Here is a 55,672-nt window from a genome sequence, read left to right as displayed (position 1 = left end):
GGCGAGACCTATGTGAGTTTCGACATCGACATGCTCGATCCCGTCTACGCGCCCGGCACGGGAACGCCGGAGATCGGCGGCTTCACCACGTTCCAGGCCCAGCAAATGCTGCGCGGGCTGAAGGGCGTCAACATCGTGGGTGCGGATGTGGTGGAAGTTTCGCCGCCCTTCGATCCGTCGGGCCTCACGGCCTATGCGGGCACGGTCATGATGTTCGAGATTCTCTGCCACATGGCGGAGTGCGTGGCGGCATCGCGCGTCAGGTGACGTTGGCTGCGGATTTCGCCTGCTGCTCCGCCACCTTCTTGCGCGGCACGCCAGCCTTGTCGGCGATGTCATAGATCAGCTGCTCTTCCTTGGCATGGAGTTCGTAGTCGCACAGCGCCACGTCCCACAGCATGCCGATCAGGGCGCAGCGGTCTTCGATGCCGAGGAGGTCAGCAAGACGCGACGCGGCGAGGCCGATTGCGGCATTCTCACCCAGTCCCGATTGCGCCAGCAGCACCACGCTGTCGAGCGTCTTGCCATGGGTTTGCACGCGAGCCTTGAGCAGCGCTTGCAGCTTTTCCAGTTCGCAGGGCTTGATCTTGCCATCGACGGGCACCACCGAGGCGATGACCACCGCGAGGATGAACTTGCGCTGTTCCGGCACGAGGCGGGAAAAGCCGGACGGTTCCTTGAGGAGCGCGACAATATCTTGCAGACGCGCGGCTGCAGTCGACAGGCCGTCGTGGCCCTCGAGGCGGTCAGTCATGATCGGTTCCAGAATCCCGGTTGAGGCCCGCGCCTACACGAACACGGTGAATTTTCAAGGGCAACTGGCACCATGATTTTCCAAATTTGGTTGGTTTCGCGAGCGGGCTGCACCGAACGGCTTGCGGGCGCGGGCGAAGCGCTTCATGGAGCAGCCCATGAGCAGTGTTTCTCAAAGCCCCGATGCCGGCATGAGCGGAGCGGCCATGTGGCCGCGGCCGGGCCTCATCCTGCTCCTTGTGGCGGGGGCAGCCTCGGGGCTGGCGCTGCCACCCACGGGCTTGTGGTGGCTGCTGTTTGCCACGGTCCCCCTCCTGTTGCTGCGGTTGGAGAGCCTGCCGCACGGCGCACTTCGCTCCGCCTTCATCAGTGGGCTGAGTTTCGGCTTCGGTTACTTCATCGTGGCTTTCCACTGGATCGGCTATGCCTTCTTCGTCAATGCGGCCGACCTCTGGATGATGCCTTTTGCGGTGGGTGGCCTCGCGCTGTTCATGGCGTGTTACTGGGGAATCGCCGCCGCCTGCGCCGCCCTCGTGCCGCAACATCTCGTGCCGCGCTGGCTGTCCGCGATCTTGCTCCTCTCTGTTGCGGAATGGTTGCGTGGACATCTGCTCACGGGATTCCCCTGGTCGGTGCCGGGGCTTGCCTCGGACGGCATGGGTGCTGTCGATCAACTCGCCAGCATCGTTGGCATGAACGGCCTGACGCTGCTGGTGCTCGTGTGGTCCGCCGCGCCCGCACTTCTTTTCGTCACGTGGCAGCGCCACCGCCGCATCGCATGGCCAGCGGTCGCCTTGGTTCTCACGCTGCCGCTGGCGCAAGCGTGGGGGATGTGGAGGCTGGCGGCCCATCCTCCGGCCTTCGAGGGTCAAGCGGTGGTGCGCCTCGTGCAGCCCAACATCGCGCAGGATGACAAATGGCGCAGCGACAACAGCGAGGCCATCTTCTCCACGCTGGTGACACTGTCGCAGGAGGGCGCACAGGCGGCTGGAGTCAGCCACGTGGTCTGGCCGGAGTCGTCGGTTCCGTTCCTGCTGGATGAAGACGAGGAGGCGCTGCACCGGATCGGCGCCATGCTGAAGCCCGGGCGCACGCTGGTGGCCGGTGCCATCCGCCGCGGTCCGGCGGGCGAGGGGGAGCCTCCCTATTTCACCAGCATCCTCGCCATCAACGAGGCAGGCGAGGTGACAGGCACATACGACAAGTGGCGGCTCGTGCCAGGCGGCGAGTTCCTGCCCTTCGAAGGTCTTCTCTCGCGCATCGGCTTTCGCAAGGTGGTGTCGCTGCCAGAGAGTTTCACCGCCGGCAAAGGCCCGTCAAATGTGCAATTGCCCGGGATCGGTCCGGCCGGCGCTCTCATCTGCTACGAAGTGATTTTTCCAGATGCACTTGTTGCACAGGTGCGACCGCGCCTTTTGGTTAACGTCACCAATGATGGCTGGTTTGGATTGTCGACTGGTCCCCATCAGCATCTTGCACAAGCCCGCCTGCGCAGCATCGAGCAGGGGCTGCCGCTGTTTCGTGCGGCAAATACGGGCATTTCCGCCGTCATTGATCCCCTCGGACGAATCCTCGCCCAGACACAACTCAACACGCGCACCACGATTGACAGTCGTGTGCCGCAGTCGCTGGATGCAACCTTTTATGCGCGCAACGGTGGCCTGATGCTTGCTCTGCTCATAGCTGCCGCAGGATTTTTACTCCGTGGTATGATGATCACTCGCGCCGCGTGAAAAATCCGCATCGTTGCGGAACCTCACATGGTGTTATTTCGTTCAGGTTGAACATTTCTGATTGTTCGGGGTTATGAGATGGCTTATGTGAATACCTATAGTTGACCAAATCACTTGCCTTTGCTGGGAATTGCACAGTGCTTGGTTGCAGACGTCATTCAGACTGGGGGCAAGGGTCTGAGAGAAATGGCAAGACGCGATCCAAATTACATTGACGTGCATGTGGGCTCACGAATCCGCATGCGTCGGCAACTGATCAACATGAGCCAGGAACGGCTCGGTGAATTGCTGGGCATCACGTTCCAGCAGATCCAGAAGTATGAGAAGGGGGCTAACCGCATCAGCGCCAGCCGTCTTTTCTATGCCGCCAAGACCCTTGGGGTGCCGATCAACTTCTTCTTTGAAGGACTGCCCGGCCTTGAAGCCGACGGCGGCATGAAGGAAGGCGGTCAGCCGGATGAATTCATGACCTCGCTGATGACCGCCGAAGGCATCCAGCTTGCGAAAGCCTTCCGTGATGCCAACAGCCCGCAGAAGCGCAAGCTGATCGCGGCCCTGGCGCGCCAGGTGGCGGACTCGAAGGAGCCGGCCGTCTAGTCAGGCGGGCGAACACTTCAGCCGATCCATTGACGAGAATATGCGAAAGGCGGCTGTACCCACAGGGTGCGGCCGCCTTCGCACTTGACCCCATCCTGCAGGGCTGTCATTAACGGCGCCGGAACACATAAAGATATCTTTATGTTGCGTTGGGAAGGGGTCTTTGATGGCGCGCAAGAACTTCGTTTTCACCAGTGAGGCAGTCTCGGAAGGTCATCCCGACAAGGTGTGTGACCGCATTTCCGACGAGGTCGTGGATCTTTTTTTCCGCGAGGCGCTGGCACAGGGCATGGATCCGTGGTCGGTACGCGTGGCCTGCGAAACACTTGCCACCACCAACCGCGTGGTGATCGCCGGCGAATACCGCGGGCCCTCGTCAGTGACCAAGGAAAAGATCGCGGAAACGGCGCGGCAGGCGATCAAGGACATCGGCTACGAGCAGGACGGTTTCCACTGGGACACTGCCAAGATTGAAATCCTGCTGCATGGCCAGTCGGCTGACATCGCCGTTGGCGTCGATGCCGCCGCCCACAAGGATGAAGGCGCCGGCGACCAGGGCATCATGTTCGGCTATGCCTGCGATGAAACGCCGGACCTCTTGCCCGCACCCCTTTATTATTCCCAGCGCATCCTTCAGCTTCTGGCGGACGCGCGCCACAAGGGCGAGAAGCGCCTTGGCCCCGACTCCAAGAGCCAGGTTTCCGTCCAGTACAAGAACGGCAAGCCCGTGGCGGCGACACAGATCGTCGTCTCGCACCAGCACCTCGATGAGTCCATGACGTCGAAGGACGTTCTCGCGCTCGTGAAGCCCTATGTGAAGAAGGCGCTTCCCAAGGGCTGGATCACCAAGGACACGGTGTGGCACGTCAATCCCACCGGCAAGTTCTACATCGGCGGACCCGATGGTGACTGCGGTCTCACGGGCCGCAAGATCATCGTTGACACCTATGGCGGTGCCGCTCCCCATGGCGGCGGTGCTTTCTCGGGCAAGGACCCGACGAAGGTGGACCGTTCGGCGGCCTATGCGGCACGCTACCTCGCCAAGAACATCGTGGCGGCCAAGCTCGCCTCGCGCTGCACGATCCAGCTCTCCTATGCGATCGGCGTATCGCAGCCCCTGTCGGTCTATGTGGACACCCACGGCACGGGCAAGGTGAAGGAAGAGAAGCTGGAGAAGGCCATCCGCAAGGTGATGGATCTTTCACCGCGCGGCATCCGCACCCACCTCGATCTCAACCGCCCCATCTACGCGCGCACCTCGGCCTATGGCCACTTCGGACGCAAGCCGGAAAAGGACGGCGGCTTCTCCTGGGAGCGTACCGACCTCGTGAAGGCGCTCAAAGCGGCGGTGAAGTGACGACTGGACTGCCCCGCTTTCAATTCTACGGCCGGCGCAAGGGGAAACCTTTGCGCCGTCGCCATTCCGACCTCATGGAAAGTCTTCTTCCGCAGGTGGCGCTGGACATCGCCGATCCGCTTGCAAATTCGGCCGCGCCGCGCTGGCTGGAGATCGGTTTCGGTGGCGGCGAACATCTGGCGCACCAGGCCCAACTCCATCCCGGCGTGGCGCTGACCGGGGCGGAAGCCTTCCTCAACGGTGTCGCAAAGCTGCTGGCCGAAATCGAGGAGCGCGGACTGCGCAATGTCCGTGTTCACTATGGTGATGCGCGCGCCCTGCTTGAAGCGCTGCCGGACCAATCCATGGAGCGGATCTATCTGCTCTATCCCGATCCATGGCCCAAGGAGCGGCAGAAGAAGCGCCGCTTCGTCTCGCCCGCGGCACTCGGCCATTTCCACCGGGTGCTCACGGATGACGGGCTGTTCCTGTTTGCCAGCGACATTCCCGATTATGTGAACTGGACACGCGACCATGTGGCCGCGCATGGCGGGTTTGCGGAGGAGGGCGATCCGTCGCAGCCCTTCGCGGACTGGACCCGCACCCGCTATGAAACCAAGGCCATCCGGGAGGGGCGAGCGCCCGCCTACCTCACTTTCCGAAAACGGTGAATCGCGGCAAAAACGCACTATCGCAAGCGGGGCCGTGCTGTCATATGGCTGTCATTCAACCGTCACAACAGCGGAGCGCGGCGATGGTTCAATTCATCAAATCCCTGATGCCCAAGGAAGAGAAGTTCTTCGACCTCTTCGAAGCGCAGGCCGCCAAGGCGCAGGAAGCGGCGCAGACGCTGCGGGCCATCCTCGATGGCGGCGCATCGCTTGCGGACAATTGCGCCAAGCTCTCGCGGCAGGAAGAAGAGGCCGACCACATTTCCTACGAGGTGATGCAGGCGATCCGCCGGGCCTTCATCACGCCCTTCGACCGCAGCGACATCAAGGCCCTCTCCTCCACGCTGGACGACGCCATCGACCAGATGAACAAGACCGGCAAGGTTGTGATGCTGTATGATGTCACCACCTTCGAGCCCAACATGCGGGCCATGGCCGACCGGGTGATCATGCTCGCGAAGCTCACGGCCGAAGCGCTGCCGCTGTTGCGCAATGTCGGCAGCAACTCCTCCAAGCTGCACACGCTGACGGGCGAGATCACCAAGATCGAGGAACAGTCCGACCAGCTGAACGACGAAGGTCTCCGCACCCTCTACAAGGGCCGTGCCAAGAAGGATCCGCTGGCTTTCATCATCGGCTCGGAACTCTATGACCACCTCGAGAAGATCTGCGACCGCTTCGAGGATGTGGCTCACGTGGTGAGCGACATCGTCATCGAGCACGCCTGAGGACGGAGGCCGCCATGGACCCCGTCGGCTTCAACGTCACGCTCTTCGCGCTCATTTTCGTGGCGCTGTTCTTCGACTTCATCAACGGCATGCATGACTCCGCCAATGCCATTGCGACAGTCGTGTCGACGCGTGTCCTGAAGCCCTTCCATGCGGTGCTGTGGGCGGGCTTCTTCAACTTCGCTGCCTTCTTCATCTTTGAGGCGCACGTCGCGACCACGGTCGGCAAGGGCATCATCGCGCCCGAGCTGATCGACAATGCCGTTGTCTTCGGGGCACTCGCGGGCGCCATCGCCTGGAACCTCATCACCTGGTGGGGCGGCATTCCCTCGTCCTCGTCGCATGCGCTGGTGGGTGGCATCGTGGGCGCGGGCGTCACCAAGGCAGGCTTCGGTGCCATTGTCTGGGGCGGCTTGTCCAAGACCATCTATGCCATCGTCCTGTCACCGTTCACGGGTTTTGTGCTGGCGATCATCCTGATGATCCTGCTGAGTTGGCTCTTCGTGCGCGCCCATCCGGCTTGGGCGGAAGGGGTGATGCGCAAGCTGCAGCTTGTGGCTTCGGCGCTCTACTCGCTGGGCCATGGCAGCAACGACGCGCAGAAGACGGCCGGCATCATCGCGGTGCTGCTTTATTCCAACGGCGTCTACAAGGAATTCCATGTGCCCGACTGGGCGATCTTTTCCTGCTATGTGGTGATGGGCCTCGGAACCATGCTCGGGGGATGGCGCATCGTGCACACCATGGGATCGAAGATCACCAAGCTGTCGCCGATGCAGGGCGCCTGTGCCAACACGGCGGGCGCACTCACGCTGTTTGCGGCGACCTACCTCGGCATTCCCGTGTCGACCACCCACACCATCACCGGCGCCATCGTGGGTGCGGGCACGGCACGGCGCGCCAACTCGGTGCGCTGGGGCATCGCCTCCAACATCGTCTGGGCCTGGGTGATCACCATTCCTGCCTCCGCCTTCCTTGCGGCGGTGTTCTACTGGCTGGCAACCCACGTGCTGTGAGCGGGCGCGAACCATTGCAGCAGGTGGCGGCCCTGTGCTGGCGCAAGCGCAAGCAGAGCCATGAGGTGCTGCTGGTGACATCGCGCGAGACGCGGCGCTGGGTCATTCCCAAAGGCTGGCCCATGGAGGGCCTCACCGACTACAACGCGGCTCGCCGCGAAGCCTTCGAGGAAGCCGGCGTCGAGGGCCGCATGCGGCGGGAACCGCTCGGCACATTCTTCTATGAAAAGCGCGGCAAGAAAGAGATCCTGCCCATCACGGTCACGGTCTATGCGCTGGAAGTTGAAAAGAAGCGCAAGGCCTGGCCGGAGATGGAGGAACGGGCGCGCAGCTGGTTTTCGACCCATGACGCCGTTCTGCGCGTGGCGGAGCCTGGGCTCAAGACGCTGCTCCGGAACTTCAAGGGCTGAAGCTGCCCTTGACGCTGTGCATTCTCACACTATCAGTCCCACGATGATTTCGGATTTCGCGGGTGTCTCTCTTTCCCTCTTCGCCCTGCTTGCGGTGACGGCATTTATTGCCGGCCTGGCGCGCGGCTTCTCGGGCTTTGGCGCGGCCTTGATCTTTGTGCCGCTGGCGGCGCGATTCCTGGGTCCGCAGGCGGCAGCACCGTTGCTGCTGCTGACCGATGGCATCGTGGCCCTGCCGCTGATGTGGACGTCCTGGGAGAAGGCCCGGAAACCCGAAGTCGCACTGATGGCGGTGGGCGGTTTTGTCGGCGTGCCGCTTGGCACGGTGGCGCTGGCGCTGGGTGATCCCCATCTGCTGCGCTGGTTCATCACGCTCCTGGTAGCCGCCATGCTGGTGCTTCTGGTTTCCGGCTGGCGCTATGGCGGCAAGCCGCATGCGGGCATGACGGTGGCGGTGGGCGTGACCTCCGGCGTGTTCAGTGGGCTGGCGCAACTCGCGGGCCCGCCGGTTGTTGCCTATTGGCTCGGTGGCAACCATGACCATCGCGAGATGCGGGCCTCGACGATCCTGTATTTCGCCTTTTCAACGATGATGGCCTTCGCCAGCTATCTGGTGGGAAAGCTGCTGACCATTGCCATCTTCAAGCTGGCGCTGCTGCTGGTGCCGTTCTTCGCTGCCGGGCTTTATGCGGGCAGCAAGGTGTTCCATCTGGCAAGTGCGGATACATTCCGGCGCATCTGCCTGGCACTGATCGGGCTGTCGCTGGCGATCAGTCTGCCGGTGTGGGGATAGAGAAGCAGAGCAGGGCGACGGGCGCCCCGCCTTTTTTGTTTCAGATCAATGAAGGGCTATTCCAGCCACTGCCAGACCTTGGGATCGTTCAGTTCGATTTCTTCCACCAGATGGCGGTCGAACACGTCACTGTCGCGGCAGAGAAGCCACTGGTGAACCTTCCCGGAATTGCCGTGGGAATGCACGCTGTAGGTGTGGCCTTTGTTCGGTTCGGCCATCTTGCGGTATTTCTTGTAAAGCATCTTCTTTCTCCGTTCGGACTGAGCTCATCCTCAAGCTGCTGTCCTAAAACGAAAGTCTATATATTTCGCATATGCGAGACGATCAATCTCGCAGTTGCGAGATGGCCCACGGCAAAGTGTCGCTGCCCGATGGGGGACCATTTGCGAGCCGTCGGCAGCTCCGTCCCCAGCCTCTTGCCCCGGGGACGGAAAAAGACTATGTGAGCCTCACGAAATTCACTCATCAGAACCGGGAAACCGGAATTGGAGAGTGGGTCCCGCGAGGGGCCCGCTTTTTTTATTGCCTGAAGCCAAGGACAAGATGACCGAGACATTGCCATCCCAGCGACTGGCCCGCGAGACGGGCCCGGCGGCGCGCATCGCGGCGCTGGCGGAGCCTGTGCTTGAAGGCCTGGGTTTCCGGCTGGTGCGTGTGAAGCTGATCGGTGGCACGGTGCAGATCATGGCGGAACGGCCGGACGGCACCTTCACCATCGACGACTGCGAACAGTTCAGCCGCGCCTTCTCGCCAGCGCTCGATGTCGCAGACATCATGAGCGGACGCTACAATCTGGAAATCTCGTCTCCCGGCATCGACCGTCCGCTGGTACGGGCGCAAGACTTCGAGGACTGGGCCGGACATGAGGTGAAGCTGGAAATGGCCGTGCCGCAAGCCGGCCGCAAACGCTTCAAGGGCGAACTGGAAGGCTACCACGATGGCGAGGTCCGCCTCTTCATCGAAAATCCGGAAGGCGGCAACAAGGAGCCGCTGCTGATCGGCGTGCCCTTTGCCGACATCGGCGAGGCCAAGCTGTCACTCACCGACGAGCTGATCGAGGCGGCCAAGGCACGCCTCAAGAACAATCCCAACGCCGTATCGGATGCCTCCGATTTTGACGGCGAGATCAACCCCCCCGAAGATGACGACGGGGCCGAAGTTACCGAAGAAGGAAACGACAATGGCTAACACTGCTGTCAGCGCCAACAGGCTTGAGCTTCTGCAGATCGCGGACGCCGTGGCGCGCGAAAAGTCGATCGACAAGAGCATCGTGCTGGAAGCCATGGAAGACGCCATGACGCGCGCCGCCAAGCAGCGCTACGGGCTGGAGAACGACATTCGCGCCGAGATCGATCCGCGGACCGGCGAGACGCGCCTCAACCGCCTGCTGCAGGTGGCAGAGGTGGTGGACAATGACGCCACGCAGATTTCGCTCGTGGATGCAGCCAAGCGCAATCCGGCCGCACAGGTCGGCGACTTCATCGCCGAAGCCCTTCCGCCCATCGAGTTCGGCCGCATCGCCGCCCAGTCGGCCAAGCAGGTGATCGTGCAGAAGGTGCGCGATGCCGAACGCGACCGCGTCTATGACGAGTTCAAGGACCGCATCGGCGACATCATCAACGGCGTGGTGAAGCGTGCCGAATACGGCAACGTGATCGTGGACCTGGGCCGTGGCGAAGGCATCGTGCGCCGCGATGAAACGCTGCCGCGCGAAACCTTCCGCCCCGGCGACCGCATCCGCGCCTATATCTATGACGTGCGCCGCGAACAGCGCGGTCCGCAGATTTTCCTGTCGCGCACGCACCCGCAGTTCATGGCCAAGCTGTTCGGCCAGGAAGTGCCGGAAATTTATGATGGCGTCGTTGATGTCGTCTCGGTCGCCCGTGATCCGGGCAGCCGCGCCAAGATCGGCGTGCGTTCGAAGGATGGCTCGATCGATCCGGTGGGTGCATGCGTCGGCATGCGCGGCAGCCGCGTGCAGGCTGTCGTCAACGAATTGCAGGGTGAAAAGATCGACATCATCCAGTGGTCGCCGGATGTGGCCACCTTCGTGGTGAATGCGCTGGCGCCTGCGGAAGTCTCCAAGGTGGTGCTCGACGAGGAAGCCGAGCGCATCGAGGTCGTTGTGCCGGACGAGCAATTGTCGCTCGCCATCGGCCGCCGCGGCCAGAACGTGCGTCTGGCGTCGCAGCTCACGGGCTGGGACATCGACATCATGACGGAAGCCGAGGAATCGGAGCGCCGCCAGAAGGAATTCGCCGCCCGCACCAAGCTCTTCGTGGATGCCCTCGACGTGGATGAAATGCTGGCCCAGCTGCTCGCCTCCGAAGGCTTTGCCGAGGTCGAGGAACTGGCGCTGGTGGAACCGCGCGAAATCGCCTCCATCGAAGGCCTCGATGAATCGACGGCAGAAGAGTTGCAGAACCGCGCCAAGGTGTTCCTGGAGCGGGAAGCCACTGAAATGGAAGAAAAGCGCAAGGAACTCGGTGTCGCCGACGATCTCGCCGGCTTCGAAGGCCTGAGCCCCCGCATGGTGGTATCGCTGGGCGAGGCGGGCGTGAAGTCCCTCGAGGACTTCGCCGATCTCGCCACGGACGAACTCACCGGCTGGAACGAGCGCAAGAACGGCGAGACCGTCAAGCACAAGGGCTATCTCACGGATCATGGTGTTTCGGCGGCGGAAGCCGAAGCCCTCATCCTGCAGGCACGCGTGGCGCTGGGCTGGATCGAAGCCCCGGCCGTGGAAGCCGACGCTGAAGCCGAAGGGGAGGCCGACGCCTGAGCGCAGACCCCCTGCCAGCCGAGGACGACATGCCCGAGCGCATGTGCATCGTGACCCGAGCGGTCAGGGATGAGGCGGAGCTCGTGCGTTTCGTGCGGTCGCCCGACGGCGATGTCGTGCCCGACCTCGCCCGCAAGCTGCCGGGACGGGGCGTGTGGGTGACGCTGGCACGGGATACCGTGATGGAGGCAATCGCCAAGGGGCTGTTTTCCCGTGGTTTCAAGGCCCAGAGCAAGGCGGCGCCCGACCTTGCCGACCGCCTTGGCGTCTTGCTCCGGGGGCAGGTCGTCTCCCATCTGTCGCTGGCGCGGAAGGCAGGCGCTGCCCTTGCGGGAACCTTCAAGGTCGATGAAGCCATGCGCCGGGGACCGGTACGTCTTCTGCTTCACGCCAAGGGCGCAGGCAGCGACGGCATTGCCAAACTGGACAGGCTTGCGGGGCCGCGAACGGCAATCTGCGGTTTCGTGACGCCCGATGATTTGGATTTGGCTTTTGGCCGCACAAATGTGGTACACGCTGCCGTGGCAGATGGCGGGTTGGCCGAGCGGCTCTTATATCATGTGACGCGATTGGCGCGTTACGAGAATTACGAATTCAAGGCGATTGGGTCAGAAGACGAGAGATGAACGATACAACGGATAACAAGGACAAGACGGGTGGGTCCAAGCCCGGTGGCACGCTGACGCTCAAGCGCCCGGCGGTGGAACAGTCGCGCGTCAAGCAGAGCTTCTCTCATGGCCGCACCAAGACTGTTGTCGTCGAGACCAAGCGCAAGCGCTTCGGCGATGACAAGCCGGCGGCAACGGCACCGGCCGATGCCAAGCCCGCCTTCCAGCAGCAGCCGCGCGTGGTGCAGACGCAACAGACGACACAGCGCCCTGCGGCGCCGCAGCCGTCGCGTCCCGGCGTGGTTCTGCGCACCCTCACCAGCGACGAACGTGAAGCCCGCGAGCGCGCCCTTGTCGATGCCCGCGTACGCGAGGCCGACGAGCGCAAGCGCCAGGAAGAAGAACTCGTCCGCCGCAAGGACCAGGACGAGCGCGACCGCGTGGAGCGCGAGGCTGCCGCCAAGCGCAAGGCCGAAGACGACGCCCGCCACCAGGTGGAAGAGCAGGGCCGCCGCAAGGCCGAGGAAGCCGCCAAGAAGCTGTCGCCCAAGGCGCCCGCCGCCCGTGACGAGGAAGAAGACAGCAGCGCCCGCCGCCGCCCCATTTCCGGCGGTCCGCGTCCCTCATCCATGCGCCCCATCAGTGCCGCCGCCAAGGTGGTGAAGCCGGCCGCCGTGCCGACGCGCACCAAGGCCGACATTGCCAAGAAGGAAATGCGCGGACGCCTGACGGTGTCCAACGCGATGGACGAGGACGAGACGAGCCGCGGCCGTTCCGTCGCCGCCTTCCGCCGCCGCACCGAGCGCCTGAAGAACAAGTCGCACGGCTTCCAGATGCCGACGGAAAAGATGACGCGCGAAATCATCATTCCGGAAGCGATCACCATCCAGGAATTGTCGAACCGCATGGCCGAACGGGCCGTGGACATCATCAAGCTGCTGATGAAGCAGGGCCAGATGCACACCATCAACGACGTGATCGATGCCGACACGGCCCAGATCATCGCTGAAGAAATGGGGCACAAGGTAAAGCGTGTGTCCGCTTCCGACGTGGTGGAAGGCCTCGACGCCGAGAACGATGCACCGGAATCGCTGCAGCCGCGTCCGCCGGTCGTCACCATCATGGGTCACGTCGACCACGGCAAGACCTCGCTGCTCGACGCGATCCGCAAGACCAACGTGGTCTCGGGCGAAGCCGGTGGCATCACCCAGCACATCGGTGCCTATCAGGTGAACACGCCGCGGGGCGTCATCACCTTCATCGACACGCCCGGCCACGAAGCCTTCACCTCCATGCGTGCGCGTGGCGCCAAGGCCACCGACATCGCCATCCTGGTGGTTGCCGCCGATGACGGCGTGATGCCGCAGACGGTGGAATCGATCAACCACGCCAAGGCGGCGGGTGTTCCGATCATTGTCGCCATCAACAAGATCGACAAGCCGAACGTCAACCCGACGCGGGTGCGCACCGACCTCCTCCAGCACGATCTCGTGGTGGAAAGCATGGGCGGCGACATCCTCGACGTGGAAGTTTCGGCGCTGAAGGGCACCAACCTCGACAAGCTGCTGGAAACGATCCTGCTGCAGGCCGAAGTGCTCGACCTCAAGGCCAATCCGGACCGCGAGGCCTCGGGTCTGGTCATCGAAGCCCAGCTCGACAAGGGCCGTGGGCCGGTGGCGACGGTTCTGGTGCAGCGTGGCACGCTCAAGCATGGCGACATCTTCGTCGCCGGTGCGGCGTGGGGCCGTGTGCGCGCCCTCGTCAACGAAAAGGGCGACCAGTTGAAGTCGGCGGGGCCGTCCGTGCCTGTGGAAGTGCTGGGTCTCAACTCCGCGCCGGAAGCGGGCGACCGCTTCGACGTGGTGCCCAATGAGGCGCGCGCCCGCGAGATCACGGATTACCGTGAGCGCGAACGCCGCGACAAGCGTGGTGCCGGTGCGGCACGTGCCTCGCTCGAAACCATGATGAGCCAGATCAACCAGTCGGGCCGCAAGGAATTCCCGATCCTGGTGAAGGCGGACGTGCAGGGTTCGGCGGAAGCGATCGTGCAGGCACTGGAAAAGATCGGCAACGAGGAAATCCGCAGCCGTGTGGTGCACTACGCGGTGGGCGGCATTTCCGAGAGCGACATCTCGCTCGCTGCCGCATCGGGTGCGGTGGTGCTGGGCTTCAACGTGCGTGCCAACGGGCAGGCGCGTGATGCCGCCCAGCAGCAGGGCATCGAAATCCGCTACTACAACATCATCTATGACCTGGTGGACGACATCAAGGCGGCGATGAGCGGCAAGCTGGCGCCGGAACTGCGCGAAACCTTCATTGGCAACGCGCGCATCCTCGAGGTGTTCAACATCACCAAGGTGGGCAAGGTGGCTGGCTGCCTCGTCACCGAAGGCAAGGTGGAACGCGGCGCCAAGGTGCGCCTGATCCGCGACAACGTCGTGATCCACGAAGGCACCCTCTCCACGCTCAAGCGCTTCAAGGACGAAGTGAGGGAAGTGGTGGGCGGCCAGGAATGTGGCATGGCCTTCGAGAACTACCAGGACATGCGCAAGGACGACGTCATCGAATGCTTCCGCGTGGAGAAGGTGGCGCGGACGCTGTCGTAACCGTTGCCAATCCCATTCATTGCAAGGGGATGGCCCATGGGCCGTCCCCTTTTCTTTGAGGGAGGGGTGGCCGGTTGGCGGTGGATCAGGATGAACGGGGGAAATGGATGATGACTGACCTGGAACGCGCGAAACTCCCGCCCGATGGCCGTGTCGTGGCGCGGTTTCACACGGTACCGGACGAGGTGCGGCGGGCGCCGAATGCGTTTACGCCACCGGCCATTTCCATCGGCACGGCCTGGGGCAAGCGCGGCCTGCTGGCACTCGGTCTGGCAATCGGAGCGCTGTGGGCGCTTGGTGCGCCCTACTGGCCTGCGGAATGGACACGGCCGGTGACCACAGGGGCGTTCGCCTTTGCCGCCGGGATCGTGGCGGCGCTGTGGATCAATTTCCGGCTCTGGAAACGGCAACAGCGCTATCTGGAAGTCCGGGCGCGTGAGGCTGACACGGAAGATGTGACCGTAACCTGCCTTGCCCACGGCATCGCCTGGGCCACGCCGGCCATCAGCCACACCGTCCAGTATGACGCCATCGACGAAGTGATGGAGCATGACGGCCTGGTGCTGATCCGCTACAGGCTGTTTGTCCTGCACATTCCGGAGCGGGGATTTGCCGTGGCGGCGGACAAGGCCTTTCTCATGGACACGCTGTTCCGGCGGGTGGCGGCAGACAAGCTCATCGGGCTTGCTGCCGTACAGGGTTGAAGCCGCGCCGCAATGGTCCTAAGTGCTCCCCACACCTGAAAGCGAACGTTCCATGAGCCATTCCTCTGCCCCCTCGCAACGCATGCTCCGCGCCGGAGAACTGATCCGCCATGGCCTCGCTGACATTTTCATGCGCGGCGAGACGGGCGATCCCGAACTGGAGCGGCTGAAGTTCAGCGTCGTCGAGGTGCAGATGTCGCCCGACCTCAAGATTGCCACCGCCTTTGTGCGGCCGCTGGTGGCAGGGCAGGAGAAGAAGGTTCTCCACGCCTGCACACGGAACCAGAACTACATGCGCGGCCTCCTGGCGCCGAAGCTGGACATGAAGTTTATGCCTCAACTCCGGTTTCGGATCGATACTGCCTTGGATTATGCCAGCAAGATCGATGACATCCTGCATTCGGCCCATGTGGCGCAGGACCTGAAGAAAGACGATTGAGTGGCGAAACGCCAACGAAATCAAATCAATGGCTGGATCGTGCTGGACAAGCCCCTGGGGCTTTCGTCGACGCAAGCACTCGGCAAGGTGCGCTGGCTGCTGAATGCGGACAAGGCCGGGCACGGCGGCACCCTCGACCCTCTGGCCTCCGGATTGCTTCCGCTGGCGTTCGGGGAAGCCACCAAAACGATCCAGTGGGCCATGGATGGCGTCAAGACCTATCGTTTTTCCGTGCAGTGGGGCGCCGAAACCAGCACGGACGATCTGGAAGGTCAGGTCGTTTCGACTTCAAACTATTTTATAAAACAAAGTGAAAACAGCGTCTTACCGCGCAATATGGATTATGCTGCAATGCAGCATGACTTGGCGGCCATTCTTCCTGGGTTTCTTGGTGCAGTGCAGCAAACGCCTCCCGCCTATTCCGCCATCAAGGTGGACGGGGAGCGCGCCTACGATCTGGCACGGGCAGGCGAGACGGTCACACTTGCAGCCCGGACGGTGCGGATCGACAGCCTCACGGTCATCGACTGGCCCTCGCCCTCCCAGACCACATTCGAGGTCATCTGCGGCAAGGGCACCTATGTGCGTTCGCTGGCCCGCGACATGGGGCGGGCGCTGGGCTGGCTCGGCCACGTGGTGATGCTGCGCCGGCTGGCGGTGGGGCCATTCCGCGAGCAGGACATGATTTCGCTGGAAAAGCTGGACGAAATGGTCCATAGGCCCGCCAGCGAAAACAGCCTTGCGCCCTTCCTTCGCCCCATCGAGACCGTGCTGGACGGCATCCCGGCACTGGCCGTGATGGATCCGGATGCGCAACGCCTCAGACAAGGCCAGCAGGTTTTGTTGCGCGGAACCGAAGGTTCCGCGGCGGCGGAGGTGGTTCTGGTGACCCATGATGGCAAGCCCCTCGGGCTGTGTTCCATCGCCAATGGGGCGCTGAAGCCCAAACGTTTGTTCAACCTCTAGCCTCCATTGGAGATGCACGATGACGATGACTGCCGAGCAGAAGACTGCTCTGATCAAGAACAATGCCACCACGGCCAACGACACGGGTTCGCCCGAGGTGCAGGTCGCGATCCTGACGGAACGCATCAACTACCTCACCGACCACTTCAAGACCCACAAGAAGGACAACCACTCGCGCCGCGGCCTCCTCCGGATGGTCAGCAACCGCCGCAGCCTTCTTGACTACCTCAAGCGCAAGGATGAGGCCCGCTATCAGGCCCTCATCAAGAAGCTCGAAATCCGCAGGTAAGTACTGCGCCTCCGATACTCTCCATCGGCGGGCTCGTCCCGCCGGACCAGAGTGGAGGCGAGGCTGGATGGCCGGGTCAAGCCCGGCCATGGAGCTTCAAATGTTTTGATGAGTGGGCGGACACCGAACAGCCGCCCATGTCCCCGACAGGTGAACCGGCAATAGGGCCGGCTGCCAATGTCCAAAGGGGATGCCGTCCAGATGATCGGTGCGATAGTGGCGGCGAAGGACACATGAAAAGGACTGACGATGTTCAACATCGACGTTGAAGAATTGGAATGGGGCGGCAAATCGCTCCGCATGGAAACGGGCCGCGTTGCCCGCCAGGCCGACGGGGCCGTACTCGTCACCATCGGTGAAACCACCGTGCTTGCCACCGCTGTTGCGGCGCGCAACGAAAAGCCGGGAATCGATTTTTTCCCGCTCACTGTCAACTATCAGGAAAAGACCTACGCCGCGGGCAAGATCCCCGGCGGCTACTTCAAGCGCGAAGGTCGCCCGACCGAGCGCGAAACGCTGATCTCCCGTCTCATCGACCGTCCGATCCGCCCGCTGTTCCCCGACGGTTTCCGCCTGGAGACCCAGGTGATCGCCACGGTGCTCTCCTATGACCTCGAGAACGACACCGACATCGCGGCACTCGTTGCCACGTCGGCGGCTCTCACCCTCTCCGGCATTCCCTTCATGGGTCCGGTCGGTGCGGCGCGCGTCGGCTACATCGACGGCGCGTTCGTCCTCAATCCCACCATCGAACAGCAGAAGCTCTCGTCGCTCGACCTCGTGGTCGCCGGCACGCAGGATGCCGTGCTGATGGTTGAATCGGAAGCCAAGGAGCTTTCCGAGGACATCATGCTCGACGCCGTCATGTTCGGCCACCGTGGCTTCCAGCCGATCATCGAGGCGATCATCCGCCTCGCCGAGCGCTCGTCGCGCGAACCGCGCAACTTCCAGCCGAAGGATCACGCCGCCGTCTACGCGGCCGTGAAGGCCCAGGCGGAAGCCGACCTGCGCAAGGCCTATGCCATCGCCAAGAAGGAAGAGCGCCAGGACGCCGTCGCCGCCGCCAAGGACAAGGTGAAGGCCGCGCTCGTCAAGAAGGACGATCCCTCTGCTCCGAGCGAGCAGGCGATCGGCGAGAACTTCAAGCAGCTCGAAGCCGACATCGTGCGCAACAACATCCTCGACACGGGCAAGCGCATCGATGGCCGCGACACCAAGACGGTGCGCAACATCGTTGCCGAGACCTCTGTCCTGCCGCGCACTCACGGCTCCGCCCTGTTCACCCGCGGTGAAACGCAGGCGCTGGTGGTGACCACGCTCGGCACCGGTGAGGACGAACAGTACATCGACACGCTGGACGGCCTCACCAAGGGCAAGTTCATGCTGCACTACAACTTTCCTCCCTTCTCGGTGGGTGAAGTGGGCCGCATGGGTGCCACGGGCCGCCGCGAAATCGGCCACGGCAAGCTCGCCTGGCGCGCCATCAACCCGCTGCTGCCGAAGCCGGAAGACTTCCCCTACACGATCCGCGTGGTCTCCGAGATCACCGAGTCGAACGGTTCGTCTTCCATGGCCACGGTGTGCGGCTCCTCGCTTGCCCTCATGGACGCGGGCGTGCCGATGAAGGCACCCTGCGCCGGCATCGCCATGGGCCTGATCAAGGAAGGCGACCGCTTCGCCGTCCTCTCGGACATCCTGGGTGACGAAGACCACCTCGGTGACATGGACTTCAAGGTGGCAGGCACATCGGAAGGCGTGACCTCGCTGCAGATGGACATCAAGATCACCGGCATCACCGAAGAGATCATGAAGGTGGCGCTGTTCCAGGCCAAGGAAGGCCGCATGCACATCCTCGGCAAGATGTCGGAAGCACTGGCCTCGGCCCGCGCCGGCCTTGGCGAACATGCGCCGCGCATCGAGCAGATCAAGATCCCCACCGACAAGATCCGCGAAGTGATCGGCACCGGCGGCAAGGTCATCCGCGAGATCGTGGAGAAGACCGGCGCCAAGATCGACATCCAGGACGATGGCACGGTGAAGGTGGCATCCTCTTCGGGTGCGGCCATCACGGCTGCCCTCAAGTGGATCAAGTCCATCGTCTCCGAACCGGAGGTGGGCGAGATCTACGAAGGCAAGGTCGTGAAGATCATGGAATTCGGTGCCTTCGTGAATTTCTTCGGCGCCCGTGACGGCCTTGTGCACGTCTCGGAACTCGCTTCGCAGCGCGTCAACAAGGTTGGCGACGTGGTGAGCGAAGGTCAGCTGGTGAAGGTCAAGTTCCTCGGCATGGACAACCGCGGCAAGATCCGCCTGTCCATGAAGGTTGTCGATCAGGCCACGGGTGAAGACCTGTCCAAGAAGCAGGGCGACGCTGAAGGCGGCGACGAGAAGACCGGCGACTGATCCGGCGTCACTCACCTTTCAAAATCAAAGGCGCGGAGCCAAGCTCCGCGCCTTCTTCATTTTGGTGCAGTCAAATCAGTTCACGAGGTAGGTGCGCTTGGTGCGGTCGAAGCCCGGCGCCGAGGTGAGGGTGTCCTTCGTGGCGTCGACCACGAGCTTGGTGTTGTCGCCGTCCTTCACGAACTGGATCGCGTTCATGGAGACGAGGACGTCCTTCTCACCGAGGCCGAGGAAGCCACCGACGCCGAGCACGGCGGCAATCACCTTGCCGTCAGCCGAGAAGATGACGTCGTTCACTTCTCCGATGTCATCGCCGGCCTTGGAATAGATGCGCTTGCCGGTGAAATCGCTGCCGGTGATGAGCGTGGCGTTGTTCAGGCTCTCCTGCGGCACGAACAGGCCGCCCGCTGCCATGGAATTGTTCGTCGTGGCGTTTGCGTCAGGCTGTGCCGTGGTGGCGGTGCCGGATGCGTTCGGATCAGTGCCTGTGGTGTTCTGACCCGTGGTGTTCTGTCCGGCGGTGCCCATGGTCTTGCCGTCGGGGCACTTCGTCTTGTCAACCGCATCGACGCCGTTGGCGTCCTTCATGATACAGGCGGGATCGACACCTTCCATGCTCTGCTGAGCGCCGACGGGTGCGATGGCATAAACGCTGCCGAGGGCAGCAAGTGCAACGAGTGATGTGAGCTTCATGGGTATGGTCCTTTCGAGATTGCAAGATTGCAGGGCTGGCCATTCGCCCGGCCACATGCATGTCCATCAAATGCTCAGTGGGCGGAATGGTTCACGGAAGTTCAAATATTCCCGGGTCACGGAACCACCTGCTCCGCAAGACGTTGTGTGGCGAAACTTCACAGGGGCAGAGAGTCATGCAATGGTTGCGGCATGACGCGCGCTCTCGCCATCCTCACTTGTCTCATTCTCGCCACATCACCCCTTCGCGCGCTCGCGCAGGATGCGGAGCCGGATTGTTCCGACCAGAAGGACCAATCCACGATGACGCGTTGTGCGGGCATGGACTACGAGAAGGCCGACGCGGAGCTGAACCGCATCTGGCCCGGTATCAAGGCACAAGCGGTTGAAAGCGATACCGCCGAGGGCAACGGTAAAACCGACTATCTTGACGCCCTCATGACCTCACAGCGAGCATGGATCGCCTACCGGGATGCAGAATGCACGCGACAAGGATTCGAGGCGCACAATGGTTCCATGGAACCCATGCTGGTCAACGCCTGCCTCGCGGAGATGACGGCGAAGCGGATCAAGGATCTGCAGGGTGAAGGCCTGTTGCAGTAATCCAGGTGAGCAATGGACGGGACCAGGTCTAAGGTGCCCGCAATCCCTTTTCCGCCGCGTACGCCAAACAGTCTCTCCACGGCCTGATTGAGGCGGAGGTGGTGGCGGAGTGGAGGGATGTTGCGGCGCTGGCGTTGGCGAGTGCGAGGCATTGCGAGAGCGGCCACTCCTCGTGCAGGCCGAACAGCATGCCGGCGTAGAAGGCATCTCCTGCGCCGACCGTTCCGACAATGTCGGATTTCGGCACATTGACGGCGGCGGCAAAGAGCGTTTCGCCTCCATGCCGCATGGCCACCGCGCCATGGGGGTGATGGATGCAGGCGAGATCATTGACGCCCAGGCTCAGAAGCATTGCGCAGGCGCGTTCCGCCGAGGATCTGTCGAAGCGCCCGTCCACGGTGACAGGTATCCCGGATACGGCTTCAGCCTCGCTGTCATTCACGATGAAATAGTCGAGCAACGGCAGGCAGGGGCGCACCTGTTCGCGCTGCAGGTCCGGCGGTACGGGACAGAGTTCCATGGCGGTCTTGTATCGGCGCGCGCGTGCCGCCCGCAGAGCTTGCCGCCAGCCGTCGCTCGCATCCATGGACGAGGAGAGCCCCGGCGAGCCGAGATAGTAGATCTTTCCGCTGCCGTCTGGGGGCAGAAGCTGTTCCGCCGTCATGGTGGCGTTTGCACCGGGACGGAAAAAGAAAGTGCGCTTGCCCGTGGCGCGCGAGGTCATCACATGGGTGGCGTCGGTCGTCTGGTCCGGCACGCGGATGATGTGCGCGGTGTCGAGGCCATAGCTGCCGGCAATGCGGGTGAAGGTTTCGCCGGCGGCGTCATCTCCCAGCAGACATTGCAGCGTGACGGGAAAGGGCGCGCCCAGCTTCACCAGACCGGCGGCCGCATTGTGCGGCGGGCCGCCGGGCGCTTCGATGGTCTCGCGGATGAAGGCGATCTGCTCTTCGTCCGGCCAATGCTCGATCATGTGGACGATGTCGAGGACGACCGTACCCGCAAGGACAATTCCGGAGCGCGGGGGCCCGCGTTCGGGTGTGGGACCGGTCGCCATTGCAGGCGACTACTTCCTGTATCCGTCCAGGGCACTCTCCGTGATCTTCTGGTCATCTTCCAGTGAGCGCACGGGGGTGAGGCCCTTCTTGCGCAGGATGGCGTGGTATTCCTTGACGCCCTGTTCCGGGGTGAGGTCGCGCTCGACGACGCGGCGGAAGAGATGGACGAGATCGATGGGGCTTTCGGACAGCTTGATCTTGCGGCCAAAGAGAGCGACGCGCGCGCCCGACTTTTCACCCTGATGAAGCAGCTCGAAGGTGTCACGGGTGGTGCCGCCCGAGCCGCCGAGAATGCCAACGACGAGGTTGCGGTCATAGCCTGCAAGCTCCTCCATCGCCTTGCGGCCATTGAAGGGCATCTTGAGGAAGAGGGGCGCATCCGCCGACGTCATGCCGGCGACGCAGCGCAGGATGTTGTCGTTGACGAAGGCCGGCACCTGCTCGGGCGAGAGGTTCTTCGGCGCGTTGGGATTGAAGACTTCGAGGAAGTGGCGGAACTTCAGTTTCGAGGCTTCGGCGCGGAAGGCGTTGTAGGCTTCGAGATGGGCGTAGTCGGCCGACAGGTCGTTGTTGAAGGTGATGGAGTAGAGGCCGAGGTCGGCAAACTTCTTGCAGTGGGCGAGGTTCGCGGTGCGGAAGGGCCGCGCCATTTCCCTGGCATAGGACGAGTGCCGGGCACGCCAGATGTCGGTTGCGTCATTGGCGCGGATGGCCGGGGTGACGTTCGACTTCTTGAAGATGCCGGTCCTGGCGATCATTTCCAGGGACGATGCGGCCACCAGCATGATGTCGATGTTGCCCTTCTTCACCATGTCCACCACGGTCTGGCGGAAGTGCTCGACGGAATGGAAGCCCTTGCTTTCGTCGGCGAGGTCCCTGGGGCCGGTGGACGAGGCACCGCCGGACATTTCCGGATCCTTGGCATCCGCCACGATGAAATCCTTCGGCGTATACTTTCCGGATGTGATCTTCTTCAGCTTGATGTCGAGGGATTTCGCCATGGATGGGGCCTTCGCCTGAATGGGGTTGCGTCGCTTCCGCTTATGGCGGCACAGTTGCAGCGAGACAAGTCTTTGAGGGGGAACCTTCCATGCGCAAAACACTGGTGATGATCCCCGCATTCGGCTGCGGACGGGAGATGTATGATGACGTCGCGGCAGCACTCGGCACCGGCGTGAAGTCCGTCATCCACGTGGCCGAACAGGACCGCTTCGAAACCATGGCGGAGGGCCTGCTGCATGCGGTGCCCGGTCATTTCACCGTCCTCGGCACGTCCATGGGCGGGCGGCTGGCGCTGGAGGCGGCGTTGGCGGCGCCGGAACGTGTGGAGAGCCTCGTGGTCATCGGGGCGAGTGCGGGTGGCGTGGCTGATCCGGCTGCCGGACTGCGACGCTCGGCGCGGCTGCGGGGCGGCGAGTTGGAGGGCGTTCTTTCCGAGATGGGAGACATGGTCTCGCATCTTCCGGGGCCACGGGGGAAGGCGACACGGGATGCCTTCATCACCATGGGCGGAAGATGGGGGCGGAGGCGATGGCGCGACAATCCGATGCGCTGGCGCACCGCGCGGACCGCTGGTCACGGGTGGCCGGAATCGCCTGCCCGACGCTTTGCCTGTGGGGCGCGCATGACAAGTTCACGCCCACGGCGGAGGGACAGCGACTTGCCGCGGAGGTGCAGCATGGACGCTATGTTGAGCTTCCCGATTGCGGGCACTTCCCGACGCTGGAATATCCCGCCGAGACGGCGGTGATCCTCAAGGACTGGATTCACGCCGCGCTGGCGTAGGCAATCGTCCCCATCATGCCGGAATTCATGTGATACATGTGGTGGCAGTGCAGCGGCCATGTGCCGGGATTGTCGGCGTCAAACTGGATCGTCACCATGCCGCCGACCGGGACCAGGATCGTGTCGCGGAGCGCACCATCGATGCGGTCCATCCCCACGCCAACGACCTTGAAGTAGTGGCCGTGGAGATGCATCGGGTGGGCCATGCCGGTCATGTTGTGGAACATGACCTCGTGGCGTTCGCCCTCGCGCACCTGGAAGAGCGTATCGTGCATGGATGACTTGCCGTTGAGGCCCCAGACATAGTCGGCGCCACCGCCCGTCAGCATCACCATGTGGGTTTTCGAGACGGCGGTCTCCGGCACCTTGCCCAGAGGCTTCAAGAGATATTCCATCTTCAGGTCGAGGGCCGGCTGAATTTCGCCCTGGTCGCTGGTCTTGCTGATGGTGCCCTCGCCAGAGACAAGGACGATGCCCGACTGCCCGGCCGTTCCTTCCGCCTTGAACAGCACCGGCCAGGCACCCGAACCTTGCGGCAGGGCAAGGCGGATGTCGGCACGCTGGGCGATGGCAAGAGGGAAGCGCTGGCCCTTCACGGGCTGGATGGAATGACCATCGACGGCGATGAGTTCGCCCGTCAGGTTGCCGAGGTCGATCCACATGTTGCTGGCGGCGCAGCCGTTGATGATGCGGAGCCGCATGCGGCCCGCCTTCTCGGCGCGGACGACTTCGGGGTCATCAAGTGTGCGGTCGTTAGCGAGGAAGGCATCAAAGGTGATGTCGTTCACCATGGCCATGCCAGCCATGCCCGGCATCGTCATGGCGCTGTGGTCCATTTGCGCCATGGTGTCCTGGCCGTCTTCCATGCCCGGCATGGCATGGCCACCGTGAGCAGCATGGCCGCCACCCCCCGCCTTCAGTTCGGCAAGGATCTCCTGCGGATTGCGGAAAGTGAAGTCATGCAGCATGACAACATGTTCCTGCTCGTCCACCAGCGGTGCATTGCTTTCGCGGATGATCAGCGGTGCGGCCAGCATCAGTTGTTCCTGCAGGCCGACGTGGGAGTGCATCCAGTGCGTTCCCGCGATACGGGCCGCGAAATCGTAGTCGCGGGATTCGCCCGGCTTGAGGGCGGGGCCGGAGAGCATGGGAACGCCGTCCTGGTTCAGGGGTGGCGTGAGGCCGTGCCAGTGCACCATGGTGTCCTCGGCCAGGGCATTGGTGAGGCGGGCGCGGAATTGCCCGTCAAAGAGCTTGTTCACGCCAGGGCGGCCATCGGCATCACGGATGCCCATCACCGTCGCGGCCTTGCCCTTCACCTCGAGCACGCGGGTCTCGATCCGCAATTGGGAAGGGGGTGCGCTTTCGGCCCGTGCAGGGGGGAGCAGGGCGAAGGCTGCCGCCGAAGCGGTGCCGCCCAGAAGCGTGCGGCGGGAGAGCGGGGGCATTTTGAGATTCATTCTTTGGCAACCCTGAATTTCATTTATCGATTTCACTCCCGCGCGTTAACTCCCGCTGAAGCATGGCGGGCTAATTTGAGGGCGTGGGAAGACAATAACATCTGGGGAAGAAACGTGATTCACAGCCATCTTAAGCGTTTGAAGTGCTGGCTCCAAGACTCGAGCGGTGCCGCAGCCGTTGAATATGTTGTTGTTGCGGCTGCGCTGACAACCGCACTGATCCCGGGTTTTTACTACGTTTCTTCAGCCGTGGCCAACAAGATGGTCTTCATCACGAGCTTCGTCCTGGGGTCGTGAGGCTCTATTAAATTTTATCCATCCCGTTAAGAAAGCCGAAGCGGCTCATGGAATAATTGCTTTTCCGTAATGAAGCGGGATCAACCGCCGGGAGAGCAGGGAAATGGCGTCGCTGACACGTGCATGGGTATCATTCATCAGCAATGAATGCGGTGCGACGGCGATTGAATATGTCGTCATCGCCGGGGCCCTGACGCTGGCGATGGTGCCCGGCTTCTATTACGTGTCGTCGGCGATCACGGGGCAGATGCAGAACCTGATCAGCGCGGTGAACGCTGGCTCATAGTCCGCGGCCGATTCCCAGGAACTTTTCGCGGCGCTGGGTGCGCAGCACATCCGCCGAAACACCTTCCAGAGACTGCAATGCGCGGGCAATGGCATCGCTGCCCGCGGCAATCGCCACGTCGGGCTGGCGGTGGGCGCCGCCCAGCGGCTCGCCCACGATCTCATCTATTACGCCGAGTTTCTTCAGATCCTGGGCCGTGATCTTGAGCGCTGCTGCGGCATCTTTCGCGCGCGCGGCATCCCGCCACAGGATGGAGGCAGCGCCTTCCGGCGAGATCACGCTGTAAATGGCGTGTTCCAACATCAGCACGGCATTGCCCGTGGCGATGGCGATGGCACCGCCCGAGCCGCCTTCGCCGATCACCAGCGAGACCAGCGGCACGCCCAGCGACAGGCAGCAATCGGTGGAGCGCGCAATCGCCTCTGCCTGGCCGCGTTCCTCGGCATCGACACCCGGATAGGCGCCCGAGGTATCCACGAGCGTGATCACCGGCAGGCCGAACTTGTCGGCTGTTTCCATGAGGCGGACGGCCTTGCGGTAGCCTTCCGGCTTGGCCATGCCCCAGTTGTGCTTGAGGCGGCTCTGGGTGTCGCTGCCCTTTTCCTGGCCGATCACCACGACGCCACGGCCGCGGAAGCGCCCGAGGCCGCCCACGATGGCTTCGTCTTCGGCAAACTTGCGGTCGCCGGCCAGGGGCACGAAATCGGTGATCAGCGACTTGATGTAATCGAGCGCATGAGGCCGGTCGGGATGGCGCGCCACCTGCGATTTCTGCCAAGGTTCGAGGTTGGCGTAGAGGTCGGCCAGGATTTTCGAAGCCTTCTTCTCCAGCGATTTCACTTCGTCGGAAATCGAAACGGATGCATCGCCCTGCGCGAGGGCACGCAGCTCGGCGATCTTTCCTTCCAGTTCGGCGACGGGTGCCTCGAAATCGAGAAATGCCTGCAATTGAACCTCTGGTCTTTGGCTTCGGCGATGTTACTGGCGGGGGAGCCCCGGATTGTCAACGTGTCTTGGCTGCGGCCTTCTTGCGGGACAAGGGGTGGAAATCCTCGACCGCCGCGACAAGGCGCGATGCCTGGACGTGGGTATAGACCTGTGTTGTCGAAATGTCGGCATGGCCCAGCATCTGCTGCACGGCGCGAAGATCGGCACCATGGTCGAGGAGTTGCGTGGCAAAGCCGTGGCGCAGCACATGCGGCGAGATGCGCGCGGGGGCTATGCCGGCGCGAGCGGCGAGCGCCTTCAATTCAAGCGCGAAATGCTGCCGCGTGAGGGCCCCCGACTTGCCGTGGGACGGAAAGGCCCAGGATGAGGGCTGGTCCTGACTTGCGAGCAGGGCGAGATAATCACCCACCACCCGTCGCGCACCGGAGGACAACGGAACAATCCGTTCGCGTCCGCCCTTGCCCTTGATGGTGAGGATATCCGTGTCTGCCGCAAGCTGGCGGCGGGTGAGGCCCACCAGTTCCGAGACGCGAAGGCCCGTTGCCGCCAGCAGCGACACAAGCGCATGGAGCCGCCAGGCCTTGAGGGCGGGCTTTCCCGTTGCCGCTGCCGCTTCCGCCGCCGCGGTGACGAGGAGCGATTTTATTTCTTCGGGAGCGAGTATGCCGGGCAGCGTCCGCGCCTGCCGGGGACTTTCGATGATCTGGGCGGGATTGCCGCCGGCAAAGCCTTCGCTGTGCAGGAAGGCATGGAACTGGCGGATGGCAGACAGACGCCGCGCCGCCGTGCGGGGGGCGAGGCCCTGTGCTTCGAGTGTCGCCAGATAATCACGGATCTGCTGGGTGGTGGCGATTGCGGGAGTGGCTCCATCCTTGGCCAACGCCTGCACATAGTCCTCCAGATCCCGGCCGTAGGCGAGGAGCGAGTTTCGTGCGGCACCGCGCTCCGCCGCCATCATTTCCAGGAAGCGGCCGACCTGGGGCAGGCGCGCGGGCGGACTAGTCCTGCCTGAGCTTTTCATGGGGCAACGAATGGATCACGTCGGATTGTTCCGGCGGAAACGTCGCCAGGGCAAGCGCGCCGCCATACACCGCACCCACGAGGGCGGCGACCACCAGAATGAATTTGAGAAAATCGGGAATCACTTGATGCGCAATGAAATCTGACACGAAACAACCCCCGGACCGGGATTGTGCCAGAAACCTCCCGCCCCCGCACCAGAAAAAGAGCCCGACGCAAAAGTCATGCAATCATGAGTATGATGCGCTAAGAGCCGGGCCAGAATGGCAAAACGTTCCACCAGCAAGGACCTTGAATCCGCGAAGACACTTCTGCGCGGACGGCCGATCGTGCTCGTGGGTCTGATGGGGGCCGGGAAAACCAGCATCGGGCGGCGGCTCGCCGACAAGATGGGGCTTCCCTTCGTCGATGCCGATCATGAAATCGAAGCGGCGGCTGGCAAGTCCATCGCCGACATCTTCGCCGAGCATGGCGAGGCCTATTTCCGCGACGGTGAACGCAAGGTGATCGCCCGCCTGATCGAGAATGGCGAACAGATTCTTGCCACCGGCGGTGGCGCCTACATGAACCCGGAAACGCGGGCGCGCATCCAGGACGGCGCCGTGTGCGTGTGGCTCAAGGCCGATCTTGACCTGCTGATGAAGCGGGTGATGAAGCGCAACGACCGGCCCCTGTTGCGCACTGCCGACCCTGAAGCCGTGATGCGCCGCCTCATCGAGGAACGCTATCCCGTCTATGCCCAATCCGACATTACGGTGGAGTGCCGCGATGTGCAGCATGCCCAGATGGTGAATGACGTGCTGCGCGCTCTGGCCCGCAGGGCAGAGGCGGAGCGCAGTTCGCCGCAACCTGAAGTCCAATCATGACCGATCCTGTCCAGACCGTCGCGGTGGCGCTTGGCGACCGTTCCTACAACATCCTCATCGGCGAGGGCCTGCTGGCGCGCGCGGGCGAGCTGGTGAAACCGCACCTCAAGCGCCCACACAGTGTCATCGTGACGGACGAAAATGTGGCGCGCCATCATCTGGCAAGCCTGCAACAGGCGCTATCTTCAGCGGGCATCGCCAGTGATGCCATCGTTCTGCCGGCGGGTGAAAAGAGCAAGAGCTATGCGACACTCGCCGAACTCTGCGACAAGCTGCTGGCGGCCGGCGTGGAGCGGCGCGATTGCATCATCGCCTTCGGCGGCGGCGTGATCGGCGACCTCGCCGGATTTGCGGCGTCGATCCTGCGGCGCGGCGTCAACTTCATCCAGATTCCGACGACGCTTCTCTCCCAGGTTGATTCGTCCGTGGGCGGCAAGACGGGCATCAATTCGCCCCATGGCAAAAATCTGATCGGGGCCTTCCACCAGCCGCAACTGGTGATCGCCGACCTTGGCTTGCTGAAAACGCTGCCGCGGCGCGAACTGGCGGCGGGTTATGCTGAAGTGGTGAAGTATGGCCTCCTCGGCGACCGCGCCTTCTTCGACTGGCTGGACGGCAATGTGCAAGGTCTCCTGGCTGGCGACATGACTGCCATACGGCAGGCGGTGGCGGTGAGTTGCATCGCCAAGGCGAAGATCGTCGCCGAAGATGAAACCGAAACCGGCGTGCGGGCGCTCCTCAACCTCGGTCACACCTTTGGTCATGCTCTTGAGTCCGCCACAGGCTATTCGCAGCGCCTGCTGCATGGCGAGTCCGTTGCCATCGGAATGGTGCAGGCCTTCCGCTTCTCCGAACGGCTGGGTCTCTGTGCCCCACAAACGGCGGGGCGCGTGGCGGCGCATCTCAAGGCGGCAGGACTTCCTATCCATACCAGCGCCATTTCCGGCGAACTTCCCGGTCCGCAGGGCCTTCTCGAACTCATGCGCCAGGACAAGAAGGCGGTGGCTGGCAAACTGACGTTCATCCTGGTGCGCGCCATCGGCGAAGCCTTCATCGCGCGTGATGTTCCCGATGGCGACGTGCTTGCCTTTCTAGAAGAGGATCGAAACAATCCATGAGTGGTGAAATAGGCTACGCCGTTCTCTCCATTTTCCTTCTCATCATCGTTGCCGCCTTCTTTTCGGCCGCAGAAACGGGCCTGACGGCCGCCTCGCGGGCGCGGCTCAACGAAATCGAAAAGCGTGGCAGCACGCGGGCGCGCACGGCGCTGCGCCTGCTGGAAGCACCGGAACGGCTGATCGGCGCGTTGCTGCTTGGCAACAATCTCGCCAACATCACGTCATCGGCGGTGGCGACGGCGGCCCTCATCAAGATGTTCGGCGACAGTGGCGCGGTGATTGCCTCCGCCGTGATGACGGTCGTCATCCTCATTTTCGCGGAGGTGATGCCCAAGACCTATGCCATCACCTATCCGGAGCGGACCTCGATCTTCGTGGCGCCGCTGATGCGGGTGATCTCGGCGGTGCTCGGGCCCATCGTGCTCACGGTCGAGGTGATCGTGAAGTTCACGCTGAAAATCATGGGCGCCAATGTCGATGACAGCAAGAACGTGCTCTCGGCCCACGAGGAATTGCGCGGCGCCATCGACCTTCATCACAAGGAAGAGACCCTGGTGAAGACCGACAAGGACATGCTGGGCGGCATCCTCGACCTCAAGGATCTGGAGGTGATGGACGTCATGGTCCACCGCACCAAGATGGTGACGCTCGATATTGCCGATCCGGTGAAGGACGTGGTGACGCAGGTGCTCAAATCCGGTCACACCCGCATTCCGTTCTGGAAGGACAATCCCGACAACATCATCGGCGTTCTCCACGCCAAGACGCTGTTCGCCGCGATCCAGAAGGTGGAAGGCGATGTGGCCAAGGTGAAGCTGGAGGACATTCTCTCCGACCCGTGGTTCGTGCCCGACACGCGGCCGCTGGAAGATCAGCTCAACGCCTTCCTGCGCCGCAAGTCGCACTTCGCCATTGTCGTCGATGAATATGGCGAGGTGCAGGGCCTCGTCACGCTGGAAGACATCATCGAAGAGATCGTCGGCGACATCAAGGACGAGTTCGATGCGGTGGCGACGAGCGTGCGCAAGTCCAAGGACGGCTCCATCATCGTCGATGGGGCGCTGCCGCTCCGTGATCTCAACCGGGCCTTCGAATGGGAACTGCCCGATGATGAGGCGACGACGCTGGCAGGTCTCGTCATTCACGAGGCGCGGATGATTCCCGCCGTGGGCCAGACCTTCACCTTCCACGGCTTCCGCTTCGAGATCCTGAAGAAGAAGCGCCAGCAGCTCACCTCGATCCGGGTCAGCAAGATCGAAGGGCGGGGCGGTGACGGCGAGGATGCGGGCGGCTGAGGCCGGGCCTCATCCGGTCGGAGCGACGACTTCAATCGCCAGGGCGTGGACGCGCTCCTTGAGTTCGTCCGCCAGCACCTCATTCACCTTGCGGTGCTGGTTGACGCGGCTGAGCCCCGCCAATGCCGCGCTGGTGATGCGGATGCGGAAATGGCTTTCGCCATCGGGCCTGCTGCCGGAATGACCTTCATGGTGATGGCTTTCGTCGATCACCTGCAACAGACTGGGCGCGAGGGCCTGTTCAAGTTTTTCCGCCATGCGTTTTCCAACGGGCCCCAATGCGTTTTGCAATTCTCTTGTTCCTTTTTTAACGGCCATGCACGAACCATCTCTGCGCTGGAAAGGCTTCGCCTTTTTCCTGCCGATGGGCTAGAAGATTGCCCTTCCGACCATCCCATTTCTGGTGTCCATAGTTCACGCATGAAACTCGATTCAAAGTATTTCGACAAGATCAGGATCACGCCGCGCGGTTCCAAGCCCGAGCCCAAGGCGGAGGCCAAGTGCGAGTGGCCGGGGTGCGAGAAGCCCGCGCGCCACAAGGCTCCGAAAGGACGCGGCCAGGAGGGGCAGTTCCACAACTACTGCACGGCCCACGTGCAGGAGTATAACAAGACGTACAATTATTTTGCCGGCATGACGGACGGCTCCATTTCCGATTACCAGAAGGCGTCGCAACTGGGCGAGCGGCCTACCTGGAAGCTGGGGGAAAATGCCCATGCCCGCGCCGGTTCCACCCGGGGCACGGCGCGGCGCTTTGATGATCCGATGGAAATCCTCGGCCGCGCGCGGCGCAAGCCCGCCGAGCAGAAGCTGGGCCGCGGCCTGAAGCGCAACGAGATGCAGGCCCTGCAGACCCTGGGCCTCGACGAGAATGCGACGCCCGACGACGCCAAGGCGAAATACAAGCTGCTGGTGAAGCGGCTGCATCCCGATGCCAATGGCGGCAGCCGTGCCAACGAGGACACCCTGAAGGCCGTGATCCACGCTTACGACACGCTTAGGGCCAGCGGCTTCTGCTGACTTGCCGTGAATGGCTTCTGCCTCTACAAGGCGGTGCATTCCCCCAATGAGCGACGGATCAATGAGGGCCTATCGCCCCTGTGACTGAGTGAGCTGACATGACTTCCACTTCGAATGGCGCCAACGGCGCCGCGCCCGGCAACCCGGACAAGATGGTTTCCGTCTCGCAACTGTTCGGCTTTGAATCGAACATGATGGTGCCGGCCTATTCCGCCACCAGCGAGCACGTTCCGGACCTTGACCAGGACTACCTGTTCAACAAGGAAACGACGCTGGCGATCCTCGCGGGCTTTGCGCACAACCGCCGCGTGATGGTGACGGGCTATCACGGCACCGGCAAGTCCACCCACATCGAGCAGGTGGCGGCGCGGCTGAACTGGCCCTGCATCCGCATCAACCTCGACAGCCACATCAGCCGCATCGATCTCATCGGCAAGGATGCGATCGTGCTGAAGGAAGGCAAGCAGGTCACGGAATTCCGCGAGGGCATCCTGCCCTGGGCCTACCAGCACAACGTGGCGCTGGTGTTCGACGAATATGACGCAGGCCGCCCGGACGTGATGTTCGTGATCCAGCGCATTCTCGAATCCTCGGGCAAGCTGACGCTGCTCGACCAGAGCCGCGTCATCCGCCCCCATCCGGCGTTCCGTCTCTTCGCCACCGCCAACACCGTGGGCCTCGGCGACACCACGGGCCTCTATCATGGCACGCAGCAGATCAACCAGGCGCAGATGGACCGCTGGTCCGTCGTCACCGTGCTCAACTACCTGCCGCATGTGCAGGAAGTCGGCATCGTGCTGGCGAAGTGCAAGGGATATGACACCGAGAAAGGCCGCAAGACGCTGGCCAACATGGTGCGCGTCGCTGATCTCACCCGCAACGCCTTCATGCAGGGCGATGTCTCGACGGTGATGAGCCCGCGCACGGTGATCACCTGGGCGCAGAACGCCGACATCTTCGGTGGTGACATCGGCTTGTCCTTCCGTCTCACCTTCCTCAACAAGTGCGACGAACTGGAACGCCCGATCATCGCCGAGTTCTACCAGCGCTGCTTCGGCGAAGAGCTGCCGGAATCGGCGGCGCGCCTCGCCATCGCCTGAGGCTGAACGACCATGGCGCAGGGCAAGGATGATCGCGCCGAACGCTTCAAGGGCGTGCTCGGCGCCGCCATGAAGACCATGGCGCTTGATCCGGAACTCAATGTGAGTTTCGGCAACGACCAGCCTTCCCTCACCGGTCACAAGGCGCGCCTGCCGCAGGTGCACCAGAATGCATCGTCGCGCGACATCTCCATCACGCGCGGACTCGCCGACAGCTTTGCGCTCCGCCTTTCGCATCACGCAGACAATTTGCATTCGCGCTACAGCCCGGTGGGCAAGAACGCGCGCGCGGTGTTCGATGCGGTGGAACAGGCGCGGGTCGAGGCGATCGGCGCCAATGCCATGCCGGGGGTGAAGCAGAATCTCGGGGTGATGCTGGACGACCGCTATGGCCGCACCGTCGTCAACCGTTCCTCGAACCGCCGCGACACGCCGCTTGAGGAAGCTGTGGGTCTCATCCTGCGTGAACGCCTCACGGGCGAAGCGCCGCCGCCGTCAGTCAGGTCCTATGTCGACCTGTGGCGTCCGTGGGTGGAAGAAAAGGCCCATGACCAGCTCGATCATCTCAAGGATGCCCTGAACGACCAGCAGGCCTTTGCGCGCCTGTCGCGCGAGCTGATTTCGGCGCTCGACATGGCGGACGAGCTGGGCGAGGACCCGGACAAGGGCGATGAGAACGAGGAGCAGGAAGCCGAGGAAGACGCAGGCGAGCGCAACGAATCTCCCGAAGGCCAGGAGCAGGAGAGCGAGTCGCAATCCGAAAAGATGGAGCAGGCGGAAGGTGAAACCGAATCCGCCGAGATGGAAGCTCAGTCGGTCGAGACGGACGAACAGCCTGACGATGACGCGACGGAAGAAAGCGCCGACGGCGAAGAGCCGTTCCGGCCGCAGCTTCCCTTCTCGTCCAACACCAACGAGGATTTCTACAAGGTCTACAGCAACAGCTTCGATGAAGTGGTCGAGGCCGATGACCTGTGCGATGCGGAGGAGTTGACGCGGCTGCGTGCCTATCTCGACAAGCAGCTGGCCAATCTGCAGGGTGTTGTGGCGCGCCTCGCCAACCGCCTGCAACGCCGCCTCATGGCGCAGCAGAACCGCTCCTGGGACTTCGACCTTGAAGAAGGCATTCTCGACTCGGCGAAACTGATGCGCGTGGTGATCGATCCCATGCATCCCCTCTCCTTCAAGATGGAGAAGGACATGCAGTTCCGCGACACGGTGGTGACGCTGCTGCTCGACAATTCCGGCTCGATGCGCGGACGGCCGATCACGGTTGCCGCGACCTGCGCCGACATTCTCGCCCGCACGCTGGAACGCTGCGGCGTGAAAACGGAAATCCTCGGCTTCACCACGCGCGCCTGGAAGGGCGGGCAGTCACGCGAGAAGTGGCTGGCGGGCGGAAAGCCTGCCAACCCGGGACGTCTCAATGATCTCCGCCACATCGTCTACAAGGCGGCGGACGAGCCGTGGCGGCGGGCGCGGCGCAATCTCGGCCTGATGATGCGCGAGGGGCTGCTGAAAGAGAACATCGATGGCGAGGCGCTGATCTGGGCGCACAACCGCCTGCTGGGCCGCCCCGAGCAACGCCGCATCCTGATGGTGATCTCGGATGGTGCGCCGGTTGATGACTCCACGCTCTCGGTCAATTCCGGCAATTATCTGGAGCGCCACCTGCGCCAGGTCATCAACGACATCGAGGGCCGCTCCCCGGTCGAACTCATCGCCATCGGCATCGGCCATGACGTGACGCGCTACTACAAGCGCGCCGTCACCATCGTGGATGCCGAGGAACTGGGCGGGGCCATGACGGAAAAGCTGGCGGAACTGTTCGACGAAAAGTCCGGCCCGCAGCCAGGGGCGCGGCGTGCGCCGGCGCGTGGCCGCAAGGCAGCCTGAACTTCACCTGGACTTCACCTGGACGGCGTTACTCGCCCTCTTTCACCCGCAAGGCATCGGCGAGGCGCATTTTGGCGGAACCCGGCTTCAGCGGCTGCTGTTGCGACGGATGCGGCTTCCACGCCATGGCCCACGCCACCTCCAGCGTAACGCGAATGCGGCCATCGGGATCGGCAAATCGCTCCTGGTAGATCTCGGCCACGCGCTGCACGAGACGGCGCGGGGTTATGCGGGGGTTGCGGCCGATGAGGGGGTTGGAGAACCCTGCGGCCTTGATCTCGGCCATCACGGCCAGCGCATTGTCATAACGGAGGGTCACGCGGTCCATGTCGGCCACGGGCAGGGCGAGGCCCGCGCGCTGCAGCAGGGCACCGGATTCGCGGAGGTCGATCATGGGAGCAACGCGGGGCGTGGCGCCTCCTGTCAATTCTGCCTCCGCCGCGAGCCAGGCCTCGCGCAACTCACGCAAGGTCTCTCCGGCAAAGAATGCGAAGAGGGCAAGGCCGTCCGGCCGCAAGGCCCGCGCGGCCTGTGCGAGATGGCCCGGCACGTCGTTGATGGTTTGCAGGTCGAGGAGGCTCACCAGGCAGTCCAGGCTCTCGTCGGCGCAGTTCAGAACGTCGTCGGGAGTTGGAGACAACACGCTGATATTGAAACATTTTCCCGATTGAACCAAGATTTCACGAGAAGTGGCCGGATGGGCTGCGATGAGGGCCGTGTCGGCGAAGCTGCGGTTGATGACGGCAAGACGCTCCGCCAGTTCATCGGCGATGCGCTGGTCGAGCAATGCCGCGGCCTCACCCGTTGCCGCAGCCCGTCGGGCAACGTGGACAGCGCGATCAAAGATGTGGTGAGCTTCACTCATGACGGATGAGCCGATAGCGGAAATTCCATCGCCGGGCCAGCGCGGGCGGCAACTTGCGCTTCACCTGTGGCATGGCTTCGTCGACTGGATCACGCCGCCCAAGTGCGTGGCATGCCGGGCGGATGTGACGGCGGGTGCAACGCTCTGCCTTTCCTGTTGGCAGACGCTCTCGTTCATCGATGATCCGGTCTGCGATGCCCTGGGCATTCCGTTCGAATATGACCAAGGCGAAGGCGCACTCTCGCCCGCTGCCATTGCCGATCCTCCCGCCTGGGACAGGGCGCGGGCGGCGGTGGCCTTCACGGAGACGGCCAAGACGCTGGTGCATCTTCTCAAGTACAACGACATGCACGAAGCGGGCTTGGCCATGGGGCGCATGATGTTGGGGCCCGGGCGCAGGCTGATTGCCGATTGCGACGTGCTGATCCCCGTGCCGTTGCACCGGCGGCGGCTGTGGAAGCGGCGCTTCAACCAGGCCGCCGTGCTGGCGCAGGAGATCGGGCGGCTCTCGGGCAAGCCAGTGGGGGCGCAGGTGCTGTTGCGCACGCTCTCCACCCATTCGCAGGTGGGGCTGACGGCGGAGGAACGGCGCAAGAATGTGCGCCGCGCCTTTGTGGTGCCACCCGAACAGAAGGCAGCCGTGGAGGGCAAGCGCGTTCTGGTCATTGACGATGTCCGCACCACCGGGGCCACGGCGGAGGCCTGTGCCGCCACGCTGAAGGCGGCAGGGGCCGCACACGTCGATGTGTTGAGCTTCGCCCTTGTGCTGACGCCAGCGCAGTTACATATTGATGCGTGACGGACCATTGAGATCATGCCTGAGATTACAATCTACACGACGCCGTTCTGCGGCTACTGCCACCGGGCGAAGTCCCTGCTGAAGCGCAAGAACGTTCCCTTTACCGAAATCGACGTGAGTGGCGACCCTGCGCTGCGCCAGCAAATGATGGAACGCGCCCATGGCCGCCGCACCGTTCCGCAAGTCTTCATCGGCGACACCCACGTAGGCGGCTCGGACGACCTGCTTGCGCTTGATGCGGCTGGCAAGCTCGATTCACTGCTGGTGGCCTGAGCCATGAAGATCGCCCTTGTACAGATGCGCTCGTCCGTTGATCCCGCCCGCAACGTGAAGGAGGCGGAAGCCCTGGTGCGTGAGGCCGCCGCCACGGGCGCCACCTATGTGCAGACGCCGGAAGTCTCCAACATCTTCGATCCGGACAAGGACCGCCTGCGCGCCCAGGTGCGGAGCGAAGGCGATGATCCGCTGGTGCAGCGGTTTTCTGCGCTGGCGCGGGAGCTTTCCATCCACCTCCATGCGGGGTCGGTGGCCGTGAAGGCCGATGACGGGCGGATCGCCAACCGCAGTCTGGTGTTTGCGCCCGATGGCCGCATCATCGCCCGCTACGACAAGATACATCTCTTCGACATCGACCTGCCCAACGGCGAGAGCTACCGCGAATCTGCCACCTACGCGCCGGGCAGGGAAGCGGTGGCGGCGGATGTTGCCGCCACCCGGGTGGGATTGTGCATCTGTTACGATATGCGCTTTCCACGCCTCGCCAACGCGCTCGCCAATGCGGGTGCGCAGGTGCTCGCCTATCCGGCGGCCTTCACGGTGCCCACGGGGCAGGCGCATTGGCATGTGCTGCTGCGGGCGCGGGCGATCGAGACGGGAAGTTTCGTGCTGGCCGCGGCGCAGGGCGGAGACCACGATGGCGGCAAGGCGACCTACGGACATTCAATCGTGATTTCGCCGTGGGGAGAGGTCCTCGCCGAAGCCGGAACGGAGCCTTGCGTCATTGCGGCCGAGATTGATCCCACCCAGTCCCCGCTGGTGCGGCAACGCATTCCCGCGCTCCGGAACGCGCGGGACTTCGTCTTGAAAACACCATGAGCCATTGCTAGGCCGACACCATGATCCGCTACGATCTCATCTGTGACAAAGGCCATGAATTCGATGGCTGGTTCTCGAACTCCGAGGCGTTCGAGACGCAGGCGAAGCGTGGCTTCGTGGAATGCACGCACTGCGGCTCGAACCGGGTTGAAAAGCAGCTGATGGCGCCGGGGTTGGGCGCGCGGTCCACCAAGAAAAGCGCGGGCGATGGTGGCGGCGCGCGCAAGGTGGCGGGCGGCACAGACCCCCGCATGCAGCAGATGATGGCGATGATGCGCGACATCCGCCGCCACGTGACGGAGAACGCCGAGAACGTGGGCGACAAGTTCGCCGACGAGGCGCGCAAGATCCATTATGGCGAGACGGAAGAGCGGGGCATCTACGGCAATGCCAGCCACGACGAGGCGAAATCCCTGATCGAAGAGGGGATCGCCGTCCACCCGCTGCCGCGCCTGCCCGAAGACGGGAATTGATCCCGCGCCTATTGCGGCGTTGCGAGCAGCTGCCTCATCTGATCGATTTCACGCTGCTGGCCTGCGATGATCTGCTGGCACAGGGCCTGGATGCGTTCGTCCGTTACCGGCGCTTTTTCGCACATCAACAGCGCGCCCGCATGATGGGGGATCATCGAGCGCAGGAACTGCTCGTTGCCGATCGCCGTCTGCGTGCGAATGCCAAGCCAGAAGAAGATGCCCGCCAGCAAGGCCAGCACCGCCCACAGCACGTTGAGGCGGGCGTTGCCATACATGCGATGCATCAGGGCGAGTTCGATCAGCACCATGGGGGCCGTCATCAGGCCTGCCATGTAGACCTGGTTGAGGCTGTTGAAGACATTCGCGGTCACATCCACCATGGCGTACATCAGGAAATACATGACGATGAAAGAGAGGAGCGCCATCAGCGCCAGACGCATGTAGGGATGGTGGGAACGGGCGCGGGGCTGCTCGCCCGCAGGGAATGCCTCTTTGCCAATAGGCGGTGCGTGATGCTCCGACATGATGCTGGGCCGGGTGCCGCGGGTCACGGAGACGCCCGGGCGTTCCTCCACGGGCTCTACAGGTTGCGGGGGTGCGGGACTTTGTCCGGGGACTTGCGATCTTGGCATGGGTTCGCTCCGCTGACCCCCCGGTCTGCTTAAACGCCCCGGCGCGTCAAAACGTTCCCCCGGCGGCGATTGATCGCTACCGGCAGTTCCGTCACAATGGGGCATGACCGATCAACGCCCCCTCGTGTTTTCCATCCCCGAACCGCGTTCGCTGGACCTCATCTTCACACCGGAGAAACTTGCGCTGTTGCGCCGCCATTTCCGTATCGTGGAGGGCGAGGGGACTGCGGGGCTTGCACTGCTCGAAAACACGATCGGCGAGATTGACTACATCATCGGCCAGCCACCACTGCCGCCGGAGCTCCTGGCCAAGGCGAAACGGCTCAAGGCGGTGCTCAACGTTGAATCCAATTTCCTCGACAACATGGATTATGACCAGTGCTTCATGCGCGGCATCCACGTCCTGTCGACGGGCAAGGTCTTTGCCCAGGCGGTTGCTGAAATCGGCCTGGGCTTTGCACTCTCGCTCGAACGCAACATTGCAGGCGCAGACCGGGCGTTTCGCCGCGGCGAGGAATTGTGGGGTGGGGACGGCAATGGCGAAGCGCGCCTCCTGTCGGGGAGTGAGATCGGACTGATCGGCTTCGGCGACCTCGGGCGGGCGCTCAACCGCCTGCTGCAGCCCTTCCGCGCGCAGGTGCGGGCCCACGACCCGTGGCTGCCCGACAGCGTGTTGCGCGAGGCCGGGATGGAACCTGCGTCCCTCGACGAGGTGCTGACGCAGAGCGATGTCATCTTTGTCCTTGCCGCCGTCACCACGGAAAACGGCGGCTTCCTCGGCGCGGACTCCTTTGCCCGCATGCGCAAGGGAGCAAGTTTCATCTTGCTCAGCCGGGCTGGGGTTGTCGATTTTGACGCGCTCATGGACGCGGTGGCGCGGGGGCACATCAAGGCCGCGAGTGATGTCTTCCCGGAAGAGCCGCTGCCGCGCGATCACCGCGTCCGCAAGCTGGAGAATTTCCTGCTCTCGGCCCATCGGGCGGGGGCGCTTGATTCCGCCTTCAAGGACATGGGGCGGATGGTGCTGGAAGACCTGCAGTTGATGGCGAAGGGCCTGCCGCCGCTCGCCATGCGCCGCGCCGAGCGCGAGACGGTGGCGCGCTTCCGCTCCAAGCCCGTGACGCGCAACTGATTCAGACGGCCTTCTGCGCCACCATCATGTAGTTGACGCCCATGTCGCGCGAGCGCCGCCAGTCTCCTGCGAGGGGATGATAGGTGACTCCGCTCTCGTCCTTCACGTCGCCGCCGTTGCCGGTGAGCCAGCCCTTCAGTTCAGCGGGCGTAATGAACTTCTCCCACTGGTGAGTGCCCTTGGGCAGCCAGCCCAATACATATTCGGCCCCCACGATCGCCAGCGCGAAGGACTTGCCCGTGCGGTTGATGGTCGCGACGAACATGAGACCGCCCGGCTTCAGCATGGAGAGGCAGGCCTGGGTATAGGCGGCGGGATCGGCCACGTGCTCGATCACTTCCATGTTGAGGATCACGTCGAAGCGTTCGTCCGCCGCGGCAAGATCCTCGGCAAGACCCACGCGGTAGTCGATGGAGAGGCCCATTTCCTGGGCGTGGACGGAGGCCGTCTTGATGTTCTTCTCGGAGGGATCCACCCCCACGACGGTGGCGCCGAGACGGGCCATGGGCTCGCAAAGCAATCCGCCGCCGCAGCCGATGTCGAGGATGCGGAGGCCCTCGAAGGGGCGGCGCTGCAGCGGGTCACGGCCAAGGCGGGCCGTCACCTGTTCGCGGATGTAGTCAAGGCGGACGGGATTGAAGACGTGGAGCACGCCGAACTTGCCCTTGGGATTCCACCATTCGGCGGCCATGCGGGAAAATTTCTCCACCTCGGCGGGATCGAGGCTGGGGGCGTGGGGGGCGGCGGCACCCGGCGCTGCTCCCGATGCGTCTGTATCGATGGTCATGGCGCGACTCTCCAAACTTTTCGGGCCCAATTTCCGGCCCTTATATTGCATCGCGGTGCCGCGTCCACTATGAGACGGCCCGACGCGTCTGGGAATTCCCTGATTGGTGCCTGCAAAGGGCCGAAATCGTTCTGATTTCCGGCGGCGTCCTGATTTGAGGGAATTTGGCCCATGGGCCGTTTGGTCATGAAGTTCGGCGGAACGTCGGTTGCGGATATCGAGCGCATCCGCAATGTCGCCCGCCACGTGGAACGGGAAGTCAAGGCCGGCAATCATGTCGCGGTGGTCGTCTCCGCAATGGCCGGCACGACCAACCAGCTTGTGGAGTGGTGCCGCCAGGCCGCCGCCGTCCACGATGCCCGCGAATATGATGCGATCGTCTCCACCGGTGAACAGATCACGGCGGGTCTTCTCGCCATCGTCCTGCAGGACATGGGCATCCCGGCGCGCTCGTGGTCCGGCTGGCAGATCCCGATCGAGACCGATGGTGTCCACGGCGCTGCCCGCATGACGGCCATCAACGGCGCAGAAATCCTGAAGCGCATGGAGCAGGGGCAGGTCGCGGTGATCACCGGCTTCCAGGGCATCGGCCCGGACAAGCGCGTCTCGACCCTTGGCCGCGGGGGCTCGGACACCTCTGCCGTTGCAGTGGCGGCGGCGCTGGAAGCGGCCTGTGACATCTACACCGACGTCGACGGCGTCTATACAGCCGACCCCCGCATCGTGACGGGGGCGCAGAAGCTCAACCGCATCTCCTACGAAGAAATGCTGGAGCAGGCCTCGCTCGGTGCCAAGGTCCTGCAAACGCGCTCGGTGGAGCTTGCCATGGTATACAAGGTTCCGCTGCAGGTGCGTTCGTCCTTCGAACCGCCGGACTCGCCGAACCAGAACAAGCCCGACGGCACGGGCCCCGGAACAATCGTTTGCGATGAGGACAAGATCGTGGAACAGCATGTTGTGAGCGGAATCGCCTATTCGCGCGACGAGGCCAAGGTCTCGATCCGCCGTGTCAAGGACCAGCCGGGCGTCTCGGCAGGCATCTTCGGACCGCTGGCGGAAGCCGACATCAGCGTGGACATGATCGTCCAGAACCTGTCGCCGGATGGCGCCTACACCGACATCACCTTCACGCTGGCGCGCAAGGATCTGCGCAAGGCCATCGAAGTGATCAACAGCATGAAGTCCAAGGTCGGCTTCGAGGACGTGGTGCATTCCGCCGACGTCGCCAAGATTTCGGTCGTGGGCATCGGCATGCGCAGTCATGCGGGCGTCGCAGCGCGCATGTTCAAGTCGCTGGCTGACAAGGGCATCAACATCCAGGCCATCACCACCTCGGAAATCAAGGTCTCGGTGCTGATCGACGAAGCCTACACGGAACTCGCCGTGCGGGCCTTGCATCAGGCCTATGGATTGGACAAGAAGTAAGGCATGAATCACGTCCGCCCCCGCATTGCTCCTGTCTGCCCGGTCTTCAAAGCCGCGGCATGGCGCAGCATCGGGCACAGGGCCGGCGTCATGCATTACCGTTACAAGCGCCCCTAAGGACACGTCTCATGGTCAGTGCCACACTCGGCCCGCGTGTCCTCCTCAGACGGCTCCGGGAAGTGATGGCGGAGCCGGAGACAGCGCAGGCCAAACTCGACAAGATCGTCATGATCATCGCCGCCAACATGGTGGCGGAGGTGTGCTCGATCTATGTGATGCGCCCCGGCAACGTGCTGGAACTCTACGCGTCTGAGGGCCTGAAGGCGGAGGCCGTCCACAAGTCGAAGCTGAAGACCGGTGAAGGCCTCGTCGGCCTCATCGGCGAACAGGCCATTGGCCTGAATCTTTCCGACGCCCAGACCCACCCGGCCTTCAAATACCTTCCCGAAACGGGCGAAGAAATCTACCAGTCCTTCCTCGGCGTGCCGGTGATGCGGGGCGGCGCCGTCATCGGCGTGCTGGTGGTGCAGAACCGCACCAAGCGCAATTATTCCGAGGAGGAAGAAGAGGCGCTGCAGACCACGGCCATGGTGCTGGCCGAGGTCATCGCATCCGGCGACCTGCAGGAAGTGGCGCGCGAGACGGCGATCGACGTCGCTCACATGCGCAGTCACAACCTGCGCTTCGACACGCTGGCTGAAGGCATTGCGCTGGGCCAGGTGGTGCTGCACGAGCCCCGCGTCGAAATCGAGAACCTGATCGCGGAAAGCATCCCCAAGGAGTTGAAGCGGCTGGAAGGCGCCATCGAGCAGTTGCGGGCACAGGTCGATGAACTTCTCGATGGTTCGGATGCCATGCGGGCCACGGATTATTCCGACGTGCTGGAGACGATCCGCATGTTCGCCCACGACAAGGGCTGGGTGAACCGTTTGCGCGATGCGGTGCAGACCGGCCTCACGGCGGAAGCAGCGGTGGAGCGGGTGCAGAACGACAACCGCGCCCGCATGATGCGCATGCAGGACCAGTATCTGCGCGAGCGCATGCACGATCTCGACGACCTGTCGAACCGTCTCTTGCGCATTCTCACGGGAGCGGTCGCCACGGCCTCGCGCACCGACCTGCCGGCCAACGCCATCGTGGTGGCGCGCAACATGGGTCCGGCGGAATTGCTCGACTATGACCGGGGCAAGATCCGCGGCGTCATCCTGGAGGAAGGCGGCAAGACCAGCCACGTCGCCATCGTGGCGCGGGCACTCGGCATCCCCGGCATCGGGCTGGCGGAAGGGCTGATCGACCTCATTGATCCCGGCGACGACATCATCGTCGATGGCGGCACGGGTGAAGTCTTCGTGCGACCGAGCCAGGAGCTGCAACGGGCCTACAGCGAGAAGGTGCGCTTCTATGCGCGCAAGCAGGCGCAGTTCGCGGCGCTGCGTGATCTTCCCGCCGTGACCAAGGACGGTTTCGAGGTTGAACTGAACATCAATGCCGGGCTCATCGTGGACCTGCCGCACCTGCACGATTCGGGTGCGGTGGGCGTTGGCCTCTACCGGACCGAATTGCAGTTCATGATGGCGCAGCGCTTCCCGCGCCTGTCGTCACAGATGCGCCACTACGCGCAGATCCTCGATCACGCCAAGGGCAAGCCGGTGGTCTTCCGCACGCTCGACATCGGTGCCGACAAGACGCTGCCGTATCTGCGCCAGCCGCGCGAGGAAAACCCGGCGCTGGGATGGCGCTCGATCCGCATGGCGCTCGACCGTCCGGCGCTGTTGCGGCTGCAACTCCGCGCCATGCTGATGGCAGGCGTCGGCCAGGATCTGCGCATCATGTTCCCGATGATCGCCGACGTGGATGAATTCCGCCAGGCAAAGGCGGCAGTGGACAAGGAAGTGGCTTACCTCACGGGGCGCAAGCATGCGCTGCCCAAAAGCATCAAGATCGGCGTGATGATCGAAATTCCGTCGCTCATCTGGCAGCTCGATCATCTCCTGCCGCTGGTGGACTTCGCCTCCATCGGCTCCAATGACCTGGTGCAGTTCCTCTTTGCCTCGGACCGCGGCAACCCGCGTCTGGCAGGCCGCTATGATCCGCTCTCGCCCGCAGCACTTTCAGCCATGCGCATGATCGTGGAGAAGGGGCGCCAGCACGGCAAGAAGGTGACGCTGTGCGGTGAACTGGGCGGGCGTCCGCTCGAGGCCATGGGCCTTGTCGGCATCGGCATGGCGTCCATGAGCATGGTGCCGTCTGGCGTCGGCCCGGTGAAGGCCATGATCCGCTCGCTGGATCAGCAGAAATTGTGGACGTTCATGGAGCCGCTGCTGCGCTCGCCGCTTCATTCGCTACGCGCCGACCTGATGGAATTCGCCAACCGCAACGCGGTGAGCATCTAAAAAAGAAAACCCCCCGCAGCCCCCTGCGGGAGGTTCAAAGTACCTTCCTTTTCACCCCGGTCCGGGAAGGTACGCCCCCAAGTTGCTTCAGAGCGGCAACTTGTCTTTCACGTGTTTCCAGATGGTCGCGTTGTCCTGGTGCGTATAGTCGTGGATGATCTCGGCGATGATGTGCTTGTGGGTGTCCTTGCTCAGGGCCTTGCGCAACACACCCATGGCGACGGCGGGCGCCACCAGCATGACCTGGTCGCATTCCTTCTTCGCCACACCGGTCTGCACCGTGTCGGCAAGGGTAGAGAGGAACTTGTCCTCTCCCCGCTTCTCGGGCGATGGCTTGTGGGCGACGGCGTGGTGCACGCCAGCGGCCAGTTCGGCGTGATGGTGGGCAAGGCGGGGGTCGTGCTTGTTCACCAGCGGCAATTCGCTCACGCCTTCATCCCGGTGCTTGTTGAGCAGGATGCGGGCATGGCCACCGTCGGCGATCACGATCCAAGTCTTGCGGGTTTCGTCCTTCATTCAGGAAATCTCCATTGGCTTCCCGCGGACTGTGGCCGCCGGGGAAAGTTCCCGCATTGATCGATATCAAACGCAAAATCTCACTGAATGGCCCGTGCGTTAGGGCATCATTCACCATTCTTGGCCATTCTCCGAACTGGTTATTCAGAGATTAACGCGGCAACTCAAATTGCCGGGGGTGACAAGGCCATGGACCATACTTCTTCCGACACGCATCACACACACGCATCTGGCGAAGCTGCCGAGGCCCACATGGCATTGCGCGACAAGCCCGATGGCCTGATGGACCCTGCGGGCGAGGCCGGTTGGTATCTGGAACGCGAACGCATGGCGCGCGGCCTGTCGCTCGATGATGTCGCCGCCTGCACGGGCATTCACCCCTATCACGTGGAAGCAATCGAATACGGCGACATGACCCACATGCCGCCCCGACTTGAGGCGCTGGAAATGATCGCGGCCTATGCGGATTTCCTCGGCTTTGATCCTGATCCCCTGCTGCACCACTACGCCTCGTTCCTGCCCATGCCGGAAGTGGCGCCACGCCGGCACCCGGCCAATCCCGGGCCGATGATGAGTGCCAAGATCCTGCCCTTCGGCAAGTTCCCGAAAATCCCTTCGCTCGATTTCAAGTCGATCAAGCTGCCGCCGATGCCCAAGGTGCCGGGCGGGCGGAACGGCCTCATCGCCTCGGCGGTGCTGGCGGTGTTGCTGGTTTCGGGCAGCGCCTACATGTTCACCGGTTCTTCCGATGCCCCTGCCCTGCAGGAGATGGCATCGGCGAGCGACCCCATGCCTACCGCCACGACCGGTCCCGATGCGGCCGATGTGAAGGTTTCGGAAACGGCGATCCCCACCGATGCGACAGCGGATGCGGCGCCCGCCGTTGACACCCCCATGCCGGGCCAGGGTGAAACCGAAGCCGACCAGGCTGCACTGCCCGATGGCGAAGGCACGGGCGATCTTGGTGCCTTCATTGCCGAACAGGTCGGCGATGCAGACCCGGCCACGGTCGCCACAACCAGCAAGCCCGCTGACATCGCCCCTGTGACAACGGGGCAGGGCAAGGTCTTCGGCAGCCAGGATGCAGACGTCCATGTGGTGCTGACGGCGACCAAGGCAATCTGGCTCCTCATCGAGGATGGCCAGGGCAATCGCGTCGCCACGCAGATGCTTAATCCCGGTGACACCTACCGCGTGCCCAACCGCGATGGCCTCGTTGCCATTGCACAGGACGGCGGTGCTCTCGTGTTTGCCATTGATGGCGTGGAAAAGGGCGTGCTGGGCCAGCCCGGTTCGCTGCTCGCGGCCGAACCGCTTGACCCCAAGGCACTCGCCGCCAAGGGCTGAGGCTCTTTTCGTGCGGGCGCTGGTGCAGCGTGTCTCGGAGGCGCGCGTCACCGTTGATGGCCGGATCACGGGTGAGATCGGGCGCGGCTTTCTCGTGCTCGTGTGTGCCATGCAAGGTGATCGCGCCGATGATGCCCGGTGGCTGGCGCGGAAGATCTCGGCCTGCCGCATTTTTCGTGATGACGCCGGAAAGATGAACCTTGCGCTGCCGGCCGTCGGCGGCGCTGTGCTCGCGGTCAGCCAGTTCACCCTTGCCGCCAACGGCTGTGAAAGCGGCAACCGCCCCGGCTTTTCCGCCGCGGCTCCCGCCGCAGAGGGCGAGCAGCTCTACGATATCTTCTGCCAGGACCTCGCTGCCACGGGGCTTGCGGTGGCGCGGGGTGTCTTCGGAGCCGACATGAAGGTCCAACTGGTCAACGACGGGCCGGTGACGATCTGGTTTGATACCGCCCACAGATGATTGTAGAGAGCGGCCCATATGGCTGCCCTCCCTCCCGAAAAACTTGACCGCATCATTGAACGCTTCGCGGCCGTTGAACACGGCCTGTCGAGCGGAGCCACGGGCGAAGCCTTCGTCAAGCTCTCCAAGGACTATGCCGAACTGGAGCCCGCCGCCAAGGCCGCGCAGGAATTGCGCGACGCCTATGGCGAGATGAAGGGTCTCGATGAAATGATCGCCGCCGGTGGCGAACTTGCGGCCATGGCCGGCGACGAACGTCCCGTCCTGGCGGAGAAGATTTCCGCACTCGAACACCACATGCGGCTGCTGCTGTTGCCCAAGGACGCGGCCGACGAGCGCAACGTCATTCTTGAGGTGAGGGCGGGAACGGGCGGCGATGAAGCGGCGATCTTTGCCGGTGACCTGTTCCGCATGTACCAGCGCTATGCCGCCGCGCAGAACTGGCGCGTCGAAGTGATCTCCGCCAGTGATGGCGAGCACGGTGGCTACAAGGAAGTGATCGCCAACATCTATGGCGCGGGCGCCTATGCCAAGCTGAAGTTCGAATCGGGCGTGCACCGGGTGCAGCGCGTGCCGAACACCGAGACGCAGGGGCGCATCCACACCTCCGCCGCGACAGTGGCGGTGCTTCCGGAAGCGGAAGAGGTGGACATCAAGATCGAGGACAAGGATTTGCGGATCGACGTGTACCGGTCCTCAGGTCCGGGCGGACAATCCGTCAACACCACCGACAGCGCGGTGCGCGTCACCCATATCCCGACGGGCCTTGCGGTGGCCCAGCAGACCGAGAAGTCGCAGCTCAAGAACAAGAACATGGCGATGAAGCTGTTGCGGGCGCGCCTCTATGAAATCGAGCGGGAGCGCATCGATTCCGAGCGCAGCGCCACGCGCAAGGGGCAGGTGGGTTCGGGCGACCGGTCGGAGCGCATCCGCACCTATAATTTTCCGCAAGGGCGGCTGACCGATCATCGCATCAACCTCACGCTCTACAAATTGCCGGAGATCATGGAAGGGCCGGCGCTGGAGGATGTGATCTCGGCGCTCATCTCGCATCATCAGGCAGAACTGCTGGCGGCCGAGGATGCCCGGGGCTGAAACCGTGGCCATGGCGCTGGCGCGGGGCCGGGCGCTGCTCGTTGCCGCCGACAGTCCCGATGCTGCGCTCGATGTGCGGCTCCTGCTGCAGGCTGTCATGGACCTCGACCATGCGGGCGTGATCAGCGCAGACCGTCAGGTGTTGACGCCGGAGCAGGCGCGGCGATTCGATCAGTTTCTGGCGAGGCGCCTGGCCCGTGAACCCGTTTCGAAAATCCTCGGGCAGCGCGATTTCTACGGCCGCCTGTTCAAGGTGACGGCGGACGTTCTCGACCCGCGGGCCGATACGGAGACGCTGATTGATCTCGCTTTGGAGCTACGAGCCGGACCCGGTGGCCGGGTGCTTGATCTGGGCAGCGGGAGCGGCGCCATCATCTGCACGCTGCTGGCGGAATGGCCTGATGTGACCGGCGTCGCAGTTGACCTCTCTGCGGCGGCGCTGGCCGTGACTGCGGAGAATGCGGAACGCCTTGGTGTGAATACGCGGATCACCCTGGTGCAAGGCGACTGGTTTTCCGGCGTGGCGGGCCGCTTTGACCTCATCGTGTCCAATCCGCCTTACATTCCTGCGGGCGAGATCGCCGCACTGGAACCGGATGTGCGCGCGCATGACCCGCACCTCGCCCTGGCGGGCGGTCCGGATGGTTTGTCCTGCTACCGGGCGATTGCCTCCGGGGCTGCTGCGCACCTCGCTGCCGGGGGCCGGATCATCGTCGAAATCGGCGCGGGCCAACGGGCCGATGTCGCTGCCCTCTTCTCCGCGGCAGGCCTTGTCCTGACGGCGGAGCGGCTGGACCTGGGCGGGCATGTGCGGGCGCTGCAATTCGCTGCTCTCTCTTGACGCAGCCGAGACTGGGCGGCCAGTCTTCAAAATCCCTTGGAATCGGAGAAGGTTTCCGCTATCTAAGCCTTGTATCCCCTGCCTTTTGAGACTGTTCAGCCGAAAGAGCCGGGTTTTGCTTCCGAAAACCAGCGAAATCCGTATCCCAGCGTACAGACCAGGCGATGAATGTGCCCGATAAGGTCACGTACGGCGGCGGCGGGGGTCTGCAAGCAGGACAACATGATTGCCCAGTCATTGTGACCACTGACTCGCATCCAGCCAAACCGGACGTTGCACGCGTGCGCGCCGGCTGAGGATTGCGTGTGGCATTAGGAACCCCCGATGAGACCCGGACAGAACAATTTCAAGAATCGTAACCGCAACCGCAATCGCAACCGTCACAGTGGCGGTGGTGGCGGCAGCGGTGGTGGCAATCCGGGCAACAGGGTGCTCGATTCCAACGGACCCGACGTGAAGCTGCGGGGCACTCCCCAGACAATTGCGGAAAAGTACATGCAGTTGGCACGTGATGCGGCGTCATCTGGCGACCGCGTGATGGCCGAGAGCTATTACCAGCACGCCGACCACTATTATCGCCTCTGGCTTGCCGCACAGCCTGCGGGCCAGCCCATCCAGTTTCCGCGCCGCCTCGACGAGGACGTGGAAGACCTGGAACCGGCGGAGGCCGACGACGATGCGGCCGAGACCGTGGCTGAAGGCGCAGAAGGCGGCGAGACTGCCCCTGCCGAAGGTGCCGCCGCCGAAGGCGAAGCTGCACCGGGCGAAGACTCCGGCCAAGGCCAGGCCCGTCCCTTCCGCAGCCGCGACAACCGCGAAGGCGGACGCGACCAGGGGAACCGTGACCAGCAGGGCGGGCGCTTCCGCAATCGCTGGCCGCGCCGTGGCGACCGTAATGCCGAACCGCGTGAAGGCGCCGCTCCGGCGGAAGCCGTTGGCGATGAGGGTGACCGCGCCGAGCGTCCGGAACGTCCTGAACGCCCCGAGCGGAATGAACGGCCCGAACGCGCCGAGCGCGCGCCGCGCCGTGACCGCAATGCCGATGCCGCTCCCGCAGCCGAGAGCGGCGGTGACTGGGAGGCTCCGTCCTTCCTCAAGCGGCCCGTGCCGGCGGTCAGCAGTGGCAGCGATGCCGAAACCCCTGAAGCCAGCCCGCCCGAGCGCCGCCCGCGGGCGCGCCGTCCCCGCTACGGGGAAGAGGGCGTGACACCCAACGAGCCCGTGACCGGCGACGAGTGAGATCAGCTTGTACCGCCATTCATGCGGTACAGGCGCTTGATCACTTCATCGGTCCATAGGCTAGCCGGTAGGTGAGGGCCACTCCGCCCGCACCGCCGATGATGTTTCCTATGGTGACGGGCACGAGATTGCCGAGATAGCCGGACAGCGACACATCCGCGCCCGCAGCCCAGCCTGCGGCGATCAGATACATGTTGGCGATGGAATGCTCGTAGCCGAGCAGTACGAAGCCCGCGATCGGCAGGAGGATGGCCAGGATCTTGTCGGCGGCACTGCGCGCGGCCACGGTCAGCCATACGGCGAGGCAGACCATCATGTTGCAGAGAATGCCGCGCACGAGAGCTTCGGGGAAGCTGATCGAGATTTTTGCCAGTGCAATCTTGCGCGCGGTTTCACCTGGCGGGCCGCCGAACAATCCCGACGCCTTCATCAGTGCGACGATAATGAGCGCGCCCACGAGATTTCCGGCAAAGGCGAAGGCCCAGTTGCGCAGGAGGGCCGAGGTGCTCACCTTGCGATCAACCCAGGCCATGACGATGAGGGCGTTGCCGGTGAACAGCTCCGCACCAGCCACCACGACCAGCACGAGGCCGAGCGAGAACACCAGCCCGCCGAGGAAGCGCGTGGGGCCGTAGGCGAGGTCCGTGCCGGTCACGACCGCCGTGAAGGCGGCGGCGCCGAGGGCAATGAAGATCCCCGCCATGACCGAGAGAACCGCAAGCGGCAGGGCATGGAGGGCGGCCTTGGTGGCACCAGCGTCCTCAATCCGCTTGGCCACCTCTGCCGGCTTGAAGGCATCGATGCCGGTGGGATCGCGGCGCGGGTCCGGCTGCTGCAGGTCGAGGGGCATGGCATCTCCAGGGAATGGGCCTCTCCATCCTAGCGCAATCCGGCGCCATGCCCACATGACCGGGATCAAACTGCGCCCCGCCGCCGCAGGGGGAGTTGTGCCCGCAAAACGCCTCCCCATATGAACGTGAAGTTCAGCCGTTGACGGCGTTCCTGGGGGTGCTTTCGAGGCTCCGGGGGAACGTGCCGAGGAGGAGAGTACATATGGATTTTTCGAAATACACCGAGCGGTCGCAGGGTTTCATCCAGTCCGCACAGGCGCTCGCCCTGCGCGAAGGCCACCAGCGGTTCACCCCGGAACACCTTCTGAAGGTGCTGCTGGATGACGAAGAATGCCTGGCCGCCGGATTGATCCGCGCGGCGGGTGGCGATCCGCGCCTGGCGCTCCGTGAAACGGAAGCGGCCATCGCCCGCCAGCCCAAGGTCTCGGGCGGAGGTGCGGGGCAAGTCTATCTCGCCCCTGAAATGGCGCGCGTCTTTGATGCCGCGCAGAAGCTTGCCACGAAGGCGAGTGATTCCTTTGTGACGGCGGAGCGCCTGTTGCAGGCGCTGGCGCTGGAGCAGAGCGAGGCCGCAAAGGCGCTGAAGGCCGCCAATGTGACGGCGCAGGGTCTCAACACCGCCATCAACGATATTCGCAAGGGCCGGACCGCCGACACGGCGTCGGCCGAGCAGGGCTATGACGCGCTGAAGAAATACGCGCGCGACCTCACCGAAGCGGCGCAATCGGGCAAGCTCGATCCGGTGATCGGGCGCGACGAGGAAATCCGCCGCACCATCCAGGTACTGTCGCGGCGCACCAAGAACAATCCCGTGCTGATCGGTGAACCCGGCGTCGGCAAGACGGCGATTGCCGAAGGGCTGGCACTGCGCATCATCAAGGGTGACGTGCCGGAGAGCCTGAAAGAGAAGAAGCTCATGGCGCTCGACATGGGCGCACTCATTGCAGGTGCCAAGTATCGCGGTGAATTCGAGGAGCGGCTGAAGGCGGTTCTGTCAGAGGTCACGTCCTCCAACGGCGGCATCATCCTGTTCATCGATGAAATGCACACGCTTGTGGGCGCTGGCAAGTCGGAAGGGGCGATGGATGCCTCCAACCTCCTGAAGCCGGCATTGGCACGGGGCGAATTGCATTGCGTGGGCGCCACCACGCTCGATGAATACCGCAAGCACGTGGAGAAGGATGCCGCCCTGGCGCGGCGTTTCCAACCGGTCTTCGTGAGCGAGCCCACGGTTGAGGATACGATCTCCATCCTGCGCGGCATCAAGGAGAAGTATGAACTGCATCATGGCGTGCGCATCACCGATGCGGCGATCGTGGCGTCGGCGACACTCTCCAACCGCTACATCACCGACCGCTTCCTGCCGGACAAGGCCATCGACCTGATGGACGAGGCGGCCTCGCGGCTGCGCATGCAGGTTGATTCGAAGCCGGAGGAGCTGGACGAATACGACCGCCGCATCATGCAGCTGCAGATCGAGCGCGAGGCATTGAAGAAGGAAGACGACGCCGCCTCGAAGGACCGTCTCGGCAAGCTCGAGAAGGAACTTGCCGGGCTTGAAGAAAAGTCCGCCGCCCTGACGCGCAAGTGGCAGGAGGAGAAGGACCGCCTTGCCGCGTCGTCAAAGCTGAAGGACGAACTTGACCAGGCCCGCACGCAGTTGGAGCAGGCACAGCGCAAGGGTGATTTCGCCCGCGCGGGTGAGCTTGCCTATTCGCGCATCCCCGAACTGGAAAAGAAGCTGAAGGCTTCCGAGGAGGGGTCCGGCCACAAGCTGGTGGAAGAGGCTGTCACGGACACGCATATCGCCCAGGTGATTTCGCGCTGGACCGGCATTCCCGTGGACAAGATGCTGGAAGGCGAACGCGAGAAGCTGCTCCAGATGGAGCAGGCGCTGGCGAAGCGCGTGGTCGGGCAATCCGATGCGGTGGCCGCGGTTGCAACGGCAGTGCGGCGCGCGCGGGCGGGATTGCAGGATCCCAACCGGCCCATCGGCTCCTTCATGTTCCTTGGCCCAACGGGCGTGGGCAAGACGGAGCTGACCAAGGCGCTGGCATCGTTCCTGTTCGATGATGAACACGCCATGGTGCGGATCGACATGTCGGAATACATGGAGAAACATGCGGTTTCGCGGCTGATTGGCGCGCCTCCGGGCTATGTCGGCTACGACGAGGGTGGTGCCCTCACCGAAGCGGTGCGGCGGCGGCCTTATCAGGTCGTGCTGTTCGACGAGATCGAGAAGGCGCATCCGGACGTGTTCAACGTGCTTCTGCAGGTGCTCGATGACGGCCGCCTGACCGATGGCCAGGGCCGCACGGTGGACTTCAAGAATACGTTGATCATCATGACGTCGAACCTCGGCTCTGAACACCTTGTCCGGCTCGGCGAGGAACAGGACGTGGATGACGTGCGCGATGACGTGATGGAGGTCGTGAAGCGGGCCTTCCGTCCGGAATTCCTCAACCGCGTGGACGAGATCATCCTGTTCCACCGGCTGAAGCGGCAGCACATGGGTGCGATCGTCGACATCCAGATGGTGCGGCTGCAGAAGCTGCTGAGCGACCGGAAGATCGATCTCAAGCTCTCCGACGAGGCGCGGACGTGGCTCTCCGACAAGGGTTATGATCCGGCCTATGGCGCGCGCCCGCTGAAGCGCGTGATCCAGAAGGCGGTGCAGGATCCGCTGGCGGAGGCCATTCTTGCCGGCCGCGTGAAGGACGGGGCAGCGGTTGATGTGACGGTCGTCAACGGCAAGATCGCCATCAACGGCATGGTGGATGGCGAAACGCCCGCCCCCAGCAACGTGGTGACGCTGCACTGAGCTTCGCCTAACCTGGCGGCATGACGCCAGCTCGCTACAATGCTTTTTGCGCCGCCCTGCCGCACACGTTTCACGTGGTGCAGTGGGGCGGCGCTCTTGTCTGGAAGGTGGGTGGCGCGAAGGGCAAGGTCTTTGCCATTGCGTGGGATGAAGGCGCCAAGGGCCTGCACGTTACCTTCAAATGTTCACAGATGAGCTTTGACCTTCTGAAGGAACAGCCAGGCCTGCGGCCTGCGCCCTATCTCGCGTCAAGGGGCATGCTGTGGCTGCAGCGCACTGATTCCCGCAGCATGGACGACGCCGCTCTGTGTGATTACATCCGGGAAAGCCACAGACTGGCGGCGCAAAACCTGACGAAAACGATTCGCACGCGATTGGCGCTCTAGCACCGAGACTCTGCTTGCGCCTTCGGTTGTGGGCGCGGAGCGTTACTGGCCTGCCTGGGCGACCTGCGAGGACGACGGGGCGGACTGCATCATGGCGAGCACGCGTTGCTTCGTCGAACGGAAGCTCTGCAAATCCTTGCCGGCCAGCTGACGGCCACCGGTGGCCTTGATCGCGGTCGGGTTCACCGGACGGTCATTGACGCGGACTTCGTAGTGCAGATGCGGGCCGGTGGAGCGGCCGGTGGTGCCGACATAGCCGATCACCTGGCCCTGGTTCACGCGGGCGCCCGAACGGACGCCGGCGGCGAGGCGGGACATGTGGGCGTAGAGGGTCTTGTACTTGGCTCCGTGCTTGAGAACGACGGCGATCCCATAGGTGCCATGGCGGCCCGCGAGATCGACAACACCAGAGCCTGCAGCACGGATCGGCGTTCCCGTGGGCGCACCGAAATCGACGCCGGTGTGCATCTTCGAATAGCGCAGCAGCGGATGGCGGCGCATGCCAAAGCCCGAGGTCAGGCGCGCGCCAGATACCGGCGTCTTCAACAGGGCACGTGATGCGCTGCGGCCGTTCTCGTCGAAGTAATCGGTGTGACCGTCGGAGGTGGTGAACCGGAAATACGTCTGCGTCTTGCCGTCGAAATTCAGCTTGGCGTAGTGCAGCACCTTGCGCTTGCTGGAAGAGCCGGTGAGTGGCTTGCCGAACAGCATTTCATAGGAATCAGACGGTTCCAACTGGTGCTGGAAATCGACATCGTAGGAGAAGATGCGGGTGAATTCCGAGACGATATAGTCGGGGACCGCATTGTCCTTGGCGGTCGCATAGAGGCTCGCACCGATGCGGTTACGCGCCACGAAATTGGGAATCTCGGCGTATTGCGAGGTGCTGCCGTCGCCCTTGCCGTCGATACGGGCATCGAAGCGGCCATCTTCGTCGGCTTCAACGACAATCGTTTCCTTCGGACCCGGCTTGAAGGAAAGTTCCACGGGGAAGATCACTTCGCGGCCGTAGAAGTCATACTGGCGGTCGAGCGTGACTTCGAATTCGGTGCCGGCCTTGATCATGCCGAGGGGCAGGATCGGTTCGATCGACTTCACCAGCGCCTGGGCGGCGGCCTTGGAGACACCGCGCTCGGTCAGCTCTTCCATGATCTGACGGCCCTTGGCGAGGACGAATTTTTCGTCGACCGGTTCGGGCGGTGGTGACTTGGTGATGGTTGTGATGTTTTCGTTTTCGCTTTCGACGGCCTCGATTTCAGCGTCGAGAACGGCCGTTTCCTGCTCGCCATAGGGCAGTTCGGCCTCGGAAATCTCGGGATAAGACCAGTTTCCCTGCAGTTCACGCTCGGGCAGCACTTCCGTTGCAGGGCCTGTCGAGGCAGTCTGGAGATTGGTGTTGCGGAGCGCCTTGGCCGATTGTCCGTCCACGGATGAAATCGCCGCGTTGGCGCCCATGGGAACGGCGTTCTGCCCGAAAATGCCAAGGGTCACGCCGCCAATCAGCAGGGTGGCCGCGATACCGGCGATGCAGGTAGTGAGAAGCCAGCGATGGTGATGGGAGTCTTCAAGGAACGATGTTTCGAGATCAATGGCCTCGAAATCCTGATCAATCGGGACAAGGCTGGCGCGGGGAGCCCTGGGGCGCGGTCTGCGGACGTCCTTATCGCCTTGCTCTCTCAACTCAACTCGCTCCCGCCTTGAGAACCCGGTGCCGCGACCGGGCGAAATTCCTGTATTCAAGCAAAAGGCCGACAGACCCCACCAACCGCAGTATGGTTGTGGTTGATGGTCGATCGCCCCGTTGCGGTGCAGAATGCCCGCGGGGGGGTTAGCCTGTCAACCGTTTCGGCCAACCCCCCTTTTCAGCAGCTGGCCGCTGGAGCGGAAGGTTGCCCCCTCCCAGTCCAAACACCAGTGTGGAGCCTCGCGGTTGCTATTCCGTTAACCATAACAGGACGATTCCAGGATGCCTTTCGGCGGCACAGGGAAATGCTGCCCCTTAAACTGTGCATGTGCAGCATGGATTTTTGACCAACCAGCCAGAAAATTGCCCGCAACCGCTCCCGGCCGGCCCGGAGTTCCCTCTGCAGCAGTATAAATATCTCTTCTAAATCATATGCTTACAAGATTTTTCAAAAAAGTTGCAAAGGGCGCTTGACACTTCGATGGAGCCGAACATATAAGCACCATCACTGAGGGACACCGGCGCTCCGGCGACGATGCCTCCGTACGAAAT

General features: G+C 63.3%; 58 protein-coding genes (1 of these 58 cut by a window edge). 42 read left to right on the top strand and 16 right to left on the bottom strand.

The features are described 5' to 3' along the window. Nucleotides 1-267: the 3' portion of an agmatinase gene (gene speB / locus IPM06_04920; protein MBK8769754.1), read on the top strand. 705 nt of this gene lie to the left of the window's left edge; the window shows 267 of its 972 coding nt (coding positions 706-972); the start codon falls outside the window, past its left edge; the stop codon is at nt 265-267. Here speB and IPM06_04915 read toward each other — a convergent pair. Next, nucleotides 260-754 (bottom strand): TerB family tellurite resistance protein, encoded by a 495-nt coding sequence (locus IPM06_04915; protein ID MBK8769753.1) that lies wholly within the window; start codon nt 752-754, stop codon nt 260-262. The genes speB and IPM06_04915 overlap by 8 nt on opposite strands. Before the next feature lie 157 nt (nt 755-911). Here IPM06_04915 and lnt point away from each other — a divergent pair, with 157 nt between their 5' ends. From lnt to IPM06_04875, 8 genes are all read left to right on the top strand, one after another. Next, nucleotides 912-2,486, top strand: coding sequence for an apolipoprotein N-acyltransferase (gene lnt / locus IPM06_04910; GenBank protein MBK8769752.1), 1,575 nt, complete (start codon nt 912-914; stop codon nt 2,484-2,486). A 186-nt stretch (nt 2,487-2,672) separates the two neighbouring features. After that, the gene (locus IPM06_04905) at nt 2,673-3,083 is read left to right on the top strand and encodes a helix-turn-helix transcriptional regulator (GenBank protein MBK8769751.1); all 411 of its coding nucleotides are present in this window, start codon (nt 2,673-2,675) and stop codon (nt 3,081-3,083) included. A 166-nt stretch (nt 3,084-3,249) separates the two neighbouring features. Further along, entirely contained in the window at nt 3,250-4,440 is a 1,191-nt protein-coding gene (locus IPM06_04900) for a methionine adenosyltransferase (GenBank protein ID MBK8769750.1), read from the top strand. Next, entirely contained in the window at nt 4,437-5,090 is a 654-nt protein-coding gene (trmB, locus tag IPM06_04895; protein MBK8769749.1) for a tRNA (guanosine(46)-N7)-methyltransferase TrmB, read from the top strand. The genes IPM06_04900 and trmB overlap by 4 nt, the downstream gene beginning before the upstream one ends. An 83-nt stretch (nt 5,091-5,173) precedes the next feature. Further along, the gene (locus IPM06_04890; protein MBK8769748.1) at nt 5,174-5,818 is read left to right on the top strand and encodes a DUF47 domain-containing protein; all 645 of its coding nucleotides are present in this window, start codon (nt 5,174-5,176) and stop codon (nt 5,816-5,818) included. A gap of 14 nt (nt 5,819-5,832) precedes the next feature. After that, entirely contained in the window at nt 5,833-6,834 is a 1,002-nt protein-coding gene (locus IPM06_04885) for an inorganic phosphate transporter (GenBank protein MBK8769747.1), read from the top strand. Further along, nucleotides 6,810-7,244: an NUDIX hydrolase gene (locus IPM06_04880; protein ID MBK8769746.1), complete on the top strand. Its 435-nt coding sequence runs from the start codon at nt 6,810-6,812 to the stop codon at nt 7,242-7,244. The genes IPM06_04885 and IPM06_04880 overlap by 25 nt, the downstream gene beginning before the upstream one ends. Before the next feature lie 43 nt (nt 7,245-7,287). After that, a complete protein-coding gene (locus tag IPM06_04875; GenBank protein ID MBK8769745.1) occupies nt 7,288-8,037 on the top strand; it encodes a sulfite exporter TauE/SafE family protein in 750 nt (249 codons plus the stop codon). Between the two features lie 56 nt (nt 8,038-8,093). Here the strand turns inward: IPM06_04875 and IPM06_04870 are convergent, their stop codons facing one another. Then, nucleotides 8,094-8,279 carry a hypothetical protein gene (locus tag IPM06_04870; protein MBK8769744.1) on the bottom strand — a complete coding sequence of 62 codons (186 nt, stop codon included), beginning with the start codon at nt 8,277-8,279 and terminating at the stop codon, nt 8,094-8,096. 301 nt (nt 8,280-8,580) lie between these two features. On the opposite strand from IPM06_04870, the gene rimP reads away from it, so the two are divergent. The 9 genes from rimP to pnp all read left to right on the top strand — a co-directional run bounded on the left by rimP (nt 8,581) and on the right by pnp (nt 18,834). After that, nucleotides 8,581-9,225: a ribosome maturation factor RimP gene (gene rimP, locus IPM06_04865; GenBank protein MBK8769743.1), complete on the top strand. Its 645-nt coding sequence runs from the start codon at nt 8,581-8,583 to the stop codon at nt 9,223-9,225. Further along, nucleotides 9,218-10,819, top strand: a complete 1,602-nt coding sequence (nusA, locus tag IPM06_04860; GenBank protein MBK8769742.1) for a transcription termination/antitermination protein NusA — start codon at nt 9,218-9,220, stop codon at nt 10,817-10,819. Before rimP ends, nusA begins: the two co-directional genes overlap by 8 nt. A gap of 29 nt (nt 10,820-10,848) precedes the next feature. Next, nucleotides 10,849-11,445 (top strand): RNA-binding protein, encoded by a 597-nt coding sequence (locus tag IPM06_04855; GenBank protein MBK8769741.1) that lies wholly within the window; start codon nt 10,849-10,851, stop codon nt 11,443-11,445. Then, nucleotides 11,442-14,033, top strand: a complete 2,592-nt coding sequence (gene infB, locus IPM06_04850; GenBank protein MBK8769740.1) for a translation initiation factor IF-2 — start codon at nt 11,442-11,444, stop codon at nt 14,031-14,033. Before IPM06_04855 ends, infB begins: the two co-directional genes overlap by 4 nt. 107 nt (nt 14,034-14,140) lie before the next feature. Beyond that, nucleotides 14,141-14,737 (top strand): hypothetical protein, encoded by a 597-nt coding sequence (locus IPM06_04845; GenBank protein MBK8769739.1) that lies wholly within the window; start codon nt 14,141-14,143, stop codon nt 14,735-14,737. Nucleotides 14,738-14,789: 52 nt separating this feature from the next. After that, the gene (gene rbfA / locus IPM06_04840; GenBank protein ID MBK8769738.1) at nt 14,790-15,176 is read left to right on the top strand and encodes a 30S ribosome-binding factor RbfA; all 387 of its coding nucleotides are present in this window, start codon (nt 14,790-14,792) and stop codon (nt 15,174-15,176) included. Then, on the top strand, nt 15,177-16,142 hold the full coding sequence (gene truB, locus IPM06_04835; GenBank protein MBK8769737.1) for a tRNA pseudouridine(55) synthase TruB: 966 nt from the start codon (nt 15,177-15,179) through the stop codon (nt 16,140-16,142). A gap of 19 nt (nt 16,143-16,161) precedes the next feature. Further along, nucleotides 16,162-16,431 (top strand): 30S ribosomal protein S15, encoded by a 270-nt coding sequence (gene rpsO / locus IPM06_04830; protein ID MBK8769736.1) that lies wholly within the window; start codon nt 16,162-16,164, stop codon nt 16,429-16,431. A 249-nt stretch (nt 16,432-16,680) separates the two neighbouring features. Continuing rightward, nucleotides 16,681-18,834, top strand: a complete 2,154-nt coding sequence (gene pnp, locus IPM06_04825) for a polyribonucleotide nucleotidyltransferase (GenBank protein MBK8769735.1) — start codon at nt 16,681-16,683, stop codon at nt 18,832-18,834. A gap of 75 nt (nt 18,835-18,909) precedes the next feature. Here pnp and IPM06_04820 read toward each other — a convergent pair whose 3' ends face one another. Then, nucleotides 18,910-19,527 (bottom strand): PRC-barrel domain-containing protein, encoded by a 618-nt coding sequence (locus IPM06_04820; GenBank protein MBK8769734.1) that lies wholly within the window; start codon nt 19,525-19,527, stop codon nt 18,910-18,912. Between the two features lie 192 nt (nt 19,528-19,719). Here IPM06_04820 and IPM06_04815 point away from each other — a divergent pair, with 192 nt between their 5' ends. Next, a complete protein-coding gene (locus tag IPM06_04815; GenBank protein ID MBK8769733.1) occupies nt 19,720-20,130 on the top strand; it encodes a DUF1311 domain-containing protein in 411 nt (136 codons plus the stop codon). Nucleotides 20,131-20,158: 28 nt separating this feature from the next. Here IPM06_04815 and IPM06_04810 read toward each other — a convergent pair whose 3' ends face one another. Together IPM06_04810 and IPM06_04805 are read right to left on the bottom strand one after the other, a co-directional pair. Continuing rightward, nucleotides 20,159-21,187, bottom strand: coding sequence for a carbohydrate kinase family protein (locus IPM06_04810; protein ID MBK8769732.1), 1,029 nt, complete (start codon nt 21,185-21,187; stop codon nt 20,159-20,161). 9 nt (nt 21,188-21,196) lie between these two features. Then, nucleotides 21,197-22,189, bottom strand: a complete 993-nt coding sequence (locus IPM06_04805; GenBank protein MBK8769731.1) for a hypothetical protein — start codon at nt 22,187-22,189, stop codon at nt 21,197-21,199. Between the two features lie 89 nt (nt 22,190-22,278). Between IPM06_04805 and IPM06_04800 the strand changes: the two genes are divergently transcribed. Next, nucleotides 22,279-22,938, top strand: a complete 660-nt coding sequence (locus IPM06_04800) for an alpha/beta fold hydrolase (protein ID MBK8769730.1) — start codon at nt 22,279-22,281, stop codon at nt 22,936-22,938. Nucleotides 22,939-22,954: 16 nt separating this feature from the next. Here the strand turns inward: IPM06_04800 and IPM06_04795 are convergent, their stop codons facing one another. Beyond that, the gene (locus IPM06_04795; protein MBK8769729.1) at nt 22,955-24,421 is read right to left on the bottom strand and encodes a multicopper oxidase family protein; all 1,467 of its coding nucleotides are present in this window, start codon (nt 24,419-24,421) and stop codon (nt 22,955-22,957) included. 15 nt (nt 24,422-24,436) lie between these two features. Between IPM06_04795 and IPM06_04790 the strand changes: the two genes are divergently transcribed. Then, nucleotides 24,437-24,730 (top strand): hypothetical protein, encoded by a 294-nt coding sequence (locus tag IPM06_04790; GenBank protein MBK8769728.1) that lies wholly within the window; start codon nt 24,437-24,439, stop codon nt 24,728-24,730. A gap of 103 nt (nt 24,731-24,833) precedes the next feature. Next, nucleotides 24,834-25,016 (top strand): Flp family type IVb pilin, encoded by a 183-nt coding sequence (locus tag IPM06_04785; protein MBK8769727.1) that lies wholly within the window; start codon nt 24,834-24,836, stop codon nt 25,014-25,016. Here the strand turns inward: IPM06_04785 and IPM06_04780 are convergent. From IPM06_04780 to IPM06_04770, 3 genes are read right to left on the bottom strand one after another with little or no spacing between them, the layout of a single operon-like run. After that, the gene (locus IPM06_04780) at nt 25,011-25,964 is read right to left on the bottom strand and encodes an acetyl-CoA carboxylase carboxyltransferase subunit alpha (GenBank protein ID MBK8769726.1); all 954 of its coding nucleotides are present in this window, start codon (nt 25,962-25,964) and stop codon (nt 25,011-25,013) included. The two genes, IPM06_04785 and IPM06_04780, sit on opposite strands and share 6 nt — an antisense overlap. A 55-nt stretch (nt 25,965-26,019) precedes the next feature. After that, entirely contained in the window at nt 26,020-26,985 is a 966-nt protein-coding gene (locus IPM06_04775) for a tyrosine recombinase (GenBank protein ID MBK8769725.1), read from the bottom strand. Beyond that, a complete protein-coding gene (locus IPM06_04770; GenBank protein ID MBK8769724.1) occupies nt 26,963-27,133 on the bottom strand; it encodes a histidine kinase in 171 nt (56 codons plus the stop codon). The genes IPM06_04775 and IPM06_04770 overlap by 23 nt, the downstream gene beginning before the upstream one ends. 114 nt (nt 27,134-27,247) lie before the next feature. Between IPM06_04770 and IPM06_04765 the strand changes: the two genes are divergently transcribed. The 3 genes from IPM06_04765 to IPM06_04755 are packed head-to-tail and all read left to right on the top strand — an operon-like array spanning nt 27,248 to nt 30,263. Beyond that, a complete protein-coding gene (locus IPM06_04765) occupies nt 27,248-27,850 on the top strand; it encodes a shikimate kinase (GenBank protein MBK8769723.1) in 603 nt (200 codons plus the stop codon). Then, a complete protein-coding gene (locus IPM06_04760; protein ID MBK8769722.1) occupies nt 27,847-28,968 on the top strand; it encodes a 3-dehydroquinate synthase in 1,122 nt (373 codons plus the stop codon). The genes IPM06_04765 and IPM06_04760 overlap by 4 nt, the downstream gene beginning before the upstream one ends. Next, a complete protein-coding gene (locus IPM06_04755) occupies nt 28,965-30,263 on the top strand; it encodes an HlyC/CorC family transporter (GenBank protein MBK8769721.1) in 1,299 nt (432 codons plus the stop codon). The genes IPM06_04760 and IPM06_04755 overlap by 4 nt, the downstream gene beginning before the upstream one ends. Nucleotides 30,264-30,272: 9 nt before the next feature. Here the strand turns inward: IPM06_04755 and IPM06_04750 are convergent, their stop codons facing one another. Then, entirely contained in the window at nt 30,273-30,521 is a 249-nt protein-coding gene (locus tag IPM06_04750; GenBank protein MBK8769720.1) for a BolA family transcriptional regulator, read from the bottom strand. A gap of 162 nt (nt 30,522-30,683) precedes the next feature. On the opposite strand from IPM06_04750, the gene IPM06_04745 reads away from it, so the two are divergent. The 3 genes from IPM06_04745 (at nt 30,684) to cobT (ending at nt 34,279) form a co-directional block, all read left to right on the top strand. After that, a complete protein-coding gene (locus tag IPM06_04745; protein MBK8769719.1) occupies nt 30,684-31,283 on the top strand; it encodes a DnaJ domain-containing protein in 600 nt (199 codons plus the stop codon). A 98-nt stretch (nt 31,284-31,381) separates the two neighbouring features. Beyond that, on the top strand, nt 31,382-32,383 hold the full coding sequence (gene cobS / locus IPM06_04740; GenBank protein MBK8769718.1) for a cobaltochelatase subunit CobS: 1,002 nt from the start codon (nt 31,382-31,384) through the stop codon (nt 32,381-32,383). Between the two features lie 12 nt (nt 32,384-32,395). Further along, complete coding sequence (gene cobT, locus IPM06_04735) at nt 32,396-34,279, top strand: cobaltochelatase subunit CobT (protein MBK8769717.1); 1,884 nt, start codon at nt 32,396-32,398, stop codon at nt 34,277-34,279. A gap of 28 nt (nt 34,280-34,307) precedes the next feature. Here the strand turns inward: cobT and IPM06_04730 are convergent, their stop codons facing one another. Next, the gene (locus IPM06_04730) at nt 34,308-35,144 is read right to left on the bottom strand and encodes an SAM-dependent methyltransferase (GenBank protein ID MBK8769716.1); all 837 of its coding nucleotides are present in this window, start codon (nt 35,142-35,144) and stop codon (nt 34,308-34,310) included. On the opposite strand from IPM06_04730, the gene IPM06_04725 reads away from it, so the two are divergent. Genes IPM06_04725 through IPM06_04710 form a run of 4 tightly spaced genes read left to right on the top strand, consistent with a single transcriptional unit; the run spans nt 35,143 to nt 37,511 of the window. Then, nucleotides 35,143-35,943: a ComF family protein gene (locus IPM06_04725; protein ID MBK8769715.1), complete on the top strand. Its 801-nt coding sequence runs from the start codon at nt 35,143-35,145 to the stop codon at nt 35,941-35,943. The genes IPM06_04730 and IPM06_04725 overlap by 2 nt on opposite strands. 15 nt (nt 35,944-35,958) lie before the next feature. Further along, the gene (gene grxC / locus IPM06_04720; protein ID MBK8769714.1) at nt 35,959-36,216 is read left to right on the top strand and encodes a glutaredoxin 3; all 258 of its coding nucleotides are present in this window, start codon (nt 35,959-35,961) and stop codon (nt 36,214-36,216) included. A 3-nt stretch (nt 36,217-36,219) separates the two neighbouring features. Then, a complete protein-coding gene (locus tag IPM06_04715) occupies nt 36,220-37,038 on the top strand; it encodes a carbon-nitrogen hydrolase family protein (GenBank protein MBK8769713.1) in 819 nt (272 codons plus the stop codon). A 20-nt stretch (nt 37,039-37,058) separates the two neighbouring features. Then, on the top strand, nt 37,059-37,511 hold the full coding sequence (locus IPM06_04710; GenBank protein MBK8769712.1) for a DUF1178 family protein: 453 nt from the start codon (nt 37,059-37,061) through the stop codon (nt 37,509-37,511). An 8-nt stretch (nt 37,512-37,519) separates the two neighbouring features. Here the strand turns inward: IPM06_04710 and IPM06_04705 are convergent, their stop codons facing one another. After that, on the bottom strand, nt 37,520-38,035 hold the full coding sequence (locus tag IPM06_04705) for a DUF305 domain-containing protein (protein MBK8769711.1): 516 nt from the start codon (nt 38,033-38,035) through the stop codon (nt 37,520-37,522). A 211-nt stretch (nt 38,036-38,246) separates the two neighbouring features. Between IPM06_04705 and IPM06_04700 the strand changes: the two genes are divergently transcribed. Continuing rightward, on the top strand, nt 38,247-39,275 hold the full coding sequence (locus IPM06_04700; protein MBK8769710.1) for a hydroxyacid dehydrogenase: 1,029 nt from the start codon (nt 38,247-38,249) through the stop codon (nt 39,273-39,275). 1 nt (nt 39,276) lies between these two features. Here IPM06_04700 and ubiG read toward each other — a convergent pair whose 3' ends face one another. Then, nucleotides 39,277-40,062 carry a bifunctional 2-polyprenyl-6-hydroxyphenol methylase/3-demethylubiquinol 3-O-methyltransferase UbiG gene (ubiG, locus tag IPM06_04695; protein MBK8769709.1) on the bottom strand — a complete coding sequence of 262 codons (786 nt, stop codon included), beginning with the start codon at nt 40,060-40,062 and terminating at the stop codon, nt 39,277-39,279. Between the two features lie 171 nt (nt 40,063-40,233). On the opposite strand from ubiG, the gene IPM06_04690 reads away from it, so the two are divergent. Together IPM06_04690 and ptsP are read left to right on the top strand one after the other, a co-directional pair. Beyond that, nucleotides 40,234-41,487 (top strand): aspartate kinase, encoded by a 1,254-nt coding sequence (locus IPM06_04690; GenBank protein MBK8769708.1) that lies wholly within the window; start codon nt 40,234-40,236, stop codon nt 41,485-41,487. A 128-nt stretch (nt 41,488-41,615) separates the two neighbouring features. Continuing rightward, nucleotides 41,616-43,880, top strand: a complete 2,265-nt coding sequence (ptsP, locus tag IPM06_04685) for a phosphoenolpyruvate--protein phosphotransferase (GenBank protein MBK8769707.1) — start codon at nt 41,616-41,618, stop codon at nt 43,878-43,880. A gap of 87 nt (nt 43,881-43,967) precedes the next feature. Here the strand turns inward: ptsP and IPM06_04680 are convergent, their stop codons facing one another. After that, entirely contained in the window at nt 43,968-44,396 is a 429-nt protein-coding gene (locus IPM06_04680) for a host attachment protein (GenBank protein MBK8769706.1), read from the bottom strand. A 189-nt stretch (nt 44,397-44,585) separates the two neighbouring features. On the opposite strand from IPM06_04680, the gene IPM06_04675 reads away from it, so the two are divergent. From IPM06_04675 to IPM06_04655, 5 genes are all read left to right on the top strand, one after another. Continuing rightward, entirely contained in the window at nt 44,586-45,743 is a 1,158-nt protein-coding gene (locus IPM06_04675) for a helix-turn-helix domain-containing protein (GenBank protein MBK8769705.1), read from the top strand. Nucleotides 45,744-45,753: 10 nt separating this feature from the next. After that, complete coding sequence (locus tag IPM06_04670) at nt 45,754-46,203, top strand: D-tyrosyl-tRNA(Tyr) deacylase (protein ID MBK8769704.1); 450 nt, start codon at nt 45,754-45,756, stop codon at nt 46,201-46,203. Nucleotides 46,204-46,221: 18 nt separating this feature from the next. Further along, nucleotides 46,222-47,298: a peptide chain release factor 1 gene (gene prfA / locus IPM06_04665; GenBank protein ID MBK8769703.1), complete on the top strand. Its 1,077-nt coding sequence runs from the start codon at nt 46,222-46,224 to the stop codon at nt 47,296-47,298. Nucleotides 47,299-47,308: 10 nt separating this feature from the next. Beyond that, a complete protein-coding gene (prmC, locus tag IPM06_04660; protein MBK8769702.1) occupies nt 47,309-48,139 on the top strand; it encodes a peptide chain release factor N(5)-glutamine methyltransferase in 831 nt (276 codons plus the stop codon). Between the two features lie 324 nt (nt 48,140-48,463). Further along, entirely contained in the window at nt 48,464-49,378 is a 915-nt protein-coding gene (locus IPM06_04655) for a DUF4167 domain-containing protein (GenBank protein ID MBK8769701.1), read from the top strand. A 40-nt stretch (nt 49,379-49,418) separates the two neighbouring features. Here the strand turns inward: IPM06_04655 and IPM06_04650 are convergent, their stop codons facing one another. Then, the gene (locus IPM06_04650; GenBank protein MBK8769700.1) at nt 49,419-50,228 is read right to left on the bottom strand and encodes a formate/nitrite transporter family protein; all 810 of its coding nucleotides are present in this window, start codon (nt 50,226-50,228) and stop codon (nt 49,419-49,421) included. Nucleotides 50,229-50,431: 203 nt separating this feature from the next. On the opposite strand from IPM06_04650, the gene clpB reads away from it, so the two are divergent. Together clpB and IPM06_04640 are read left to right on the top strand one after the other, a co-directional pair. Next, nucleotides 50,432-53,050, top strand: a complete 2,619-nt coding sequence (clpB, locus tag IPM06_04645; GenBank protein ID MBK8769699.1) for an ATP-dependent chaperone ClpB — start codon at nt 50,432-50,434, stop codon at nt 53,048-53,050. Nucleotides 53,051-53,070: 20 nt separating this feature from the next. Then, nucleotides 53,071-53,436: an MmcQ/YjbR family DNA-binding protein gene (locus tag IPM06_04640; protein ID MBK8769698.1), complete on the top strand. Its 366-nt coding sequence runs from the start codon at nt 53,071-53,073 to the stop codon at nt 53,434-53,436. Between the two features lie 42 nt (nt 53,437-53,478). On the opposite strand, the gene IPM06_04635 is transcribed toward IPM06_04640, so the two are convergent. Further along, nucleotides 53,479-55,116 (bottom strand): M23 family metallopeptidase, encoded by a 1,638-nt coding sequence (locus IPM06_04635; GenBank protein MBK8769697.1) that lies wholly within the window; start codon nt 55,114-55,116, stop codon nt 53,479-53,481. Between the last annotated feature and the right edge of the window lie 556 nt (nt 55,117-55,672).

Source organism: Hyphomicrobiales bacterium (assembly GCA_016710435.1).
In the GTDB taxonomy this organism is placed as follows: Bacteria; Pseudomonadota; Alphaproteobacteria; order Rhizobiales; family Aestuariivirgaceae; genus Aestuariivirga.
Note: the sequence above shows the minus strand (reverse complement) of the source record. Positions and strands in the feature narration are given on the sequence as shown.

What these genes read in the sequence shown, in the direction of transcription:
- IPM06_04915 (MBK8769753.1), bottom strand. Translation starts at nt 754, where the DNA reads ATGACTGACCGCCTCGAGGGCCACGACGGCCTGTCGACTGCAGCCGCG.
- lnt (MBK8769752.1), top strand. Translation starts at nt 912, where the DNA reads ATGAGCAGTGTTTCTCAAAGCCCCGATGCCGGCATGAGCGGAGCGGCC.
- IPM06_04905 (MBK8769751.1), top strand. Translation starts at nt 2,673, where the DNA reads ATGGCAAGACGCGATCCAAATTACATTGACGTGCATGTGGGCTCACGA.
- IPM06_04900 (MBK8769750.1), top strand. Translation starts at nt 3,250, where the DNA reads ATGGCGCGCAAGAACTTCGTTTTCACCAGTGAGGCAGTCTCGGAAGGT.
- IPM06_04890 (MBK8769748.1), top strand. Translation starts at nt 5,174, where the DNA reads ATGGTTCAATTCATCAAATCCCTGATGCCCAAGGAAGAGAAGTTCTTC.
- IPM06_04885 (MBK8769747.1), top strand. Translation starts at nt 5,833, where the DNA reads ATGGACCCCGTCGGCTTCAACGTCACGCTCTTCGCGCTCATTTTCGTG.
- IPM06_04875 (MBK8769745.1), top strand. Translation starts at nt 7,288, where the DNA reads ATGATTTCGGATTTCGCGGGTGTCTCTCTTTCCCTCTTCGCCCTGCTT.
- IPM06_04870 (MBK8769744.1), bottom strand. Translation starts at nt 8,279, where the DNA reads ATGCTTTACAAGAAATACCGCAAGATGGCCGAACCGAACAAAGGCCAC.
- rimP (MBK8769743.1), top strand. Translation starts at nt 8,581, where the DNA reads ATGACCGAGACATTGCCATCCCAGCGACTGGCCCGCGAGACGGGCCCG.
- nusA (MBK8769742.1), top strand. Translation starts at nt 9,218, where the DNA reads ATGGCTAACACTGCTGTCAGCGCCAACAGGCTTGAGCTTCTGCAGATC.
- IPM06_04855 (MBK8769741.1), top strand. Translation starts at nt 10,849, where the DNA reads ATGCCCGAGCGCATGTGCATCGTGACCCGAGCGGTCAGGGATGAGGCG.
- infB (MBK8769740.1), top strand. Translation starts at nt 11,442, where the DNA reads ATGAACGATACAACGGATAACAAGGACAAGACGGGTGGGTCCAAGCCC.
- IPM06_04845 (MBK8769739.1), top strand. Translation starts at nt 14,141, where the DNA reads ATGATGACTGACCTGGAACGCGCGAAACTCCCGCCCGATGGCCGTGTC.
- rbfA (MBK8769738.1), top strand. Translation starts at nt 14,790, where the DNA reads ATGAGCCATTCCTCTGCCCCCTCGCAACGCATGCTCCGCGCCGGAGAA.
- rpsO (MBK8769736.1), top strand. Translation starts at nt 16,162, where the DNA reads ATGACGATGACTGCCGAGCAGAAGACTGCTCTGATCAAGAACAATGCC.
- pnp (MBK8769735.1), top strand. Translation starts at nt 16,681, where the DNA reads ATGTTCAACATCGACGTTGAAGAATTGGAATGGGGCGGCAAATCGCTC.
- IPM06_04820 (MBK8769734.1), bottom strand. Translation starts at nt 19,527, where the DNA reads ATGAAGCTCACATCACTCGTTGCACTTGCTGCCCTCGGCAGCGTTTAT.
- IPM06_04815 (MBK8769733.1), top strand. Translation starts at nt 19,720, where the DNA reads ATGACGCGCGCTCTCGCCATCCTCACTTGTCTCATTCTCGCCACATCA.
- IPM06_04810 (MBK8769732.1), bottom strand. Translation starts at nt 21,187, where the DNA reads ATGGCGACCGGTCCCACACCCGAACGCGGGCCCCCGCGCTCCGGAATT.
- IPM06_04805 (MBK8769731.1), bottom strand. Translation starts at nt 22,189, where the DNA reads ATGGCGAAATCCCTCGACATCAAGCTGAAGAAGATCACATCCGGAAAG.
- IPM06_04800 (MBK8769730.1), top strand. Translation starts at nt 22,279, where the DNA reads ATGCGCAAAACACTGGTGATGATCCCCGCATTCGGCTGCGGACGGGAG.
- IPM06_04795 (MBK8769729.1), bottom strand. Translation starts at nt 24,421, where the DNA reads ATGCCCCCGCTCTCCCGCCGCACGCTTCTGGGCGGCACCGCTTCGGCG.
- IPM06_04785 (MBK8769727.1), top strand. Translation starts at nt 24,834, where the DNA reads ATGGCGTCGCTGACACGTGCATGGGTATCATTCATCAGCAATGAATGC.
- IPM06_04775 (MBK8769725.1), bottom strand. Translation starts at nt 26,985, where the DNA reads ATGAAAAGCTCAGGCAGGACTAGTCCGCCCGCGCGCCTGCCCCAGGTC.
- IPM06_04765 (MBK8769723.1), top strand. Translation starts at nt 27,248, where the DNA reads ATGGCAAAACGTTCCACCAGCAAGGACCTTGAATCCGCGAAGACACTT.
- IPM06_04760 (MBK8769722.1), top strand. Translation starts at nt 27,847, where the DNA reads ATGACCGATCCTGTCCAGACCGTCGCGGTGGCGCTTGGCGACCGTTCC.
- IPM06_04755 (MBK8769721.1), top strand. Translation starts at nt 28,965, where the DNA reads ATGAGTGGTGAAATAGGCTACGCCGTTCTCTCCATTTTCCTTCTCATC.
- IPM06_04750 (MBK8769720.1), bottom strand. Translation starts at nt 30,521, where the DNA reads ATGGCGGAAAAACTTGAACAGGCCCTCGCGCCCAGTCTGTTGCAGGTG.
- IPM06_04745 (MBK8769719.1), top strand. Translation starts at nt 30,684, where the DNA reads ATGAAACTCGATTCAAAGTATTTCGACAAGATCAGGATCACGCCGCGC.
- cobS (MBK8769718.1), top strand. Translation starts at nt 31,382, where the DNA reads ATGACTTCCACTTCGAATGGCGCCAACGGCGCCGCGCCCGGCAACCCG.
- cobT (MBK8769717.1), top strand. Translation starts at nt 32,396, where the DNA reads ATGGCGCAGGGCAAGGATGATCGCGCCGAACGCTTCAAGGGCGTGCTC.
- IPM06_04725 (MBK8769715.1), top strand. Translation starts at nt 35,143, where the DNA reads ATGACGGATGAGCCGATAGCGGAAATTCCATCGCCGGGCCAGCGCGGG.
- IPM06_04730 (MBK8769716.1), bottom strand. Translation starts at nt 35,144, where the DNA reads ATGAGTGAAGCTCACCACATCTTTGATCGCGCTGTCCACGTTGCCCGA.
- grxC (MBK8769714.1), top strand. Translation starts at nt 35,959, where the DNA reads ATGCCTGAGATTACAATCTACACGACGCCGTTCTGCGGCTACTGCCAC.
- IPM06_04715 (MBK8769713.1), top strand. Translation starts at nt 36,220, where the DNA reads ATGAAGATCGCCCTTGTACAGATGCGCTCGTCCGTTGATCCCGCCCGC.
- IPM06_04710 (MBK8769712.1), top strand. Translation starts at nt 37,059, where the DNA reads ATGATCCGCTACGATCTCATCTGTGACAAAGGCCATGAATTCGATGGC.
- IPM06_04705 (MBK8769711.1), bottom strand. Translation starts at nt 38,035, where the DNA reads ATGTCGGAGCATCACGCACCGCCTATTGGCAAAGAGGCATTCCCTGCG.
- IPM06_04700 (MBK8769710.1), top strand. Translation starts at nt 38,247, where the DNA reads ATGACCGATCAACGCCCCCTCGTGTTTTCCATCCCCGAACCGCGTTCG.
- ubiG (MBK8769709.1), bottom strand. Translation starts at nt 40,062, where the DNA reads ATGACCATCGATACAGACGCATCGGGAGCAGCGCCGGGTGCCGCCGCC.
- IPM06_04690 (MBK8769708.1), top strand. Translation starts at nt 40,234, where the DNA reads ATGGGCCGTTTGGTCATGAAGTTCGGCGGAACGTCGGTTGCGGATATC.
- ptsP (MBK8769707.1), top strand. Translation starts at nt 41,616, where the DNA reads ATGGTCAGTGCCACACTCGGCCCGCGTGTCCTCCTCAGACGGCTCCGG.
- IPM06_04680 (MBK8769706.1), bottom strand. Translation starts at nt 44,396, where the DNA reads ATGAAGGACGAAACCCGCAAGACTTGGATCGTGATCGCCGACGGTGGC.
- IPM06_04675 (MBK8769705.1), top strand. Translation starts at nt 44,586, where the DNA reads ATGGACCATACTTCTTCCGACACGCATCACACACACGCATCTGGCGAA.
- prfA (MBK8769703.1), top strand. Translation starts at nt 46,222, where the DNA reads ATGGCTGCCCTCCCTCCCGAAAAACTTGACCGCATCATTGAACGCTTC.
- prmC (MBK8769702.1), top strand. Translation starts at nt 47,309, where the DNA reads ATGGCGCTGGCGCGGGGCCGGGCGCTGCTCGTTGCCGCCGACAGTCCC.
- IPM06_04655 (MBK8769701.1), top strand. Translation starts at nt 48,464, where the DNA reads ATGAGACCCGGACAGAACAATTTCAAGAATCGTAACCGCAACCGCAAT.
- IPM06_04650 (MBK8769700.1), bottom strand. Translation starts at nt 50,228, where the DNA reads ATGCCCCTCGACCTGCAGCAGCCGGACCCGCGCCGCGATCCCACCGGC.
- clpB (MBK8769699.1), top strand. Translation starts at nt 50,432, where the DNA reads ATGGATTTTTCGAAATACACCGAGCGGTCGCAGGGTTTCATCCAGTCC.
- IPM06_04640 (MBK8769698.1), top strand. Translation starts at nt 53,071, where the DNA reads ATGACGCCAGCTCGCTACAATGCTTTTTGCGCCGCCCTGCCGCACACG.